The organism is Inquilinus sp. CA228 (assembly GCF_052078665.1).
In the GTDB taxonomy this organism is placed as follows: Bacteria; Pseudomonadota; Alphaproteobacteria; order DSM-16000; family Inquilinaceae; genus Inquilinus.
On the sequence record NZ_JBQJIK010000003.1, the window covers coordinates 111,203 to 156,711 of the forward strand.

The window sequence follows — 45,509 nt, forward strand, 5'->3', positions numbered from 1 at the left end:
CTCGGCGAAGGAGGCCTCGCCATTCTCGACATAGGCGAAGGTGCCGGCCGGGGCGCGGGCCAGCGCCAGGACGTAGAGCTCCGCCACGTCGTCGACATGCACGTTCGACCAGATGTTGAGGCCGCGCCCGATATGGCGGACCACGCCGGTCTTCCGCGCTGCGGCGACCAGCGTCGGGATCTGCACGCTGTCGGCGTGCAGCCCGGGCCCGGTGCCGTAGATCAGGCTGTTGCACAGCACCACGGAGCGCACGCCGCGCCCGGCGGCGTCGACGATCAGCCGGTCGATCGCGACCCGCGCCGCCTTACCCGGCACCGGCTCGACCGGCGTGTCCTCGTCGTAGACACGGTCCGAGGCCCAGTCGCCGCGGGCGTCGTCGGCCACCACGCTGCTGCCGCTGGTGTGCAGGAACGGCTTGCCGCTGCCGGCGAGCGCGTCGAGCAGGGCCTCCACCGCCGCCCGGTCGTCGGAGCTGGCGGCGTTGACCACCGCATCGGCCGCCTTCGCCTCCCGCGCCAGCAGCGCCGTGTCCGACAGATCACCCGGCACCGGCTCGATGCCCAGCGCCTGCAGCCGCGCGGCCTTGTCCGGCGACCGCACCAGGCCGCGGATCCGGTGCCCGTCCTGCATCAGCCGCAGGGCGATGGCACCGCCGATATAGCCGCTGGCGCCGGTCAGGAAGATGGTCATGCCGATGTTCTCCGCTGTGTCGGACAGGAGATGGGGGCGGAATTCACGGCTGAAAAGTCGCTCATTCGTGAACAGAATTCACAAGTTTTGATCTGTCGCGCCGGATTGCCGTCGACGTTCTCAGAACTCCTCATACCGTCATTGCGAGCGCAGCGAAGCAATCCAGGGCCGCTTGCCGTGGCCCCTGGATTGCTTCGTCGGCTTCGCCTCCTCGCAATGACGGCAAGGGGTGGCTCTGATCCGCTACGACGTAATCCCGTCCAGATCGTCGTACAGCGCCTGGCTGTGGCGGTAGAGCCGGTCGAACACCGGCTGCATCCGGGCATAGCGCTCGGCCCATTCCGGATCGGGGGCGATCTCGGCGCCATAGCGGACGAACGCCCCGGCCGCGTCCTGCACCGTGGCGAAGCGGCCGGTGGCGGCGGCGACCATGGCGGCGCAGCCGACCACGCCGCACTCCGCCTCCTCCGGCACCAGGATCGACAGGCCGGTGGCGCTGGCCTTGATCTTCAGCCACAGCTCGGTCTTGGCGCCGCCGCCCGACGCGATCAGCCGGTCCAGCGGCCGGCCCGACGCCGCCTCCATCACCCGGATGTGGCGGGTGACGGCGAAGGCCACGCCCTCCAGCACCGCGCGGTGCAGCTCGGCCAGGCCGTGGCCGGCGCCGAGGCCGAAGAACTGCGCCCGGGCGTTGCGGTGGGCGCCCAGCCGCTCGCCCACCAGATAGGGCAGGAACAGCAGGCCGCCAGCACCCGGCGCGGCCTCGGCCGCCTTGGCGACGATCTCGGGATAGCCCAGCGCGCCCTCATGGAAGGCGCGGCGGGCCCAGCGCATGGCGTCGCCGCCGCTCTCCAGCAGCACGAACGGCCCCCAGCCGCCCTCGATCGTGGCGACGTTGCAGATCTCGGGGTCCAGCAGCGGCGCTTCGGTGATCAGGGTGATGATCGATGAGGTGCCGGTGACGTCGGAGACCAGCCCCGGCCGGCAGGCGCCCGAGCCCAACAGGGCCATCGGATAGTCGGCGCCGCCGACCAGCACCGGCGTGCCTTCCAGCAGGCCGGTCTCGGTCGCGGCGGCGGCGGTGACGCTGCCCAGGATCTCCAGCGGCGAGCGCAGCCGCGGCAGCTTGGCCGCGTCCAGCCCCAGCAGCGCGATCATGGCGGGCGACCAGTCGCGCGTCGCCGGGTTCATCAGGAAGCTGCAGGAGCCTTCCGTCGCCTCCATGGCGATCTCGCCGGTCAGGCGGAAATTGACGTAGTCCTTCGGCATCATCACCGCCGCCGCCCGGCGATAGGCCTCAGGGTCGTGGTCGCGGATCCAGGCCAGCTTGAAGCCCGGCCAGGCCGGTGTCGGCGGGTTGCCGCTCTCGGCCAGGTAGCTTGGGGGCGCATGGTCGCGCTCGAACGCCGCGACGAGGTCGAGCGTGCGCTTGTCGTTCCACAAGGGGACGGTGTCGCGGGTCAGGGCGCCGGTGTCGTCGACCAGCACCGTGCCGTGCATCTGGCCGCAGGCGCAGACCGCGGCGATGCGGCCGCGGGCGCCCTCGACCTGGTCCAGCACCGTCCGCACCGACTGCACGACGCCGGCCCACCAGTCCGCCGGCCGCTGCTCCGACCAGCCGAATTGCGGCACGATCTGCTCGTGCTCCTTGGCGGCGATGGCCAGGATGCGGCCACCGCCATCGACCAGCGCCGCCCGCGCGCTGCCGGTGCCGACATCGATCGAAAGGGCGAGGTCGCGGGTCATTTCGGCTCCGTGCGGCAGGCCTAATTCCGGCGCAGCCAGCGCGTGCCGTGCTGCAGCAGCACCGCGACCACGATGATGGCGCCCATCAGGACCTGCTGATGATAACCCGGGACGTTGGCCAGGTTCATGATGTTGCCAATCACGCCCATCACCATGGCGCCGAGCAGCGTGTTGACCGCGCCGCCGCGCCCGCCCATCAGGCTGGCGCCGCCGATCACCACCGCGGCGATCACCGCCAGTTCGGCCCCGACCCCGACCTGGGCCGAGCCGACCCCGGCCCGGGCGGTGGAGATGATGCCGGCCAGGGCGGCCAGCGCGCCGGAGATGACATAGACCGCGCAGACATAGCGCGGCACGGCGATGCCGGACAGGCGCACCGCCTCCTCATTCGAGCCGATGGCCCGGACGATGCGGCCGAACTTGGTGAAGCCCAGCACCACCCCGCCGACGATGAACACGGCGAACATCAGGAGTACCGGCTGCGGCACGCCGAACAGGAAGCCGGCGCCGAAATCGGTGAAGGCCTGGCCGCTGTCGCCCAGCAGGATCGGCTGGCCGTTCGAGATGATCAGCGACAGGCCGCGCGCCGCGGTCATCATCGCCAGCGTCATGACGAAGGCCGGCAGGCGCAGATAGGCGACCAGGATGCCGGTGACCAGGCCGCAGCCGGCGCCGGCCAGCACCACCAGCGCGGTCGACGCCTCCGGCGACCAGCTGGCGACGAGATAGGCCGACAGCACGCTGCCCAGCGCCGAGACCGAGCCGACCGACAGGTCGATGCCGCGGGTCAGGATCACCAGCAGCATGCCGACCGCCATGATCCCGGTGCCGGAGATCTGGCGCAGCACGTTCATGATGTTCCGCTCGGTCAGGAAGGCCGGCGACAGTAGATGCGCGCCGACGATCAGCAGCACGAAGATGCAGAAGGTGCCGTAGCGGTGGAACAGCTCACCGATATCGGTGCGGCTGCGCGGCTTGTCCGTCGTCCCGGCGGTCGTGGTGGTCATGCGTCAGCCCGCCATCCTCAGCTCGCCGTCGCGGCGGATCATCGCCAGCGACAGCAGGTTTTCCTCGCTGTAGCGATCCGGCGGCAGCTCGCCGCGGATCTCGCCTTCGCCCATCACCAGCACCCGGTCACACAGGCCGAACAGCTCCTGGTGCTCCGACGAGATCACGATCACCGCCTTGCCCTCGGCGGCCATGCGCTCGATCAGGGCGTAGATCTCGGCCTTGGCGCCGACATCGACGCCGCGCGTCGGCTCGTCGAGGATGATGACCTCGCCGCCGACATGGAACCACTTGGCCAGCACCACCTTCTGCTGGTTGCCGCCGGACAGGCTGGACACCGGCGCCTCGATGCCGGTGGCCTTGACCCGCAGGCTGCCGGCGAGGTCGCCGACCAGGCGCTTCTCGGCGACGCGGCGGATGAAGCCCAGCGGATTCACCACCGGCTTCAGCCGCGCCATGGTGGCGTTGACCCGGATCGACAGGCCCAGGATCACGCCCTGGCCCTTGCGGTCCTCCGGCACCAGCCCGATCCCGGCGGCGACCGCATCGAGCGGGGAGCGGATCGAGACCTTGCGGCCGTTCCGAAAAATCTCGCCGCCGTCGCGCCGGTCGGCGCCGAAGATCAGCCGTGCCACCTCGGTGCGGCCGGACCCGACCAAGCCGCCTAGCCCCAGGATCTCGCCGGCCCGCACCGCGAAGCTGACGCCGCGCACCCGGGTGCCGGCGCGCAGGTTCTCGACCCGCAGCGCCTCCGCCCCCGCCTGGCGCCGGGACTTGTCGGCGAACATCGCCGCCAGCGGCCGGCCGACCATCATGCGGATGATTTCGTCGATCCCGGCCTGCTGCGGCGTCACGGTGCCGACCGTGCGGCCGTCCTTCATCACCGTCATCCGGTCGGCGATGCGGAACACCTCCTCCAGCCGGTGCGAGATGTAGACGATGCCGACTCCGGCGCCGCGCAAATCGGCGATGATGCGGTGCAGCCGCTCGGCATCACGCGCGGCCAGCACTGCCGTCGGCTCGTCGAAGACGATGACGCGGATTTCGCGCGACAGCGCCTTGGCGATCTCCACCACCTGCTGGTGGGCGACGGCCAGGTCGCCGACCAGGCGGCGCGGGTCGATCTCGAAGCCCAGCCGCTCGATCAGGGCGCGGGCCCGGCGGTTCAGGCTGCGCCAGCCGATCACCCGCGGCAGCTCGCGCATGAAGATGTTCTCGGCCACCGACAAATCGGGCGCCAGCGCCAGCTCCTGGTGGATCACGGCGATGCCGCGCTCCAGCGCCTCACGCGGGCCGCCGAACAGCACCGGCTGGCCCTCGATCCGGATCTCGCCGGCATCGGGCCGCATCTCGCCGCCCAGCACCCGCATCAGCGTCGACTTGCCGGCGCCGTTCTCGCCCAGCAGGGCATGCACCTCGCCGGGCCGCACCGTGAAGTCGACCCCGGCGAGGGCCCGGACGCCGCCGAACGACTTCGTGATGGCGCGCAGATCCACCAGATCGGTCATGCTGTCCCCTCCGGCAGGGCAGGGGCGGCGGGCTGGCCGCCGCCCCTGGTGATCAGAAAACAGCGTCGGGCCGGTAGTACTTGGCGACGTTGTCCTTGGTGATGGCGTCGGGGGTGGTCAGGTCGGTCTTCGGGAAGTCGGCGGGCAGCGACCCGTCCAGCGCCTTCATGCCGACATCGACCGCGGTGCGCGCGATCAGGGCCGGGTCGTTCAGCCCGGTGGCGCCGTATTGCCCCTCCTGGATCAGCTGCAGCGCCTCCTTCTGCCCATCGGCGGCGGCGACCAGCAGCACGTCGTTCAGCTTGCCCGCGGCCTCCAGCGCCTTGCGGGCGCCCAGCACCATCGAATCGTTCTCGCCCAGGACGACGTTGATGTCCGGATGGGCGACCAGCAGGTCCTCCATCGCCTTCAGCCCGCCCTCATGCGTCCAGCCGCCCCAGCCCTGGCCGACCACGGCGAAGCCGACCTTGCCGCCATTGACCAGCTGGCCCTCGACCAGGCCGCGGAACACGCCCAGCCGGCGCTCCTGCCCGACGACATTGCCCTTCTCGCCGGAGAGCAGGGCGATCTTGAGATCCTTGCCGGCGGTCGACTGCGCCAGCCACTGGCCGACCTGGAAGCCGTTCTGGTCGTTCGAGGACTGGATCAGGGTGATGTACTTGGCCTTGGGGTCGACCGTGCTGTCGATCGCCACCACCTTCACCCCGGCCGCGGCCGCGGCGTTGATGGCGGGGACCAGCCCCTGCGGGTCGGCCGCATTGATGATCAGCAGGTTGACGCCCTTGGACACCATGTCCTCGACGTCGCCGATCTGCTTGCCCATGTCGTTCTGGGCGTCGGCCGTGGCCACCTGGCAGCCGGCCTTGGCGGCCTGGTCCTTGGCCGCGGCCTCCTGCGCCGCGAAATAGGGCGCGTTCAGCGTCTTCATCGAGATGCCGATCATGCAGTCCGCCGCCTGGGCGCTGCCGATCAGGAGGGCGGTCGTGGCCAGGCAGCCCGTCAACACGGTCTTGAACATCCGGATCCTCCCCTTGGTGCCCGGGCGTGTGTCGACCCGGTTCTGTAGTTAAAGTACCGAATCGGCGGACGGTCAATTCGATTCTGGGAGAGAGCATGCCGATCGGCGCTTGAAACGGCTGAAGAACTGGCTCATTCATTCTGCATCCGTAGTTTTGCTACGAAATCGGAGCGAACCATGCAGCTGCGCGAGCCGGGGCGATGCGTCATCGGCGTGACCGACGGGGGCCTCTCGGGGGCGACCGGACGCTACGTCAAGCGGCTCTCCGACCTCTCCGGCCTCTATGGCGACGCGGCGGCCTTTGCGGCGGCGGTGGCGGAAGGCGGCGACCGGATCGTCTACGAGGTGCAGGACCACCGGCCCTCCGCCGCCGCCGGCGACCTGATCTTCGGCGTCACCCGCATGGTGCCGGGCCGGATCGGGCGGGAATACTTCCTGACCCGCGGCCACATCCACGCCAAGGCCGACCGGCCGGAGATCTACACCGGCGAGGCCGGGCGCGGCCTGATGCTGATGGAATCGCCTTCCGGCGAAATCCGCATCGTCGAGATCGAACCGCGCACGGTCTGCTACGTGCCGCCCTACTGGATCCACCGCTCTATCAATGTCGGGGTCGAGGAATTGGTGATGAGCTTCTGCTACCCGGCCGATGCCGGGCAGGATTACGGCATCATCGAGCAGGCCGGCGGCATGCGGCAGCGCATCCTCGACGACGGGTTCGGCGGCTGGGTCGCGGTCGATAACCCGGACTACCGGCCGCGGCCGCAGGCGCGGATCGACGCCCTGTTCGTGGCGGCGCAGGGAGCCTGAGCATGGCCGCCTACCAGCCCGCCACCCGGCCGACGCTGTACTTCATCGGCGTCACCACCGGCAAAAGCTCGATCATGAAGGTGTTCCCGGCCTGGGCCCGCGCGCTCGGCCTGGCGGAGGCCGAGATCCGCGGCATCGACTTCCCGCTGCACGCCGACCCGGCGGCCTATCGCGAGGCGGTGACCTTCCTGCGCGACGACCCGCTGTCGCTCGGCGCCCTGGTCACCACCCACAAGATCGACCTGTTCCACGCCTGCCGCGACCTGTTCGACGTGATCGACCCGCATGCCGCGCTGATGGGCGAGACCAGCTGCATCTCCAAGGCCGAGGACCGGCTGGTCTGCCACGCCAAGGACCCGATCTCCTCCGGCCTCGCCTTCGACGCCTTCGTGCCGGCGGGGCATTTCGCCCGCACCGGGGCGGAGCTGTTCTCGATCGGCGCCGGCGGCTCCACCATCGCCCTGACCTGGCATGCGATGCAGGGCGACCGGCCGTCGCGGATCATCGTCTCGAACCGCAGCAAGGCGCGGCTGGACGAGATCCGCCGCATCCATGGCGAGATGGGCGCCAATGTGCCGGTCGACTACGTGCTGGCGCCGAGGCCGGCCGACAACGATGCGGTGCTGGCCGGGCTTAAGCCGGGCTCGGTCGTGGTCAACGCCACCGGCCTGGGCAAGGACGCGCCGGGGTCGCCGCTGACCGATACGGGCCGGTTCCCGCAGGGCGGCCTGGCCTGGGACCTGAACTACCGCGGCGACCTGGTGTTCCTGGATCAGGCCCGGCGGCAGCAGGCGGCGCAGGGCCTGGCCATCGAGGATGGCTGGACCTATTTCATCCATGGCTGGACCCAGGTGATCGCCGAGGTCTTCCACATCCCGATCCCGACCGCGGGCCCGCGCTTCGACGACCTGTCCCGCATCGCCGCCGCGGCGGCGAAGGGGTAGGCTGCGGCGATGGACACGACCGACCGCCCCGCCACGGCCAACATCCTCGAGGTCGTGCGCACGCTGCGCTCCGAGCTGCGGAAGTCGGACCGCAAGGTCGCCGATGCGGTGCTGGCCGACCCGGCGCGGGTGCTCAAGGCGACGGTGGCGGAGATGGCGCTTCTGGCCGAGGTCAGCCAGCCGACCGTGATCCGCTTCTGCGTCGCCATCGGCTGCTCCGGCTACCAGGAGTTCCGGCTGCGCCTGGCGCACAGCCTGGCGCTGGGCCTGCCGGCGACCCATTCCGTGCTGCTCGGCACCGACACCCCGGCCACGGTGGTCGACAAGATCTTCGACTACACCCTGTCCAGCCTGGACTGGGCCCGGAACCATCTCGACAAGGCCGCGATCGAGGCGGCGGTCGCGATCCTGGAACAGGCCCGGTCGATCGCCTTCTTCGGCTTCGGCGCCTCCGGCATCGTCGCCCGCGACGCGCAGCAGAAATTCCCGCTGTTCGGCGTGCCCTGCTCGGCCGAGCTCGATTCCCACCAGCAGATCATGGCCGCATCGATGATGCAGCCGGGCGACGTCGCGGTGGTGATTTCCAACACCGGCCGCACCCGCTCGATCATCGAGGTGGCGCGGACCGCGCGCGAGAACGGCGCCAAGGTGATCTGCCTGACCGGGACGGATTCGCCGCTGGTGCCCTACAGCGACGTGGCGCTGGTGGCCGAGACGCTGGAGAACACCAGCGTCTACACCCCGACGATCTCGCGCATCGCCGCCCTGGTGGTGATCGACATCCTGTCGACGGCCGTGGCCCTGCGCCGCAACGACGCCCATTTCCAGCGCTTCCAAACGATGAAGCGCCGGCTGAACGAGCTGCGGTTCAACGAGCGGTTGTGAGGATCGAATGGCTTCGTAGGTTGGGTTCGCTCTTGCGAACCCAACCTGATTCCGCCGGCGCGATGTTGGGTTCGCTTTCGCGAACCCAACCTAATACGGATCTCACCCCAGCTTCTTGATCAGCGCCATCGCCGCGGCCGGGGCCTTCGGCTTGAAGCCGTTGATCATGTAGATGAAGACGTCGCGCGATTTCGGCGGCTTCGCCTCCGGCGATCCGACCGGCTTCAGATCGTCCGGCGCGCCGCCCTCGGCCCAGGCCTTGGCGCGCTTGGCCCATTGGTCCAGCGCCTTCGGGGCGTAGCCGGTCTCGATCTTTTCCGAGGCGCCCTGCAGCCGGGCATAGACGAAGGGGGCGGTGATGTCCGGGATCTCCGGAAAGCCGTCCTTGTCGGTCAGCACCACCGCCACGGTGTGGGCGCGCAGCAGGTCGATGAATTCGGGAGTGCGGAAGCTGTCGTGCCGGACCTCGACCACATGGCGCAAAGCGTGGCCGTCGACGCTGTGCGGCAGCAGCTTCAGGAAGGCCTCGAAATCCTTCGGGTCGAACTGCTTGGTCGGCAGGAACTGCCAGTTGATCGGCCCCAGCTTCTCTTTCAGCTCGGTGATGCCGCTGCCGACGAAGCGCTCGATCGACTCGCCGGCCTCGGCCAGCACCCGCCGGTTGGTGGTGAAGCGCGTGCCCTTGACCGAAAAGACGAAGCCCTCCGGCGATTCCTCACGCCATTTGGCGAAGGTCTCCGGCTTCTGCGAGCCGTAATAGGTGCCGTTGATCTCGATCGAGGTGACGTGGCGCGAGGCGTATTCCAGCTCGCGCTTCTGGGCCAGCCCGTCGGGGTAGAAGGTCCCGCGCCAGGGCTCGAAGGTCCAGCCGCCGATGCCGACGCGAATCCCCGATGCCTGCTTCGCCGCCATGGCGTCCTCCCCGTTGGCCTGGCCCCACTGGAACATAAGGCGAACGAGGAATCAAGCGCCGGCCGCGCCGGGCCGGCGCTGCTGCCGCCTACAGCTTGATCTGCAGCTTGACGTCGGCCGGCCGTCCCTCGGCCGCCCGCTCGAAGGCCGTGATGCTGTCCTCGAAGCCGTAGGTGTGGGAGATCAGCGGCTTCAGGTCGACCTTGCCGGAGGCGATCATGGCGATGGCCCGGTCGTAGACATTGGCGTAGCGGAACACGGTCTCGATCCGCACCTCCTTGGCCGCGGCGGCGACCAGGTCGACCGCCACCGGCTCGACCGGCATGCCGATCACCACCAGGCAGCCGCCGGGCCGCACCACGTCGAAGATGCCGGGATAGGCGCGGGGGCTGCCGCTGGCCTCGAACACCACATCGGCGCCCCAGCCATCGGTCGCCGCGGCCACGGCGTCGGCCAGCTTCGTCTCGCGGATGTTGACGCCGGTGATGCCGGGATAGCGCTCGGCGATCGCCAGCTTCTCCGGCAGCAGGTCGGAGATCAGCACCCGGCTGCAGCCGCCGGCCAGGGCGGCCAGCGCCGCCATGATGCCGATCGGCCCGGCGCCGATCACCACGGCCAGGTCGCCGGGCTGGATCCGCGCCTTCACCGCCGCCTGCAGGCCGACGGCGAAGGGCTCGACCATCGCGCCCTCGGCGAAGGAGACATTGTCCGGCAGCTTGAAGGTGAAGCCGGCGGGATGCACCACCTCGGGCGTCAGGCAGCCATGCACCGGCGGGGTGGCCCAGAACACGACGCTGGGGTCGACATTGTAGAGGCCGAGCTTGGAGGCCTTGGAGGTCAGATCGGGGATGCCCGGCTCCATGCACACCCGGTCGCCGGGCTTCAGGCTGGTGACGCCGGGGCCGACCTCGGTCACGGTGCCGGCGGCCTCATGGCCCAGCACCATCGGCTCCTTCACCACGAAGGGCCCGATCCGGCCATGGGTGTAGTAGTGCACATCGCTGCCGCAGACGCCGACGGTGTCGATCCTGATCCGGACGTCGCCCGGACCCAGCGTCCGGGGCAGGTCGATCTCGCGCAGCGACAGTTCCCTCTGGCGCTCCAGGACCAAGGCACGCATCTCGCATCCTCCCGAATTCGGGCCGGACGCGCGGCCGGCCCCTTGACCTCCCCTTGGTACGACATTTTACCGGGAACGGGAAAGGTGTCGCCGCACAAATGTTTTCGATCGGATACCAAAGTTCATGGCTTTCGCCATGCGGAGGCATGCCGCCAACCTCCTTCCATGCCGTCATGGCGAGGCGCGCCTCGCCATGACGGAACGGGAAGGGGCCTCAGGACACCAGCGCCAGATAGTCCCGCTTGCCGATCTCCACGCCCTTGTGGCGCAGGATGTCGTAGGTGGTGACGACGTGAAAATAGAAGTTCGGCAGCACCATGCTCAGCGCGTAGCTGCGGCCGGTGAAGTCCACCTTGCGGTCGCGCTGGGAGATGGTGATGGTCTCCTCCTCGCGGCCGTCGACCTGGTCCGGCCCGACGCTCTCGAGATAGGCGACGGTCTTGGCCAGGCGGTCCTGCAACTGGGCCAGGGTGGTCTCGTTGTCCTCGAAGGGCGGCGGCGTCAGGCCGGCCAGGCGGGCGGCGCCGAACTTGGCGGCATCGCTGACGCGCTGGACCTGGCCCGACAGCGGGTACATGTCGGGGGCCAGGCGGGCCTCGACCAGCGTGGCGGGGTCGATCCCCCCGGCCTCGGCATGGGCCGCGGCCTTGTCCAGCAGCTTCGCCAGCATGCGCAGCTTCGGCAGCATCACGCCGATCGAGATCTCGTGCAGGGTGAGAGGCAAGGGATGGCTCCGATGAAGGACGGGCGCCGCGATCACCCGGGCGTTCGGCGGCGGATGATTCCTCGGCCTCGACTCACTTGCGGTCAAGCGCCGCAGGGGCATCGGCTTGACCGGTCGCATCGCCTTCTGTACCAATCGGTAAAGTCAGTTCCGTTCGGTACAATCCTGGAGAGCCGTCATGGCCGCCGACCGTCCGCCGCTGCCGCCCTTCACCCGCGAGACCGCGATCCAGAAGGTCCGTGGGGCCGAGGATGGCTGGAACAGCTGCGACCCGCAGCGCGTCTCGCTGGCCTATACCGAGGACAGCCGCTGGCGGAACCGGGCGGAATTCCCGCAGGGCCGCGCCCGGATCGTCGAGTTCCTGACCCGGAAATGGGCGCGGGAGCTGGACTACCGGCTGATCAAGGAGCTCTGGGCCTGGGAGGGCAACCGCATCGCCGTCCGCTTCGCCTATGAGTGGCGCGACGATTCCGGCCAGTGGTACCGCTCCTACGGCAACGAGAACTGGGAGTTCGACGAGCACGGGCTGATGCGCATCCGCCACGCCTCGATCAACGACCGGCCGATCGCGGAGTCGGAGCGCAAGTTCCACTGGGACCGGTCCGGCCCGCGGCCGGCGGACCATCCGGGGCTCGGCGACCTCGGGCTCTAGCCTTGCCCAGGATCGTCGCCGAGCGTGCGGATGTGCTGCCGGCCCTGGCCGAGGTGTTCCGTGAGCATGGCTACGAGGGCGCCAGCCTGGCCCTGATCGGCGAGCGCACCGGCCTGGGCAAGGGCAGCCTCTACCACTTCTTCCCGGGCGGGAAGGAGGAGATGGCGGCGGCGGTGCTGGCCGAGATCGATGTCTGGTTCGAGCAGCACATCTTCCGCCCGCTGCGGCAGGAGGAGCCGCGCCGCGCGGTGCCGGAGATGATCCGCGCGGTCGACGGCTATTTCCGCTCCGGCCGCCGGGTCTGCCTGGTCGGCGCCTTCGCGCTCGGCGATGTCCGCGACCGCTTCGCCGCCGCCATCCACGGCTATTTCGCCGCCTGGACCGATGCGCTGGCGCAGGCGCTGGCACGGTCGGGCCGGCCGGAAGAGACGGCCCGCGACCGGGCGGAGGAGGCGGTGGCGGCGATCCAGGGCGCCCTGGTCCTGGCCCGGGCGCTCGACGAGACCGCCACCTTCCACCGCGCCATGGCCCGGATCGAGGCCCGGCTCATGGCCGCGTAACCGGCTCCTCGCGCAGGAACTCGATCAGCGCCGCGGCGGTTTCCTCCGGCCGCTCCTCCTGCAGGGCGTGGCCGCAGGGCAGGGTGTGGCCGCGGACGTCAGCCGCCTTGTCGCGCCAGGTTTCCAGCACGTCGTACAGCTCGCTGACCACGCCCCGGGCGCCCCACAGCGCCAGCAGCGGCGCCTCGACGTGGCGATCGGCATCGGCGGCGTCGTGCTCCAGGTCGATCGTGGCCGCCGCGCGGTAGTCCTCGCAGATGGCGTGGACCGCGCCGGGCTGGCGGTAGCAGCGCAGATACTCCTGCACCAGCTCCTCGCGCGGCACGCCCGGCGTCCGACTCTGCCCCGCCAGGTGGTGGCGCAGGTAGAATTCCGGGTCGGCCTCGATCAGCCGCTCCGGCAGCGGCGCCGGCTGGATCAGGAAGAACCACCAGAAGTACCGGGTGGCGAAGGTGCGGTCGGTGCGGGCGTACATCGTCGCCGTCGGCGCGATGTCCAGCACCGCGATCCGGCGCACCGCCTCGGGATGGTCCAGCGCCATGCGGTGGGCGACGCGACCGCCGCGGTCATGGCCGACCACGGCGAAGCGCTCATGCCCCAAGGCGCGCATCACCGCCACCTGGTCGGCCGCCATCGCCCGCTTCGAATAGGCGATGTGGTTGTCGCCGCCCTCCGGCCGCGCGCTGTCGCCATAGCCGCGCAGATCGGCGGCGACCACGCTGTGCCCGGCCGCGACCAGGCGCGGCGCCACCGCGTGCCAGGTGGCATGGGTCTGCGGGTGGCCGTGCAGCAGCAGCACCGGCGGGCCGTCGCCGGCTCGCGCGCCGTGGATGCGGATTCCGGGCGCGGTCTCGATGTCGAAGGGCGTGAAGCCGGGCATCAGGGTCATCGGGGCAGTCTGGCTCAACGACGGGGCTCCAGCCAGGGGCGGGCGGCGAAATGCCGGCCCTCGAAGGCGCGCAGGTCGTCGCTCCAGCCCAAGGTGGCGGCGATGGCGTCGCGGCCCTGCAGCAGGTCGTCCCGGCGCAGCGGGTCGATGGCGAAGCGGATCAGGCCGCCATCCGGCGCCGTGATGGTCTGCGCCACCAGGTCGATGGTCAGCCGGTTGCGCTCGGGGTCGGCGCACAGGGCCTGCAGCTGCGCGACCTGTTCCGGCTCCAGCCCGACCGGCAGCAGCCCGTTGCGGAAGCAATTGTCGTGGAAGATGCTGGCGAAGCTGGTGCCGATGATCGCCCGCACACCACGCTGCAGCAGCCCCCACACCGCATGTTCGCGGCTGGAGCCGCAGCCGAAATTCGGCCCGACCACCAGGAACCGCGCCTCGCGCCAGCCGGGCCGGTTCAGGATGAAGTCCGGCCGCTCCCGCCCTGGTGCTACGAAGCGCAGGTCGTGGAAGGCGCCCTCGGCCAGCCCCTCCCGGGTGATGCCCTTCAGGAACTGCTTGGGCATGATCACGTCGGTGTCGATGTTCGGCTCGGGGATCGGCGCCGCGGCGCCGGTGACGGTGGTGAACGGCTCCATCGGCTCAGCCCTGCTGTGGAAAGAGGCGGACATCGGCCAGGTGGCCGGCGATGGCGGCGGCGGCGACCATGGCCGGGCTCATCAGATGGGTCCGGCCGCCGCGGCCCTGCCGCCCCTCGAAGTTGCGGTTGGTGCTGGAGGCGCAGCGCTCGCCCGGGTCCAGCATGTCGTCGTTCATGGCCAGGCACATCGAGCAGCCGGACTGGCGCCATTCGAAGCCGGCCTCCACGAACACCCGGTCCAGCCCCTCGGCCTCGGCGTCGCGCCGCACCTGGCTCGACCCCGGCACGATCATCGCCCGGACATGCGGCGCCACCCGGCGGCCGCGCAGCACCGCCGCCGCGGCGCGCAGGTCCTCGATCCGGCTGTTGGTGCAGGACCCGATGAAGGCGCGGTCGATCGGGATGTGCTCCATCGCGGTGCCGGGCGCGAGGCCCATGTAGTCGAGCGCGCGCTGCATGCCGCGGCGCCGCACCGGGTCAGCCTCCTGCGCCGGGTCGGGCACGCGGCCGGCGATGCCGACGACATGCTCCGGGCTGGTGCCCCAGGTGACCAGGGGAGCGATCGCCGCCGCGTCCAGCGCGAGCTCGGCGTCGAACGTCGCGCCGGGGTCGCTGCGCAGCGACCGCCAGTCCGCGACCGCCCGGTCCCACAGCGTTCCCCGAGGAGCACGCGGCCGGTCCTGCAGGTAGTGCAGCACCGCCACGTCCGGTGCCACCAGGGCGCCGCGCGCTCCGGCCTCGACGATCATGTTGCAGATCGTCATCCGCCCGGCGACGTCCAGCGCCGCGATCGCCGCGCCGGCGAACTCGACGGCGTAGCCGGTGGCCCCGGCGGCGCCGATCCGGCCGATCACCGCCATGACGATGTCCTTGGCGGCGACGCCGGGCGGCAGCCGCCCCTCGACGGTCACCCGCAGCGTCTTCAGCCGCTCATAGACCAGGGTCTGGGTGGCCAGGACGTGCTCGACCTCGGAGGTGCCGACGCCGAAACCAAGGGCACCCAGCGCGCCATAGGTGGTGGTGTGGCTGTCGCCGCAGGCGACCACCATGCCCGGCAGGGCGATGCCCTGTTCCGGCACCACCACATGCTCGATGCCCTGGCGCGGGTCGAGGATGTCGAACAGCTCGATGCCGAAGTCGCGGCAGTTCTCGGCCAGATAGCTGACCTGCCGCGCGGCGCTGGGGTCGGGCACGTCCGCGGTGCGCCGCGGCGCGGTCGGGTTGACGTGGTCGACCACCGCCAGCGCCGCCTCCGGCCGCCAGGCGCGGCGCCCGGCCTGGCGCAGGCCGGAGAAGGCCTGCGGGCTGGTGTATTCGTTCAGAATGTGCCGGTCGACATAGAGCAGCACATGGAAGCGGTCGAGCACCCGCACGGTGTGGTCGTCGACGATCTTGTCGTAAAGCGTTCTTGGCCCCGGCATGCCACCGCCCTTGTCTTGGAGGATGCGTGCGGGGACGATATCCGGGCGGCGGACGGCCGGGCCAATGCCGGTTTCCGATCAATTCATGTGCGGACGGTATAGGCGCGATGGAGCTTTCCTGGCTCGAGGATTTCCTGGCCCTGGCGGAATGCGGCAGCTTCTCCCGCGCGGCCGAGCGCCGGAACATGACCCAGCCCGCCTTCAGCCGCCGCATCAAGGCGCTGGAGGACTGGATCGGCGCCGGGCTGGTCGACCGCGGCACCCACCGGATCGCGCTGACCGCGGCCGGCGAGCGGTTCCGGCCGGTGGCGGACGAGACCATCCGGCGCCTGCAGCTCGGTCGCGAGGCGGTGCGGGACGTCGCTTTGGCCTCGACCTCGACCCTGCGCTTCGCCGCCACCCATGCGCTGTCCCTGACCTACTTCCCGGCCTGGCTGCGCGGCCTGCAGGTCCACGGCGGCCTCGACATCGCCGTGCGGCTGACCGCCGACACCATGCAGGCCTGCGAGAAGCTGATGCTGCAGGGCCAGGCCCAGTTCCTGCTGTGTCACCATCATCCGGCCGCGGCGACGGCGCTGGACCCGGCGCAGTTCCTGTCGCTGCGGCTGGGCGTCGACGTGCTGCTGCCGGTCAGCGCCCCGGCGAATGAGGGGCAGGGGCCGCTGCACGCCCTGCCGGGCACGCCGGAGCGGCCGGTGCCGCATCTGGCCTATGGCGACGGCTCCGGCATGGGCCGCATCGTCGCCGCCACCCGGGCGCTGGACGGGCCGCCGGCGCATCTGGCGCCGGGCTTCGCCTCGCACGCCGCCATGGTGCTGGCGGCGATGGCGCGGGACCGGCGCGGCGTGGCCTGGCTGCCGCTCAGCCTGGTCGAGGCCGACCTCGCCGCCGGCACCCTGGTGCGGGCCGGGGACGAGGCCTGGGACATCCCGATCGAGATCCGGCTGCACCGCCCCCGCGCCCGCCAGGCGCCGGCCGCCGAAGCCTTCTGGTCCCTGGCGGTGGGCTGACCCTCAGCCCGTGAGGGGAAGCTGGTAGCGGAATTCGTCGCTGGGGCCGCCCTTGAAATGGTCGGCGCCGCGGATCAGGCCGGTCCGCTCGAAGCCGAGCGCCTCGACGAGCGCGATCGACGCCGCGTTGCGGGTGTCGATCGAGGCGCCGATCGCGGTGACCGCCGGCTCGGCCGCCAGCGCCTCGACCACGGCGCCGACCGCCCGGCGACCGATGCCGCGCCCCTGGCAGCGGCGGAACACGAAATAGGCGATGTCGGCGGCGCCGGTGCCGCCGACCGTGGCCTCGACCAGCCCGGCATAGCCGTCGTCGGGAAGGCGGACCGCCCAGTTCAGCCAGGCCTGGTCCCCGGCCGGCGACCGCCGCGCCGCCAGTCGCTCGAACCGGGCCCGCAGCGCCGCGGCGTCGGCCGGCGGCTCCTGCGGAATGAAGCGGTAGAGCGCAGGGTCGGCCAGGCCGTCGAACAGCCGCTCGGCATGGCCGGGCCGGAGCGGCTCCAGCCGCAGCTCCCGGGCGGCGAGCACCGTCTCCGCCAGGGCGGCGATGCTGCTCAATGCGGCCGGTTGGGGACCGGCTGCGACAGCCGGTCGACGACGGCGATGCCGATCGCCGACAGGATGAACACGCTGTGGATCACCGTCTGCAGGATGATGCCGGTCTCGGTGTAGCCGGTGTTCTCCGGCGACCCGACATTGCCGGCGCCGATGAAGGTGCGCAGCAGGTGGATCGACGAGATGCCGATGATCGCCATGGCCAGCTTGACCTTCAGGATGCTGGCATTGACGTGGTCGAGCCACTCAGGCTGGTCGGGATGGCCGGCCAGTCTGAGGCGGGAGACGAAGGTCTCGTAGCCGCCGATGATCACCATGATCAGCAGGTTCGAGATCATCACCACGTCGATCAGCCCCAGCACCACCAGCATGATCTGCTGCTCGGTGAAATCGATGGCGTGGATCACCAGGTGCCACAGCTCCTTCAGGAACAGGAAGGCGTAGACCGCCTGCGCCACGATCAGGCCGAGATACAGCGGCAGTTGCAGCCAGCGCGAGCCGAAGATCACGGCGGGCAGCGGGCGCAGCTTGGGCGGCGTCGGATCGGGGGAGGAGTCGCGGTCCTGCGGCATCATCGGCTCCGGAAGCGGTGGTCGAGCGCCCTTATACAGGCGCGGCGCGCCCGGTCGGAGAGGGATTTCCGGAAAGCCGGCCTTGCGCCTCGATTCGTCGGGGGTGCCATTCTTTCGACAAACATGATAGGTTTGAATGGCTTGTCGTCGATCCCTGCGATCACGATGTAAGATAGGGCGCTTGTGCCCGGGGGAGTCTGGAGGGGGCCGCCATGGCCGGTAGGGGACGCTGGCTGAAGACCGCCGGTATGCTCGGTCTGGTCGCCGGATTGATCGCCGGGTGCGGCGGCGACAAGCCTCGGCCGTCCGGCAGCAACATCGCCTATTGGGAACCGCAGATCCAGAAGGCGTCGAAGCGCTTCAACGTGCCGCCGGAATGGATCCGTGAGGTGATGCGGATCGAGAGCGGCGGCCGGTCGACCTGGAAGGGCGGCCAGCCGATCACCAGCTCCGCCGGCGCCCAGGGCCTGATGCAGGTGATGCCGGCGACCTATGAGGAGCTGCGCCAGAAGCACAGCCTCGGCCGCGACCCCTACGACCCCGAGAACAACATCATGGCGGGCACGGCCTATATCCGCGAGCTGTACGAGATGTACGGCTCGCCGGGCTTCCTCGGCGCCTACAACGCCGGCCCCGGCCGCTACCGGCAATATGTCGAGGCCGGGCGCAGCCTGCCGCCGGAGACCCGGCGCTACATGGACATCGTCGGCCCGCAGATCGCTGGCATCGAGCCTGGCTCCAGCCGGCCCGACCGGATGACGCAATATGCCGAGCAGCAGATCCAGAACCGGGTCGACGATGCGGTCGCGGCCCGCACCGGGCAGCCGGGCAGCCGGTCGCCGGTGGTGATGGCGATGGCGCCGATCCCCGACCGGCTGTCGCCGGAGGAGCAGGGCACGATGAGCCGGGTCGACGCGGCCATCGCCGACCGCACCGGCCAGCCGATCCCGGCCCAGCCCATCCCGGTCCAGGCGGCGCCGATCCGGCAGGCGCCGCTGCCGGCCCCGGCGTCCCGCCCGGTGGTGGTGGCGATGCAGCCGATTCCGGACCGGGTGGCGCCGATGCCGGCACCGGTCGCAGCGGTCCGCCAGGCCGCGGTGCGGCCCGCGCCCGTCCGCATGGCGCCGATTCCCGACCGGCCGCAGGTCGCGCCGGTCGACGACGTGCTGCTGGCGATGGCCGCCTCGCAGCCGGAGCGGCCGAGCCCGGCGCCGGTCGCGACCCGCGCGGTCGCCCAGCCGCAGGCCCGGCAGGCCAGGCCCGTGCCCATGCCCTCGCCCGTGCCCGCACCGACTCCGGTGACCGTGGCGCCGACCCGGGTGGCGGCGACCGCTCCCGCGGCACCGGTCCGGCGCCAGGCCAGCGGCCTGCCCAGCGGCTGGTACGTGCCCTCGGCGCCGGCGAAATAGGAAGGCCGCCGGCGGCATCGCGTCGCAGCAATTTTCACGCGCCCGGCCGCAATCGAGGCGGCGGCCCGTGACAATCCGTGCTTGTCGCCGACCGATCGTTCTTCCGGGCGGCGGGACTCGAGATTGCATAGGATAGTATGAGGAATTGCAGCAATATTTGCTCTAAATTTACCAAATTTCTTCTTAACTCCGCAGTGATCTGTCGTGAGTGGCCAAGGAAGATGGAATTGCACACAATGATCTGCCGCTCCGTTGAAGAAGACCTCCCCTGCTGATATCGGGCTTGCAGCGGGGCGGCATCAACCGAAGGAGCACGAGATGACCCCCAGCATTGCCATTTCCGAACCAGCGCCGCAGCGATCCCCGGTTTTCGGCCGTCGGCCGGCCGTGGAAGCCCGGGAGCCGGCCCATATCGAAGTCGCCCGCAGCACGTACCGCAACCTGGCTGTCGAGCTCGACCCGGCCGACCGCACCTACTGGTGCTACATGCAGCCGGAAGGCCGGCCGAGCTTCACGCCGGGCCTGCTGCAGGACATCACCGACATGCAGCAGTCGATCCGGCGCATGTTCATCGAACGGGCGGATGAAGAGCCGCCGGTCCGCTACTTCGTCTTCGCCTCGGGCTTGCCGGGGATCTACAGCATGGGCGGCGACCTGGGCCTGTTCGTCGACAAGATCCGGCTCGGGGACCGGGCGGCGCTGCGCCGCTATGCCCACGCCGCGATCGAGCCGATCCATCGCAACTACGTCGCCTTCGACACGCCGATCATCACCATGGCGCTGGTCCAGGGCGACGCGCTGGGCGGCGGCTTCGAATGCGCGTTGTCGCTCGACATGATCGTGGCCGAGCGGAGCGCCAAGATGGGGCTGCCCGAGATCCTGTTCAACCTGTTCCCGGGCATGGGGGCGTACAGCTTCCTGTCCCGTCGCATCGGCGCGGTGGCGACCGAGAGGATGATCACCAGCGGGCGGATCTACACCGCCGAGGAGCTGCACGAGATCGGCATCGTCGACGTGCTGGCCGAGGACGGCAAGGGCACCGAGGCGGTCCACGACTACATCGCCGAGAACGGGCGCAAGTACAATGCGCACCGCGCCCTGATCCAGGCCCGGCGCCGGGTCAACCCGATCACGCTCGGCGAGCTGCGCGACGTGGTCGACATCTGGGCCGACGCATGCCTCGGTCTCGGCGAGTCCGATCTCCGCAAGATGGCGCGGCTGACCGCGGCGCAGGACCGGCGGCGCGCCGCGATCGTGCCGATCGCGGCCGAGTGACGTTGAATCTCGTGATCCGAGGGGCAGCTGAGGCGGCTGGCGGGGGAGCCGGTCGCCTCATTTTCCCGGTCTGGATCAGCCGTTCCGGGCCGGCCGGGCGGCGGCCCCGCGCCGCCGCAGCAGGATCGGGCGGAGGCGCTCCATTTCGGCCGCCAGACGCCGCAGGTTGGCCTGGCCGTTGCGGGCGAGGTCCGGCCCGCTGATCCCCTGCCAGTCCTGGCAGAGGTCCGACAGGCCGCGCGCACCGATATTCGCGGTGGCGCTGCGCAGGGCATGGGCGTTCGCCCGGAACAGCAGGGCGTCTCCCTTCTGCGCCGAGATCCTCATATCCTCGGCGATCGTCTCGATATCCGCCAGGAAATCGTCGATCAGCTCGACCAGGAAGTCGTTGCCGCCGAGGGCTTCCAGGCGGTCGATGACGCGCATGTCGACCGCGGCCGGGCCGGCCTGCGGCAGCGTCGTGACATTGTCCGGCAGCGGTGGCGGCGGCGTTGCCGGGACATGTCCCTCCAGGATGTCGTCGATCGCGGCGAACAGCTGCTCGGGCTCGATCGGCTTGGTCAGGCAGGCGTCCATGCCGGCCTCGGTGCAGCGCGCCGCGACGCCGGGCGTGGCATCGGCGGTCAGGGCGACGATCGGGAGATGCGGCCGGTCCAGCGCGGTGAAGCGGTACAGCTTGGTGGCCTCGATGCCGTTCATCACCGGCATGTTGATGTCCATCAGGACAAGATCGAAGGTCGCGGCGTCGAGCGCGTCGAGGGCTTCCTCGCCATTGGCGACCAGCTGGACCTGATGGCCGGCCCGGGTCAGCATCTCCCGCAGGACCTTCTGGTTGATGCGGTTGTCGTCCGCGACCAGGACCGTCAGGCTGCGCTGCGCCGCGGCGGGGCGGCGGACGGCCGCGGCCTTCGGCTTGCCATGCGAGCGCCCGGCCTGGGCGATGCGCAGGGCGATGCCGATGGTCCGGGCATCCGCATCCGCGGGGATCGTGGTGACGAAGACCTCTGTCAGGTCCCGCGGTGCGCCTTCGCCGACCGCCGGGCCGGCCAGCAGGATCGGGCGGACGGCCGGCGCCGAACGCAGCGCGGCGAGGACCGACGCCCGCCGGTTCGGGTCGCCCGGCAGGGCGCCGCGGTCCATGACCAGGACCGCGGCCGTGTCGGCGGAGCGCAGGGGCTGCCAGGCCAGCATCGCGTCGATCGAGCCGAAGGTCTCGACCGTGCCGGCGGCCGGCGTCAGCAGCGGCATCAGCCGTCCGATCAGCGCCGCGTCCAGGGCGATCACGCCGAGAATGGGGATCGGCTCGACGGCGGGTTGCGCTTCGGCATCGGCCGGCTGGTCGAACTCCAGCGTGAACCAGAAGGTGCTGCCGACGCCCGGGGTGCTGTCGACCCCGATCTCGCCGCCGAGCAGGGTGACCAGCCGCTTGCAGATGGCGAGGCCCAGCCCGGTACCGCCGAACCGGTCCATGATCGAGGCGTCGGCCTGCCGGAAGCTCTCGAAGATGTGGCTGGAGGCCTCCGGCGCGATGCCGATGCCGGTGTCCGAGACCTCGAAGCGCAGCCGCGTCCACTCGCCGGGCTCCGCCTCGGGCCGGACCGAGATCACCACGCTGCCGGTCTCGGTGAACTTGACGGCGTTGCCGAGCAGGTTGAGCACGACCTCCCGGAGATGCCGCTCGCTGCCCCGCAGCCGCAGCGGCACGCGATGGTCGATGTGGATGCCGAGGTGCAGGCCCTTGGCCTTCGCCTCGGTCAGCACCATCGCCCGCATCTCCGCCAGCACCGACGGCAGGTCGAAATCGGCGGCCTGCACCGTCATCTGCCCGGCTTCGATGCGGGAGAAATCCAGGATGTCGTTGATCAGCGCCAGCAGCTGCTGGCCGGCCGAGACGACGGTCTGCGTCATCTCCTGCTGCGACGGGTTCAGCTTGGTGTCGTGCAGCAGCGATCCCATGCCGATGATGGCGGTCAGCGGCGTCCGCAGCTCATGGCTGACGCTGGCCAGGAACATGCTCTTCGCCTGGCTCGCCTCCTCGGCCTGCTGCTTGGCCCTGGACAGCTTGCGGATCAGGGTGGCGGCGTAGGCCGGCAGCAGCACCATGCCGCCGAGCAGCCCGGCCGACAGGGGGGTGTGGGCGCGCCAGAACTCGGTCGTCGCCACCACCGCGCCGAACGAGACCAGGCCGGCGCCGGTGGCCAGCGCGAGGAACCCGATGCCGAAGCGGAAGCCGTTGCCGAAGATGACCCAGAGATAGATCGGGAACAGGATCGTGGTGGCCTCGCCGCCGATCTGCATCTCCCAGAACATGGCGCCGAAATCGACCAGGATGGCGACGATCCGGCGCGGGCGGCAGATCGCCGGATGCACGGCGATATGGGTCAGGATGGCGACATTCGCCGTGATGTAGCCGGCCAGGACGGCGACCGCCTCCAGGTCGTAGTGCCCGGTCGCCAGCACGTAGATCAGGATGGCGACGGCGAAGACGATGCCGTTGAGCCGCATCTCGTGTTCGCTGTCCGGACGGTTCCGGAAGCGCTGCAGGACGCGCCTGATCGGGGATCTCGATCCCGCCTGCGGCCTGCTGCCGGTCATCGGTCGCCACCGCGTCCGGGCCGTCTGGGCTGGGCGTGGGCGCCGCCGGGGATGTCGTCGACCAGCTGCAGCAGTCGCTGCCCGGCCGACACCACCCGCCGCGCCATCTCCCGCTGCACCGGGCTGAGCCTGGTGTCCTGCAGCACCGATCCGGTGCCGATGATGGCGGTCAGCGGCGTGCGCAGCTCATGGCTCATGCCGGCCAGGAGCAGGGCCTTCTCCCGGTTCTCCGCCTCGGCCACCCGCTGGTCCCTGGACAGCCTGCGGATCAGGGGCATGGCGCCGAGCGGCACCAGCAGCATGCCGCCGAACAGGCCGGCGGCCAGGGCGCCATGCGCGCTCCAGAACGGCGTCGTCGCCACCACGGCGCCGAACGAGACCAGGCCGGCCGCCGTGGCCAGGGCCAGGAAGGCCGGCCCGAACCGGAACCCGTTGCCCAGGATCACCCAGACATACAGCGGGACCAGGACGGCCGTGGTCTCGCCACCGATCTGCATGACGCAGAACAGGGCGCCGAGATCGCTGACGATGGAGAAGATCCGGCGCGGGCGGCAGATGCCGGGATACAGCAGGATGTGGCCGAGCACGGCGAGGTTGATCGCGAGGTAGGCGGGCGGGACGGCGAGGATGCCGGGGCCGTCGCCGGCCGTCGCCAGCAGATAGACCAGGATGGCGGTGCCGAAGCCGAGGGCGTTGAACCGCATTTCATGTTCGCTGTCCGGGCGGGCCCGGAGGCGCTGCGCGATGCGCGCGACCAGGGATCTTGGCCCCACCTGCGGTTTGCTGTCGGTCATCTCCAAAACCACTCCAGCCCGGCGGCGCCGTCATGCCGCCCGGGACCATTACCGAACACCGGATGGGATGGCCAAAGCCGGCCTATCCCATGCGAGCTCTCACCGCTGGTTGTTCGGCATCAACCTGAGGAAATGAACCCTCTGAACCTCGTCGCAGACCAGCATGCGGTTCCTCTCGAGCCGCCTGGGAGTTTCCTCCCCTTCGGCGGTCGCGTCTAGGGGCCAAGATCAGCGGCGGCCCGGGCCATCGGCATCCGGCTCCGGGCCGGTCTCCAGGCGGTCACGAAACCCGGCCGTCCGCCGGCCAGCGCCGCACGAAGTCTCGCAGCTGGTCGTCCGGCATCGGTCTGGCGAAATGAAATCCCTGGACCTCGTCGCAGCCCAGCCTGCGGATGGTCTCGAGCTGCTCGGGCGTTTCCACCCCTTCGGCGGTCACCTCCAGGCCGAGATCATGGCCGAGATTGGTGATCGCCCGGACGATCGCCATGTCCCCGGGGCTGGTCTCCAGGTTGCGGATGAAGCTGCGGTCGATCTTCAGGCGGTTGACCCGGAAGATCTTGAGATAGTTGAGCGAGGAATAGCCGGTGCCGAAATCGTCGATGGCGAAGCGGATGCCGAGGTCGCGCAGCTCCGCGATCTTGCTCGCCGCCGATTCCGCGTTCTGCATCAGCACGCCTTCGGTCAGCTCCAGCTCCAGCGACGACGCCGCCAGGCCGGTGTCCTGCAGCGTCTGGCGGATCAGCTGGCTGATGTCCTGCTTGCGGAACTGCAGCGACGTCAGGTTGACGCCGACGCGCAGCGACAGCCCTTCCCGGGCCCAGGCGGCGCCCTGGGCGCAGGCCTCGCGCAGCGCCCAGGTGTTCATGGCGATGATCAGCCCGCTCTCCTCCGCCGCCGGCAGGAACTGCGCCGGCAGCAGCAGGCCGCGGGTCGGGTGCTGCCAGCGCATCAGCGCCTCGGCGCCGACGATCCGGCCGCTGTGCAGGTCGATCTGCGGCTGGTAGTGCAGCACGAACTGGTCGGCCTCGACCGCGGCCCGCAGCTCGGCTTCCAGCACCACCGCGTCCTGGATGCCGACATTCAGCTCGGTGGCGAAGAAGCGGTACTCGCCCGGCCCGTCGGCCTTGGCCCGATACATCGCCAGGTCGGCGTTGCGGAACAGCTGGTCCGGATCGTTCCCATCCTGCGGATGCAGGGTGATGCCGATGCTGGCGGTCAGCGACACGGTGCTGTCGCTGCGGATGTGCGGCCGGGCGATCTCCTGCAGGATCTGCGCCGCCGTCGCCGCCGCGTCCTCGCTCCGCGCCGGCCCCAGCTGCAGCACCGCGAACTCGTCGCCGCCGAGCCGGGCGACGATGTCTCCCGGCCGCGCGGTCACGCTCAGCCGCCGCGCCACCTCCTGCAGGATCTGGTCGCCGAAATGGTGGCCCAGCGCGTCGTTGATCGACTTGAACCGGTCGAGATCCAGGAAATGCAGGGCGAAGGCGGCGTCGGCGTCCCGGGCCAGGATCCGGCGGATCCGGTTCAGCAGATGCGCCCGGTTGGGCAGGTCGGTCAGCGCGTCGTGGTTGGCCAGGTGGTGCAGATGCTCCTCGGCCAGCTTGCGGTCGGTGATGTCGAGCGCCGTGGTCAGCACGCTCTCCACCTGGTTCGTCGCGTCCCGCAGCGGCGCCTTGCTGGTCAGGAAGACCTGCCGCACGCCGCTGCGCTCGACCACCTCCTCATAGCTCGGCAGCGGCTCGCCGGAGCCGAAGACCAGCTGGTCCAGCTGCCGGCTGCGCTCGCCGCGCTCCGGCCCGAACACGGCGGCGACGTCCTCGCCGACCAGGGCCGCGGGGGTCGAGCCGCTGGTCGCCGCCTGATAGGCGTTGACGAAGACGCAGCGGCCCTCGCGGTCGGCCGCGCTGATCATCGCCGGCAGCGTGTCGATCACCTGGGCCAGCGCCTCGCGGCTGTTGCGCAGCGCCTCCTCCTGGCTGCGCCGGGTGCGCTCCAGCTCGCGCTCCAGCGTCGCGGCACGGCGCTTGACCCGCTGCTGCTGCCGGCGCAGCCGCAGCAGGTTGCGGGCCCGGGTCATGAATTCGTGGTGGTCGACCGGGCTCTGCAGGAAGTCGGTGGCGCCGGCCTCCAGCGCCTGCAGCCGGAAGCTGCGGTCGTCATAGGCGGTGATGACGATCACCGGGACATCGGCGACATGCGGGTTGCCGCGCATCCGGCGGGTGAACTCGGCGCCGTCCAGATTCGGCATCTTGTAGTCGGCGATCACCAGGTCGGGGGTGTGCCCGGTCAGCCAGTCCAGCGCCTCCAGCGGGTCGCCGAACGACTGCACCGTCACCTGGCTCTCGAGCGAGGCTGCCAGCTTGGAGAAGATGTGCCGGTTGGTGGGCCGGTCATCCAAGATGACGACGAGCGACATTCCCGCTGCTGCACTCCCTGTCGTACCCGGCTGCTGTGCTGCCCGGTGGTATGGCCCGCGGTCACTATAGAAGGGCTTTTCGCCGCATTATGAGGGAATTCGTCTGATCACCGGACGATGGTCCGCCACCCTCTACTCCGACAGGGTGGCGACCACCGGCGTGTGGTCCGACGCCTTGTCGCGGCCCCGCGGCTCGCGGTCGATGATGCAGGCCTCGAGCCGGTCGGCGATCTCCGGGCTGGCCAGCAGATGGTCGATGCGGATGCCGTTGTCGGCCTGCCAGGCCTGGCCCTGATAGTCCCAGAAGCTGTAGCCGGTGGCGGTCGGGTTCAGCGCCCGCCACGAATCGGTCAGGCCCAGGTTGGCCAGCGCCCGGAAGCGGCGGCGCGTCTCCAGCCGGAACAGCGCGTCGTCGACCCAGGCGGCCGGGTCGGCGGCGTCGCGCGCCTCGGGGATGACGTTGAAGTCGCCGCCCATGACGAAGGGCTGGCCTGCCGCCAGCAGGGTCTCGGCGCGGCGGTGCAGCCGGTCCATCCAGGCCAGCTTGTAGCCGTATTTCTCGGTGCCGGCGGGGTTGCCGTTCGGCAGGTAAAGGCCGCAGATCCGGACGCCGCGGACCGTGCCCTCGACATAGCGGGCCTGGGCATCGCCGTCGTCGCCCTCCAGCCCGGCCATCGGCTCCTCGATCGGATGCTTCGACAGCAGGGCGACGCCGTTATAGCTCTTCTGGCCGTGCACCAGCAGCTTGTAGCCCAGCGCCTCGAACTCGAAGCGCGGGAACGCGTCGGTCTCGCATTTGATCTCCTGCAGCACCGCGACGTCGGGGTCGGCGCTGCGCAGCCAGTCCAGCACGTTCGACAGCCGGGCCTTGACCGAATTGACGTTCCAGGTGGCGATGCGCATGCCTCAGCGCTCCGCCCGCAGGCGCGAAGACGGGGCGGGCAGGGTGCGGCGCATGGCTGTCCTCCGGGGCTGGGCGACCCTCCGACTCCGGCGGGCGCGACCGCTCAGAGTGCGAAGGAAGTGCCGCAGCCGCAAGAGGAGCTGGCGTTCGGGTTCTTCACCTGGAAGGAGGCGCCGATCAACTCCTCGACATAATCGATCTCGGCGCCGGCCAGGAGGTCGAGCGAGGTGTCGTCGACCACCACGGTGACATTGTCGCGCCGGAAGGTCAGGTCGTCGCCATTGACCTTGTCGTCGAAGCTGAAGCCGTACTGGAAGCCGGAGCAGCCGCCGCCGGACACCGCGATGCGCAGCATCAGAGCGTCGTTGCTCTCGGCCTTGCGCAGCTCGGCGATGCGCCGGGCGGCGCTTTCGGTCAGGTTCAGGATGCGGCCATCGTCGGGCATGGCGTGTCCATCAATCAAACGGGCGGTCAAACGGGCGATCGAAACCGGTCCCCTCCAATGTAGGGACCCGCGAGGCATCTGCAAAGCACCCACCGCGATTGCCAGCCCCGCATGCCACGGTTAGCTTGCCCTTGATGACCGCTGCCTATGCCACCGCCCCGGACCGCAGCCGCGGCCGGCTGCATGCCGAGCCGGACAGCGGCATGCGCTCGCCCTTCCAGCGCGACCGCGACCGCATCGTCCATTCCTCGGCCTTCCGCAAGCTGCAGTACAAGACCCAGGTCTTCATCTATCACGAGGGCGACTACTACCGGACCCGGCTGACCCACACGCTGGAGGTGGCGCAGATCGCCCGCACCATCTGCCGGGCGCTGGGCCTGGACGAGGATCTGGGCGAGGCGGTGGCCCTGGCGCACGACCTCGGCCACACCCCGTTCGGCCATGCCGGCGAGGACGCGCTGCACGCGGCGATGGCCGGCCATGGCGGCTTCCACCACAACGACCAGACGCTGCGCATCCTGACGGCGCTGGAGCAGCGCTACGCCGGCTTCGACGGGCTCAACCTGACCTGGGAGACGCTGGAGGGCGTGGTCAAGCACAACGGTCCGCTGCTGCCGTTGCCGCCCGGCGGCGGGCTGCCGGCGACGATCGACGCCTTCCGCGCCACCTGGGACCTCGATCTCGCCTCCCAGCCGGGGCCGGAGGCGCAGGTGGCGGCGCTGGCCGACGACATCGCCTACACCAACCACGACATCGACGACGCGGTCCGGGCCGGGCTGCTCGACCTCGACGCGCTGCGCGGCCTGCCGCTGGTCGGGCCGGTGCTGGCCGAGGTCGAGGCCCTGCATCCCGGCCTGCCGCGGCGCCGGCTGATCCATGAGACGGTGCGGCGGGTGATCGACCAGATGGTCACCGACCTGCTGGCGGAATCGCGCCGCCGCCTGGCGGAGCTGGCGCCGGGGTCGGTCGAGGCGATCCGGGCGGCGCCGACGCCGGTGATCGCCTTCTCCGATGCGGTCGCGGCCGATCTCGGCGTGGTCCGCGGCTTCATGTTCCGCGAGGTCTACCGGCACTACCTGGTCAACCGCGAGACCAGCAAGGCGCGGCGGGTGGTGCGCAGCCTGTTCGACCTGTTCACGGCCGAGCCGAACACCCTGCCGACCGACTGGCGCCGCCAGGCCGACACGGCGGGCCCGGCCGGCCTGCCGCGGCTGGTGGCCGACTACATCGCCGGCATGACCGACCGCTACGCCCTGCTCGAGCACCAGCGCCTGTTCGCCCTGGACCGGCCGGTTTGAGGTCGAAGGAGGCCCTCTCCAGAATGATTCATCATTGAATCAATTTCTTATCGCCCGTTTCTCCGATTCGCGTTACGATTCCGAATCAGTCGGGGGATAGTATGGTCGACACCGCCACGCAACTGCGACTCGCGCCGGACGGACAATGGGTGGAGGCGCCGCACGCGCTGCCCATGACCGCACCTGCCGCGGTCCAGCTCAGGCCGGTGCCGGCCTCGCCGCCCTGGCGCATCATCGTCCCGGCCGGGGTGATCCTGGTCGTGATCCTGCTGTTCGCCGGCGTCCTGATCTCGACCTACACCACCGGCGGCGCAGTGACGATGGAAGGCGGGGTGCCGCTCATCCGCGCCGACCGCGCCGAATTCCGCACCCGGCCGGAGCAGCCGGGCGGCATCGACATCCCGAACCAGGACCGCCTCGTGCTGCAGGATCTCGGCCGCCGCCAGGCGCCGGTGAATGTGGCGACCGTGCTGCCGCCGCCGGAGCAGCCGATGCCGCGGCCGGTCCAGGCCGGCACCGACCAGCGCGGCTGGCGCCTGCCGCTGCCGGCCGCCGCGCCCGGCGCCGGGGTGGTGGAGATCCTGCTGGCGCGCCCCGGCCTGGCCGCGCCGCCGCCCGAACCGGCCGCGCCGGTCCAGCCGGCCCCTGAGCCGGTTGCCGCGACACCGGCCGCGAATCCCGCACCCGTTGCCGAACCGGCCCCGGTCCAGATCGCTGCGCTGGCGCCGGCGGCGCCGGTTCCCGCCGCGCCTGCGCTCCAGGCCGCTCAGCCTGACGACCCGATCGCGGCGCTGCTGAACAACCCGGCCGCCGCCGGTGGCTGGATCGATCCCGATGCCCATGCGCCGGCTCAGGTCGCGGCCGTGCCGGCCATGCCGGTGATCGTCGCCGTGCCGGCTGGGCGCTTCGCGGCCCAGATCGCGGCCGTGACCTCGCCGCAGGAGGCGCAGGCCGAATGGGCCCGCTTCCAGCGCCGCTACCCCGACCTGTTCGGCGCGCTGCAGCTCGCCGTGCCGCAGGTCTCGGCCTCGACCCGCCTCGGCTACCGCGTCCAGGCGGTGCCGCTCGACCAGGCAACGGCGACGCGGCTGTGCGAGGCCCTGGCCAGCGAGAAGACCGGCTGCCTCGTCGTTCCCCGCTGATCCCGAGCCCCCTTTCATGCCTCAGGCGATCCTGTTCGGCTGTGCCGGCCCCGTCCTGACGGCGGAAGACCGGCGGTTCTTCCGCGACGCCGATCCGCTCGGCTTCATCCTGTTCCGCCGCAACTGCGAGACGCCGGACCAGCTCAAGGCCCTGGTCGCCGATCTGCGCGGCGCGGTCGGCCGCCGGGCGCCGGTGATGATCGACCAGGAGGGCGGGCGCGTCGCCCGGCTGCGGCCGCCGCACTGGCCGGCCTTCCCGGCGGCCGGCCGCTTCGGCGCGCTGGCGGGCGCCGCCGGCATCGACACCGTGGCCGCGCCGGTGCTCGATCTCGACCTGCCCGGCGCCGACCGCACGGTGGTCGGCGACCGCGCCTTTTCCGGCGATCCGGCCGTCGTCGCCCGGCTCGGCCGCGCCGTGGCCGAAGGGCTGCTCGACGGCGGCGCCCTGCCGGTGATCAAGCATCTGCCCGGCCATGGCCGGTCGCGGGTCGACAGCCATGTCGCCCTGCCGGTGGTGGAGGCCGATCTGGAGACGCTGGAGCGCACCGATTTCGCGCCGTTCCGGGACCTCGCCGGCCTGCCCTGGGGCATGACCGGCCATCTCGTCTTCACCGCGCTCGATCCCGGCCATCCGGTCACCCAGTCGCCGACCGCGATCCGCGACGCGGTGCGCGGCCGCATCGGCTTCGACGGGGTGCTGTGCAGCGACGACCTGTCGATGGGTGCGCTGGCCGGCCCGCTGCCGCAGCGGGCCGAACGGGCCCTGGCCGCCGGTTGCGACCTGGCCTTGCACTGCAACGGCGACCTGGCGGAGATGCGGGCGATCGCGGCGGTGCTCCCGCCGATCGGCCCCGAGACCGCGGCCCGCCTGGCCCGCGGCGAAGCCCGGCGCCGCCCGGCGGCCGACCGCCCGGTCGAGAGCTATCTCGAGCGGGTGAAGGAGTTGTTGGGCCGCCTGCCCTCCGTGTGATCGAGGTTGCTTCGCCGCTCGCGGGCGGCGAAACTCCGGCCATGCTGGAAGACTGGTCGAAGGTCGATGCGCCGCCGGTGACGAACCGGGAGGACGCCGCCTTCATTCTCTCATTCGAATCCTATGAAGGGCCGATCGATCTGCTGCTCGAACAGGCGCGCGAGCAGAAGGTCGACCTGACCCAGATCTCCATCCTGGCGCTGGCCGACCAGTACCTCGCCTTCGTCGAGCAGGCGCGGCGGCTGTCGTTGGAGCTGGCGGCGCATTACCTGGTGATGGCGGCCTGGCTGGCCTATCTCAAGTCGCGCCTGCTGCTGCCCGCCCCGCCGGGCGACGACGAGCCGAGCGGCGCCGAGCTGGCCGAGGCCCTGGCCTTCCAGCTGCGCCGGCTGAACGCGATGCGCGAGGTCGGGCAGGCGCTGATGGCGCGGCCGCAGCTCGGCCACGACCTGTTCGCCCGCGGCGCCGTGGAGGAGGATGAGGCGACCCCGACCTCGGTCTGGGCCGTGTCGCTCTACGACCTGCTCAAGGCCTATGCCGAGCATTACCGGGCCAAGGCGGCGGCCGAGGGCAGCCTGCGCATCGAGGCCTCGGTGCTGTACTCGCCGGAGCAGGCGCTGGAGCGGCTCGAGGCGATGCTCGGCCGGTTCCCGAACTGGACCACGCTCGCCGCCTTCCTGCCGCCGCTGACCGGCAGCCCGCTGGTGCGGCGCTCGGCGCTCGCCTCCACCTTCGTCGCCACGCTCGAGCTGGCCAAGGCCGGCCGGCTCGTCCTCCGCCAGGACGGTCCGTTCGGCCCGATCTGGCTCAAGGCCCAGACTCCCCAGACCACCGAAGAATGACCGAACCCACCCAAGCCCTGCGTCTGGTCGAAGCCATGCTGTTCGCGTCGCCGGCGCCCTTGACCGAGGCGGCGATCGCCGAGCGCCTGCCCGACGGCGCCGACGTGCCCGAGCTGATCGACACGCTGGTCGAGCAGTATCGCGGTCGCGGCGTCGCCCTGATGCCGGTCGCCGGCGGCTGGGCCTTCCGCACCGCGCTCGACCTGGCGCCGCTGCTGCGCGACGCCGGCCATGTCGTGCGCCGGATGACCCGGGCGGCGCTGGAGACACTGGCGATCATCGCCTACCACCAGCCGGTGACGCGGCCCGAGATCGAGGCGGTGCGCGGCGTCGCCGTGGCCAAGGGCACGCTCGACACCCTGCTGGAGGCCGGCTGGATCGCGCCCGGCCGGCGCCGGCAGCAGCCCGGGCGGCCGCTGACCTGGATCACCACCCAGGGCTTCCTCGACCATTTCGGCCTCGCCGGGCTCGAGGACCTGCCGAGCGTCGACGAGCTCAAGGCCTCCGGCCTGCTCGACACCCGCCCGGCCATGGCCGTCCTGCCCGGCGGCACCCTGTCCGGCGAGGACGGGCCGGAGCCGCCCGAGGAGGACGAGAGGGAGTAGCGGAACGGGCCGCGCCGTGCCGTTTTCGCCGCCGCCGGAGGCCAGGATTTCCGCGCCATTTCGCCCCGCCCGCCGGCATTGCGGTGGCGGGGGGTTTCTGCGATGATCCGGCCGCCTTGGGGCTGGAGGAAAAGTTTATGGGTGGTTTGAGTATTTGGCATTGGTTGATCGTTCTGGTGGTCGTGCTCCTGATCTTCGGGAACCGGCTGCCGCGGGCGATGGGCGACCTGGCCAAAGGGATCAAGAACTTCAAGTCCGGGCTGTCGGACGACCCCAAGAACGAAGGGTCGGCCGATCAGCCGGCCGTGCCGCCGCCCGCGGGCACCGAAGCCGGCAGTCCGAACCGGACGACCGTCGACCGCCAATAGTCCCTTCGGGGAACCGGAACCGCGCCCCGTCCTCGGCGGCGGGGCGTGATGGACGAATGTGATGTTCGGTTTCGACTGGTCGGAGTTGATGATCATCGTGGTCGTGGCACTCATCGTGCTCGGCCCGAAGGATCTGCCGCGTGCCCTCTATCAGCTGGGCAAATGGACGCGCCATGCCCGCCGCATCACCGGCGAGTTCCAGCGCCATGTCGACGACATCGTGCGCCAGGCCGAGCTCGAGGAGGTGCGCAAGACCGTCCAGGACGCGGCCAAGTCGCTCGACGTCCGCGGCCAGGTGGCCGAGCACGTCAACACGGTCCTGGACCCGGTCAAGGACATCAAGCAGGCCTTCGACAAGGCGGCGCCCGGCGCCACGCCGCTGGCCGAGCCCGACAAGGCCGCGACCAACGGCCAGGCGGTACCCGGGCCGCAGCCGGTAGAAGGGCCGCAGCCCGGGCCGACGGCCCCGGCTCCTGAGACCCCGGCCGCCGCCGCCGAACCCGCGCCGGCCATTGTTCCCGCGTCGCCGGCAACATCACCCGCGGCCGCTCCGGCCACCACCCCGACCGACCGCGCGAGCTGATCCATGGCGCCCTCCGACAAGGAGATCGAAGACAAGCAGATGCCCCTGATGGAGCATCTGCTGGAGCTGCGCACGCGGCTGATCTATGCCGTGGTCGCGATCCTGGTCGGGTTCTTCATCTGCTACCACTTCGCCGAGACGATCTACCTGTTCCTGACCCAGCCGCTGGCCGATGCGCTGCCGCCGGGCCAGCCGAAGTCGATGATCTACACGGCGCTGACCGAGGTGTTCTTCACCTACATCAAGATCGGCTTCTGGGGCGGCTTCTGCCTGGCCTTCCCGGTGGTGGCGAGCCAGCTGTGGATGTTCGTGGCGCCCGGCCTGTACAAGAACGAGCGCAACGCCTTCCTGCCGTTCCTGGCCCTCAGCCCGGTGATGTTCATCGCCGGCGGGCTGTTCGTGTACTACTTCGTGTTCCCGCTGGCCTGGAGGTTCTTCCTGTCCTTCCAGGTCATGGGGCCCGATGTCGGCAGCGGCCTCGAGATCAGGCTCGACGCCAAGGTGTCGGACTATCTCGACCTGGTGATGCGTCTGCTGCTGGCCTTCGGCATCGCCTTCCAGCTGCCGGTGCTGCTGACGCTGCTGGTCCGCGTCGGCATCCTCAGCGTCGCCACGCTGAAGAGCAAGCGGCGCTACGCCATCGTCATCGTCTTCGTCGTCGCCGCGGTGCTGACCCCGCCGGACGCGATCAGCCAGGTGGCGCTCGCCGTGCCGATGCTGCTGCTCTACGAGATCGCGATCCTGATCGGCGGCATGATCGAGCGCGACCGCGCCAAGCGCGACGCGGAGGCCGAGGCGGAAGACACCGACAACGGCACCGCGGCCTAGCCCGGCTCAGCCCTTCGCCGCGGCCTCCAGCGTGGCGATGTCGAGCTTCACCATCTGCAGCATCGCCTCGGCGACGCGCTTCGCCTTGGCCTGGTCGGGATCGCCCATCAGTTCGCCCAGCCGCTTCGGCACGATCTGCCAGGACAGACCCCAGCGGTCCTTCAGCCAGCCGCACTGCTCGATCGCGCCGCCCTCCTTGAGCGCATCCCACAGCCGGTCGATCTCGGCCTGGGTGTCGCATTCGACGCTGATCGAGAAGGCGTGGTTGAACGGGTCCAGCGGCCCGGCCTCGATCGCCTGGTAGCGCTGGTCGCCGAGGGTGAAGGACGCGATCCGGACGCTGCCCGCCGGGCCGCTCGGGGTATCGACCGGCAGCGGCGTGACCCAATGCACTGCCGAGCCCGGGATCAGCCCGGTGTAGAAGCCGATCGCGGCCTCCATGTCCTTCTCGAACCAGAGATGCTGGGTGACCTTCATCGCGATGCTCCTTCCTCGGTCGCGCGGCCGCGCGCAGGGCCGCTCCTGTAGCTAAGGACGGTCGGGATCGGCCGTTCCCGACAGGACCGTGCGAAATTCGTAAGGCCAGGACGATCGGCCAATATCCTCCGGGCCGGCGGAGGCCTAGGGTGAGGCGGGCGGTTTCGGGAGGCGGCGATGGCCGGGCAGGGGCATGTCGGCAGGACGGATGTCGCCGCTCTGGAGCGGTTCCTCGCCGACTCGGCGACGGCCGCGCCCTCGCAATACGCCTTCGTCCGCCGCGGCAGGGTGATGTGCTTCTACGCCGATTCCGGCGTGGCGCTGGAGGTCGGGGCCCGCTGCTTCCCCGACCGCGAATTCTCCGTCATCGACATCCACGCCCGGAAGGTGGTGCTGCCGCACTGACCGGGCGTTCGTCCGGATGCGCCAAACGAGGGTTTGGCCAACTTCAGCTCACGTCTCAGCGAAGAAATCCTCGTTTGGATAGGCCATCATTTCCGCCTATCCAGGGTCGAACCGCGGCGCCGTTCCCCACCCGACTCATGGAGACAGGATTGACGATCTCGGTATCGCGCCTTCTGCTCGCGCTCGGCATGCTCGCCGCCCTGGTCCCCGACGCCCGCGTCCCCGGCGCCCAGGCTGCCGGCGAACCGCTCGCCCGCATCGTCGACGCGGCGGTCCGGCCGGTGATGGCGGAGAACGAGGTTCCGGGCATCGCCGTGGCGGTCACGGTCGGGGGCCGGCAGTCCTTCTTCAACTACGGCGTCGCCGCGAAGGACAGCGGTGGGAAGGTGACGGAGGATACGCTGTTCGAGATCGGCTCGGTCAGCAAGACCTTCACCGCGACCCTCGCCGCCACGGCGCAGCTGCAGGGGACCCTCTCCCTCTCCGACAGTGCGAGCAAATACCTGCCGGAGCTGGCCGGCAGCAGCTTCGACCGGATCAGCGTGCTCGAGCTCGGCACCTACACCGCGGGCGGCCTGCCGCTGCAGTTCCCGGACGACGTCACCGATCCGGACCGGATGATCGCCTACTACCGGAACTGGCGCCCGGCCTATGCCCCCGGCACCAAGCGGCTGTACTCGAACCCGAGCATCGGCCTGTTCGGCTATCTCGCCGCCCGCAGCATGCACAAGCCGTTCGACGAGCTGATGGAGCAGCAGATCTTCCCGACGCTCGGCCTGAACCGGACCTATATCCGGGTGCCGCAGGATCAGATGGGCGGCTACGCCTGGGGCATTTCCAAAGCGGGCAAGCCGGTCCGGGTGACGCCGGGCGTGCTGGATGCGGAGGCCTATGGCGTGAAGACCACCGCGGCCGACATGATCCGCTTCGTCGAGGCCAACATCGACGGCGCGAAGCTGGACGACACGCTGCGCCGCGCCATCGCCGCGACCCATGCCGGCTACTACCGGATCGGCGACATGACCCAGGGCCTGGGCTGGGAGATGGTCGACTGGCCGACCGATCTCGACCGGCTGCTGGCCGCGAACTCCGCCGAGATGAGCCAGAAGCCCAACCCAGCCACCCGGCTGGAGCCGCCGCTGCCGCCGCGGGACGAGGTGCTGATCAACAAGACCGGCTCCACCAACGGCTTCGGCGCCTATGTCGCCTTCGTTCCCGCCCGCGGCATCGGCGTGGTGATCCTGGCGAACCGCAACTACCCGATCGCGGCGCGGGTGCAGGCCGCCTACCGGATTCTGGCCGCGCTGGACGGCGAGGCCGGCTGACCGGCATCCGCCGCCGGGGCACGGCGTGTCCGGTTGAGGGCTTTCGGGGTGTGGAAGAAGAACGGAGTTCAATTTTTATTGTCATCCTCGGGCTTGACCCGAGGATCCAGGGGCCACCCAGAGCGGCATCGACATTCCCTGGATGCCCGGGTCAAGCCCCATAGGCGCTAAGATAGTGGATTCCCGAGAAGGAGAGATCGTGATTCAAGCTTGGGATGACGCACGATCTGACGAATGACGCGGACTGGCAGGATGTGGTTGAGCGCCTTGGCGGCGCCGAGGCGCTGAGGGTATCGGCGCGAGACCACAAGGCGTTCCAGCGGGCGCGCGGGGTGAAGGACGCGGCGAGTTTGCTGCGGCTGGCCTTGATGTATGGCCCCGGCGGCCTGTCGCTGCGGAGCACCGTGGCGATGGCGGCGATGGGCGGGATCGCCACCCTGTCCGATGTGGCGCTGCTGGGACGGCTGCGCGCGGCCGGCCCCTGGCTGGAGGCGCTGTGCAGCGAGCGACTCAGCCGGTGGGCTCAGGACTTGAGCGTCACGCCGGGGGACCGGCCGATCCGGATCGTCGACGGCATCCGTCTCACCGGGCCGGGCGGCCGGACGATGCGGCTGCATCTGGCCTATGATCTCCCCGAGGGGCGGATCAGTCACAGTGTCCTCACCGATCTGTCCGGTGCGGAGAAGCTGACCCGAACGCCGGTGCGGCCCGGCGAGATCCGTCTCGGCGACCGCGGCTATCCCCGTCCCGACGACCTCGCCACAATCCGGGCCGCCGGCGCCGATGTGGTCGTCCGCCTCACCTGGAACAGCCTCAGCCTGGCCCATCCGGATGGCCGGCCGTTCGCCTGGATGCCCCTGTTCGAGGCGTCGGCCGCGCATGGCCAAGCCGACGCCGCCGTTCTGGTCGAGAAGGCCCGCGACCCGGAATGGTCGCCCCTGCCCATGCGTCTGGTGGTGATCCGAAAGCCGCCAGAGGCCGCAGCCCAGAGCCGGGAGCGGGCCCGACGCGCCAGCGCCAAGAACCAGCACCGCACCGATCCCCGCACCCTGGCCGCCGCCGACCATGTCCTGCTCCTCACCTCCCTACCGCCCGACCTCTATCCGCCGGAGCGCATCGGTGCCCTCTATCGCCTGCGATGGCAGATCGAGCTCGCCTTCAAGCGGCTCAAATCTCTCCTCCACATCGATCAACTCCCGGCCAAGCATCCAGACCTCGTCCGCTCTTGGATCCTGGCCCATCTGCTCCTCGCCCTGCTGATCGACGATGCCGCGGCCCTGCCCGCGGCCTTTCCCCCCTGAGCTGCCAACTCCTCAGCCTCTCTCACTCTGGCGCTTCACCGCGCTTCTCCTCCGCTCCGCTCTCGCCGCCATCTGCCCGGTTCCCGCCTGGGCAGACCTCCACAACCTCGCCCACAAGGCTTGGCGATACCTCGCAGAGCCTCCCCGAAAACGCTCCCTTCTGGCCCGTCTCCGACTATCTTAGCGCCTATGGGGTCAAGCCCGGGCATGACAATTAAAAATTGAATAGTAGGGTCTTGGCATCTCTCGTTGCTTGCTATTCGGGTTCAACCAGACAGCCGTGCCTTCAGGGCCTCCGCTACAGCCGCAACCCGATCCGGCCTCCCATCGACTCCCGCCGTCACCAGATCTGAAGCGCGTCGGCCGTCCGGCTCCTGCGGTGGCGACGCGCGACAGGATCGGTGAACGGGGTGTGCGATGAATGTGAATGGCTGGGTCTCCGCATTCGAGCTGGCGGAGGTCAATATTCCGCAGGCGGCGGCGTATTTTCTGAACAGTGATGCGACGGACCAGGATCTGCGGAACCTGGTCCAGACATTGCGGATGCGCGGCTGGGAATTCGCGGACACGCTGGCGGCCGAGCTCGGGCTGCTCGCGCCGCCGCCGATGATGGCGCCGCACGGCTTCGTGGCCCCGGGCGGATTTCAGCAGGCCGTCCATCAGCCCGTCATTCCACCCGGCTTCGCCCCATATCCCCCGACATACGCGCCAGTCATCCCGACGCAGCCGGCCGGGGGCGGGTGGGGGCCGGCACAGCCGATGCCTCACGGGCAGGCCTATTACGCTCCCCCGCCGCAGCATCCCCAGATGCACGCCGTCCAGCCGGGATGGCAGCCCCAGGCCTATGTCAACCCAGGGCCCGTCCAGCCGCCGCCGCCTGTGCTGTCGCAGGCCGACAGGGTGCAATACGCCGATCTGGCGACCAACTCCGGCCTGTTCGGCACCAATCGGCTGACCCGGGTCAGCCGCAGCGGCCTGCCGCCCCATCTGCAGCTCGCAGATGTCGCCATGGACGGGATGGAGGCCATGGTCTGCACCAATGCCCAACAGGCACTCGGCACGGCCGGCCTGGGGCCGTGCATCGCGGTCTGCGCCCGGGGCGTCAACCCCCAGGGCCAGGAGGTGATCGGGCTCTGGCATGCCTCATACGACGAAGATCAGGTCAATCTCCGAAACAACCTCCGCGCGGGGCTTGGCCAGCTGATGGGGAAAATGACCAGGCGGCAGGCGGCGCAGGTGGAGTTTTCCCTGGCCGGCGGAATGAAGCAGCCCAATGCCCGCTGCATCGAATTCGGCGAGACGTTTCTGTCTCTCCGGGGCGAATACCCGATCGTCGCCGCGGAGATTCACCATTGCGAACGCGAGGACCAGGCGACGGATGTCGTCATGACCGCCGGCGGGACCTACCATGGTGTGAATCTCTACGATCCGCCGCCGTTCTGATCCAGGGCGCACCGTAGGTTGGGTTCGCGTCCCGCGAACCCAACAGCAACAGACGCGCCGGGTGATGGAATGTTGGGTTCGCTTGCAGCGAACCCAACCTACGTACTGGATCGCCCGCCAACAATTTCTATTGTGTTAGAGGATGAGGCGGTCCGAACTCGGTGGGGTCGCATTCAAATACTCCAGATGGGAGATTGAGAATTATTCTATCCTGAATCTGCTGCGGATCTTCTTCGAAGTCGGCATAATTCAGATATCCTTCCAAGGATGCTCCTGGTGGTACAATAGTTGAGGAATAACCTTCGAGACACATTTCGTTTTTATAAGGTACTGTCTTTCCTAAATAAGAAAAAGAGAGAGAAAATCGAGCAAGGCAGTTATCAATAATTCCATTCTTCGGCCACTCATCGGCGCGAATGCAAAGTGATTTGCTGGAAATATTTCGGAGATACATGTTGAATCTTTTGTATTTATCAGATTTCTCGGCACGCAACGAATAGTCGCCTTCCTGCGTTCGCATTGTTACGCGGACATGAGTGCTGTCTCTTGCTGAGCATGAAAGTAGGAATATTGTTACGGCTGCGATCTTCAGAACTATTCCATAGCGAACCATTTAGAACTCCGACCAATCATTGAATGCGACGCACGATTGGGAGTTGCAGTCTAACGACGATAGGCCAGTCACAAATTTCTGAAAAGGGGCGCCGTTCGACCTCTCCCACCCCTAATCCCGCCGTCCCGTCACCAGCAGCCAGGCAATGCCGGCCAGGGCGGCGAGGCAGCCGAGCAGGGCGAAGGCGGGGATGCCGAACAGCCGCGGCCCGCTTTCGGCCAGGATCGGCGCCAGCCCGACCACGAAGGCGGCGGTGACGATGGCGACGGCGATGCGCGCGGCGCCGCGCTCGATCGAGCGGCCGAACCGGTCCATCCGGCCGATCTCGATCTCCAGCTTCCCCTTCTCCAGCCGCAGCAGCACCCGGCGCAGGATGCCGGGCGCGTCGCCGGCCAGGGCTTGCAGCTCCAGCAGCACCGACCCGGCCCGGCCCAGCAGCGCCTCCGGGGCATAGCGCGCGGCCAAAGCCCGGCGCACCACCGGCTCGACCTCGCGCACCACGTCCAGCTCGGGGTCCAGGCGCCGGACCACGCCTTCCGAGGTCATCAGCGCCTTCAGCACCAGCGCCAGGTCGGGCGGCAGGGCCAGATCGTGATCGCGCATCAGGCCGACGAAATCGGCCAGCGCCTGGCCCAGCTTCAGCCGGCCCAGCGCGCCGCGGGTGTGGCGGGCCAGGAAGGCCTCGGCCGCCTCCTCCAGCGGGCGGGCGTCGATGTCCGGCTGGCCGGCCCAGTCCAGCAGCACCTCGCGCACCCCGGCGGCGCTGCCGCCGGTGATCGCCGCCATCAGCGTCACCAGCTGGTCGCGCCGCCGTGCCGACAGCCGGCCGATCGTGCCGAAATCGAGATAGGCGATGCGGTCGCCCGCCAGGCACAGCATGTTGCCGGGATGCGGGTCGGCGTGGAACACGCCGTCGATCAGCATCATCTGCAGGAAGGCGTTCGAGCTGCGGGCCGCCAGCACCCGCCGGTCCAGCCCGGCCGCCGCCAGCGCCGCCTCGTCGCCGGGCCGGATGCCGGCGACGAAGTCCTGCACCAGCACCTCCTCGCTGGTCCAGGCCCAGTGGATGCGCGGCACCACGATCTCCGGCCGGTCCTCGAACTGGGCGGCGATCAGTTCGGCGTTGCGGCCCTCATTGGCCAGGTCCAGCTCCTCGCCGATCGCGGCGGACAGGTTGCGGGTGATCGCCTCGGGGTGATAGCGCCGCAGCTCCGGCAGCTCGGTCTCGGCCAGCCTGGCGGCATGGGCCAGCAGGCGCAGATCGGCCTCGACCAGCGGCCGCAGCCCGGGCCGGCGGATCTTCACCACCACTTCGGTGCCGTCGGCCAGCGCCGCGCGATGCACCTGGGCGATCGAGGCCGAGGCCAGCGGCACGCGGTCGAACCGGGCGAAGATCGCATCGGGCGCGCCGCCCAGCGCCGCCTCCAGCACCGGCGCCAGCGCCTCATAGGGCAGGGGCGGGACACGGTCGTGCAGCTTCTCCAGCTCGGCCAGCCATTCCGCCGGCAGCAGGTCGCTGCGGGTGGCCAGGATCTGGCCCAGCTTGATGAAGGTCGGCCCCAGCGCCTCGATCGCCAGCCGCAGCCGGGCCGGCGTGTCCTGGCCGGGCGCCGCCGTCCCGGTGTCGCCGGGCGCCAGCCCGGCCTGCTTCAGCAGCCGGTGCAGCCCCAGCCGGCGCACCAGGTCGCCGAAGCCGAAGCGCAGCAGCACGGTGACGATCTGCTGCAGCCGCTTCAGGTCGCGGGCGACGACGAAGGCGGTGGGGAGGACCTGCATGCTCGTCCTTGCGAAGCGGGTGATGCGGGGCTGCAACGTCGGTGCCGCCGCCAGGTTCCGCCGCCGGACGAATGGCCGCGGGCGGGATCGCGATTCCAGTAGTATTATCGGCCACATTCGTTCATGATACGTTCTATGGACATGGCGCAATCCGATTCCGACGAGATCAAGCCGACCGATCCCGACATGAAATGGACGGGGTGGGCGCTGGACAAGCTGCGCGAGATCGTCGACCTGGACATCAGCACCAAGCGGGCGACCGTGCGGGAGCAATCGCAGATCCTGCGGGGGTCGGAGATGCCGGACTACCCGCTGATGCAGTCGCGGCTCTCCCGGTCGGTGCGGCTGTCGCTCGCCATGACCGAGCGGATCCGCGCCGACTACCTGATGCGCCGGGCCAAGCGGACCGAGTCGGGCGAGCAGGAGCGCCGCCGGCAGAAGCGGGAGCAGACTGCCGAGTCCGTCGCCAAGGCGGTGGCCCAGCCGGACGAGCCCGAGGACGTCGAACGCGTGCGGTCGATGGTGTGGGAGTCGCTGGTCGAGGACGAGATCCTGGACGTGCAGCTGGACACCCTGTCGCCCGAGGAGTTCCTGCGCGAGGTCTGCCGCAAGATCGGCCGCATGCCGCATTCGGCCCCTCCACCGCAGGGCTGGGACGAGGCCGACACCATCGACCTGCCCGGCCCGAGCATGGAATTCGTCGCCGCGGCCTCTCTGCCCGGGGACGACTGGGCCGAGCCGCCGGAGGACTCCGCGGACGGCCATCCGCCGCCCAGGCTGCCGAAGCCCGACAGCAGCTGAGGGCCGAAGCGGCCCGACATGCCCTCTGATCCTGACGAACCGAGTGTTTTGCCTCTCCCGTTTACGGGAGAGGTCGGAGGCGCTTGCGCCTCCGGGTGAGGGGGTTTCGTCGAGGCCTGGGCCCGCCCGGTCGTCCTACGGACGTTCGACCTCTCCCGCCAAGCGGGAGAGGCAACACAAAAGCAGCGCTCCGAAGCCCGCGGCCCGTTTGCGTCCGGCCGGCCCACCTCCTATAACCACCGCACGATTCCCCGATCCTGCAGTTATCGAGCGCGCGATGCACGACATCCGATTCATCCGAGAGCATCCCGAAGCCTTCGACAAGGGGATGGCTCGGCGGGGTCTGTCGCCCGTCGCCGCCGAGCTGCTGTCGCTGGACGAGCGCCGGCGCCAGATCACCACCGAGCTGCAGGGGCTGCAGACCCGCCGCAACGCCGCGTCCAAGGAGATCGGCGCCGTCAAGTCCAAGGGCGGCGACGCCCAGGCGCTGATGGACGAGGTCGCGTCGATCAAGGCGAAGATGGGCGAGCTGGAGCAGGCCGACCGCGACGCCGAGGCGGCGCTGGCGGCGCGGCTGGCCGAGCTGCCGAACATCCCCGATGACGACGTGCCCGACGGGGCGGATGAGAGCGCCAATGTCGAGATCCGGCGCACCGGCGAGCCGCGGCGGCTGAACTCGGCCCGCGACCATGTCGACCTCGGCGAAGGCCTCGGGCTGATGGACTTCGCCGCAGCCTCCAAGCTGTCCGGGGCGCGCTTCGTGGTGCTGCGCGGCGCCCTGGCCCGGCTGGAACGCGCCATCGGCCAGTTCATGCTGGACCTGCACGTCACCGAGCATGGCTACACCGAGATCGCCCCGCCCTTCATGGTGCGCGACGAGGCGGTGTTCGGCACCGGCCAGCTGCCGAAGGCGGCCGAGGACATGTTCCGCACCAACACCGGCCACTGGCTGATCCCGACCGCCGAGGTGCCGCTGACCAACCTGGTCGCCGGCGAGATCCTGGAGCAGGCGGGGCTGCCGCTGCGCTTCACCGCGCTGACGCCGAGCTTCCGCTCCGAGGCCGGCGCCGCCGGGCGCGACACCCGCGGCATGATCCGCCAGCACCAGTTCTGCAAGGTCGAGCTGGTCAGCATCACCACGCCGGAGCAGTCGGCCGCCGAGCACGAGCGGATGACGCAGTGCGCCGAGACCGTGCTGAAGCGCCTGGGCCTGGCCTTCCGCACCATCGTGCTGTGCACCGGCGACATGGGCTTCACCGCCCGCAAGACCTACGACATCGAGGTCTGGCTGCCGGGGCAGGGGCGCTATCGTGAGATCTCCTCCTGCTCCAACACCGGCGAGTTCCAGGCCCGGCGGATGCAGGCCCGGTTCCGGCCGGAGGGCGAGAAGGGCACCCGGTTCGTGCACACGCTGAACGGCTCCGGCGTCGCCGTCGGCCGCGCCCTGATCGCGGTCATGGAGACCTATCAGCGGCAGGACGGCTCGATCGAGGTGCCGGAGGTGCTGCGGCCCTATATGGGCGGGCTCGAGATCCTGGAAGCGAAGGGCTGACGATGCGCATCCTCCTGGCCAATGACGACGGCATCAACTCCACCGGCTTCTCGGTGCTCGAGCGCATCGCCCGCGAGCTCTCGGACGATGTCTGGGTCTGCGCGCCCGAGACCGAACAGTCGGCCGCCAGCCATTCCCTGACCATCCACCGGCCGCTGCGCCTCAGGAAGATCGAGGAGAAGCGCTTCGCCGTCGACGGCACGCCGACCGACTGCGTGCTGCTGGCCGTCAACCACATGATGAAGGACAAGCGGCCCGACCTGGTGATGTCCGGCGTCAACCACGGCCGCAACATCGCCGAGGACGTGACCTATTCCGGCACCATCGCCGCGGCGATGGAGGCGACGCTGCTGGGCATCCGCGCCATCGCCTTCAGCCAGCAATTCGCCGATGGCCGCCGGCCGGACTGGGAGACGGCGGGGCGCTGGGGCGCCGAGGTGGCGCGCAAGGCGATCGCCACGGACTGGCCCGACCAGGTGCTGGTCAACGTCAACTTCCCGGCGGTCGATCCGGACGCGGTCACCGGCATCGCCGTGGTGCCGCACGGCCTGCGCAAGATCGGCGACGTGCTGGAGGAGCGGGTGGACCCGCGCGGCCGCAGCTATTTCTGGATCGGCACCAGCCGGACCGAGGAGGCGCTGCAGGGCGACGAGACCGACGTGTCCGCCCTGCGCGACGGCCGGATCACGGTGACGCCGCTGCATCTAGACCTGAACCACGCCGCCGCGATCCAGTCCCTGCGCGGCGTCTTCGCCAAGTAGGAGCTGTCGTGAGCGGTGTCCGCCCATGATCGCCGAGCCGCGGCTGATCCGGCTCCTGATGCATCTCCGCCGGTCGGGGATCACGGATCATCGCGTCCTCGGCGCGATCGAGCGGGTGCCGCGCGAGGCCTTCGTGCCCGACGCCTTCCTCGACCAGGCCTATGAGGACATCGCCCTGCCGATCGGCCGCGGCCAGACCATCAGCCAGCCGATGGTGGTCGGGCTGATGACCCAGGCGCTGGAGGTCGGCGACCGCCACAAGGTGCTGGAGATCGGCACCGGCTCGGGCTACCAGGCCGCGGTGCTGGCGCGGATCTGCCGCCGGCTCTACACCATCGAGCGGCACAAGCCGCTGCTCGACCTGGCGCTGGAGCGGATCGCCGGCATGCGCATCAGCAACATCACCGCGCGCTGGGGCGACGGCATGAAGGGCTGGCCCGAGCAGGCGCCGTTCGACCGCGTCATCGTCACCGCCGCGCATCGCGGCGACCTGCCGCCCCCGGCGCTGACGGACCAGCTCGCGATCGGTGGTATAATCGTGATTCCCACGGGGGACGAGAAGCGGAACCAGCGCGTGGTCCGCTTCACGCGCACCGAGACCGGGTTGGAGCGGGAGGATCTGTGGCCAGTTCGCTTCGTGCCGTTGCTGCCGGACCTTCCCGACGGGGAGGATGGCGGTCCATCCTACTGACGACGCTCGCCGCCGCGAGCCTCGCAGCCTGCAACGTCCCGCCGGGTGCCGACGAGATGGCGCAGCGGCCGGCGACCGTCCAGGTCCAGCCGGGCGACGACGTGCTCGCCATCGTCCGCCGCTACGACGTGTCGATGCCGGCGCTGATCGCGCTGAACGGGCTGCAGCCGCCCTATGCGCTGCAGACCGGCCAGACCCTGCGCCTGCCGGGTTCGCCGGGCTCCGCGCCGGGGCC

The 45,509-nt window shown here is 70.1% G+C and carries 45 protein-coding genes (1 of these 45 cut by a window edge); 24 read left to right on the plus strand and 21 right to left on the minus strand.

What is annotated here, in order from left to right; translation table 11 throughout:
• The 5 genes from ACTOWL_RS02285 to ACTOWL_RS02305 all read right to left on the minus strand — a co-directional run.
• On the minus strand, positions 1–690 hold the 5' portion of the coding sequence (locus ACTOWL_RS02285; protein ID WP_441319567.1) for an NAD-dependent epimerase/dehydratase family protein. It extends 213 nt beyond the left edge of the window; only the first 690 of its 903 coding nucleotides appear in the window; it begins with the start codon at positions 688–690; its stop codon lies beyond the left edge, outside the window.
• Between the two features lie 243 nt (positions 691–933).
• Positions 934–2,436: a xylulokinase gene (locus ACTOWL_RS02290; RefSeq protein ID WP_441319568.1), complete on the minus strand. Its 1,503-nt coding sequence runs from the start codon at positions 2,434–2,436 to the stop codon at positions 934–936.
• Between the two features lie 20 nt (positions 2,437–2,456).
• Positions 2,457–3,443, minus strand: a complete 987-nt coding sequence (locus ACTOWL_RS02295) for an ABC transporter permease (RefSeq protein ID WP_441319569.1) — start codon at positions 3,441–3,443, stop codon at positions 2,457–2,459.
• A 3-nt stretch (positions 3,444–3,446) separates the two neighbouring features.
• Positions 3,447–4,952, minus strand: coding sequence for a sugar ABC transporter ATP-binding protein (locus ACTOWL_RS02300; protein ID WP_441319570.1), 1,506 nt, complete (start codon positions 4,950–4,952; stop codon positions 3,447–3,449).
• A 52-nt stretch (positions 4,953–5,004) separates the two neighbouring features.
• On the minus strand, positions 5,005–5,970 hold the full coding sequence (locus tag ACTOWL_RS02305; RefSeq protein ID WP_441319571.1) for a substrate-binding domain-containing protein: 966 nt from the start codon (positions 5,968–5,970) through the stop codon (positions 5,005–5,007).
• Between the two features lie 177 nt (positions 5,971–6,147).
• Here ACTOWL_RS02305 and ACTOWL_RS02310 point away from each other — a divergent pair, with 177 nt between their 5' ends.
• The 3 genes from ACTOWL_RS02310 to ACTOWL_RS02320 are packed head-to-tail and all read left to right on the plus strand — an operon-like array spanning position 6,148 to position 8,609.
• Positions 6,148–6,780: a glucose-6-phosphate isomerase gene (locus tag ACTOWL_RS02310; RefSeq protein WP_441319572.1), complete on the plus strand. Its 633-nt coding sequence runs from the start codon at positions 6,148–6,150 to the stop codon at positions 6,778–6,780.
• Between the two features lie 2 nt (positions 6,781–6,782).
• The gene (locus ACTOWL_RS02315) at positions 6,783–7,724 is read left to right on the plus strand and encodes a shikimate dehydrogenase family protein (protein WP_441319573.1); all 942 of its coding nucleotides are present in this window, start codon (positions 6,783–6,785) and stop codon (positions 7,722–7,724) included.
• Positions 7,725–7,733: 9 nt separating this feature from the next.
• Entirely contained in the window at positions 7,734–8,609 is an 876-nt protein-coding gene (locus ACTOWL_RS02320; RefSeq protein ID WP_441319574.1) for an SIS domain-containing protein, read from the plus strand.
• 102 nt (positions 8,610–8,711) lie between these two features.
• On the opposite strand, the gene ACTOWL_RS02325 is transcribed toward ACTOWL_RS02320, so the two are convergent.
• The 3 genes from ACTOWL_RS02325 to ACTOWL_RS02335 form a co-directional block, all read right to left on the minus strand.
• Complete coding sequence (locus ACTOWL_RS02325) at positions 8,712–9,521, minus strand: DUF72 domain-containing protein (RefSeq protein WP_441319575.1); 810 nt, start codon at positions 9,519–9,521, stop codon at positions 8,712–8,714.
• An 88-nt stretch (positions 9,522–9,609) separates the two neighbouring features.
• Positions 9,610–10,641, minus strand: coding sequence for an NAD(P)-dependent alcohol dehydrogenase (locus ACTOWL_RS02330; RefSeq protein ID WP_441319576.1), 1,032 nt, complete (start codon positions 10,639–10,641; stop codon positions 9,610–9,612).
• A gap of 214 nt (positions 10,642–10,855) precedes the next feature.
• A complete protein-coding gene (locus ACTOWL_RS02335) occupies positions 10,856–11,365 on the minus strand; it encodes a DUF1993 domain-containing protein (RefSeq protein ID WP_441319577.1) in 510 nt (169 codons plus the stop codon).
• Positions 11,366–11,543: 178 nt separating this feature from the next.
• Between ACTOWL_RS02335 and ACTOWL_RS02340 the strand changes: the two genes are divergently transcribed.
• The gene (locus ACTOWL_RS02340; protein WP_441319578.1) at positions 11,544–12,017 is read left to right on the plus strand and encodes a nuclear transport factor 2 family protein; all 474 of its coding nucleotides are present in this window, start codon (positions 11,544–11,546) and stop codon (positions 12,015–12,017) included.
• Positions 12,018–12,019: 2 nt separating this feature from the next.
• Complete coding sequence (locus ACTOWL_RS02345) at positions 12,020–12,577, plus strand: TetR/AcrR family transcriptional regulator (RefSeq protein WP_441319579.1); 558 nt, start codon at positions 12,020–12,022, stop codon at positions 12,575–12,577.
• Here ACTOWL_RS02345 and ACTOWL_RS02350 read toward each other — a convergent pair.
• The 3 genes from ACTOWL_RS02350 to leuC are packed head-to-tail and all read right to left on the minus strand — an operon-like array spanning position 12,564 to position 15,521.
• Complete coding sequence (locus ACTOWL_RS02350) at positions 12,564–13,484, minus strand: alpha/beta fold hydrolase (RefSeq protein WP_441319580.1); 921 nt, start codon at positions 13,482–13,484, stop codon at positions 12,564–12,566. The two genes, ACTOWL_RS02345 and ACTOWL_RS02350, sit on opposite strands and share 14 nt — an antisense overlap.
• The gene (gene leuD, locus ACTOWL_RS02355) at positions 13,481–14,098 is read right to left on the minus strand and encodes a 3-isopropylmalate dehydratase small subunit (RefSeq protein WP_441319581.1); all 618 of its coding nucleotides are present in this window, start codon (positions 14,096–14,098) and stop codon (positions 13,481–13,483) included. Before leuD ends, ACTOWL_RS02350 begins: the two co-directional genes overlap by 4 nt.
• 4 nt (positions 14,099–14,102) lie before the next feature.
• The gene (gene leuC, locus ACTOWL_RS02360) at positions 14,103–15,521 is read right to left on the minus strand and encodes a 3-isopropylmalate dehydratase large subunit (protein WP_441319582.1); all 1,419 of its coding nucleotides are present in this window, start codon (positions 15,519–15,521) and stop codon (positions 14,103–14,105) included.
• A 107-nt stretch (positions 15,522–15,628) separates the two neighbouring features.
• Between leuC and ACTOWL_RS02365 the strand changes: the two genes are divergently transcribed.
• Positions 15,629–16,531 carry a LysR family transcriptional regulator gene (locus ACTOWL_RS02365; protein WP_441319583.1) on the plus strand — a complete coding sequence of 301 codons (903 nt, stop codon included), beginning with the start codon at positions 15,629–15,631 and terminating at the stop codon, positions 16,529–16,531.
• Between the two features lie 3 nt (positions 16,532–16,534).
• Here the strand turns inward: ACTOWL_RS02365 and ACTOWL_RS02370 are convergent, their stop codons facing one another.
• Positions 16,535–17,086, minus strand: a complete 552-nt coding sequence (locus tag ACTOWL_RS02370) for a GNAT family N-acetyltransferase (protein ID WP_441319584.1) — start codon at positions 17,084–17,086, stop codon at positions 16,535–16,537.
• Positions 17,083–17,655, minus strand: a complete 573-nt coding sequence (locus ACTOWL_RS02375; protein ID WP_441319585.1) for a TIGR00645 family protein — start codon at positions 17,653–17,655, stop codon at positions 17,083–17,085. Before ACTOWL_RS02375 ends, ACTOWL_RS02370 begins: the two co-directional genes overlap by 4 nt.
• Before the next feature lie 212 nt (positions 17,656–17,867).
• On the opposite strand from ACTOWL_RS02375, the gene ACTOWL_RS02380 reads away from it, so the two are divergent.
• Positions 17,868–19,064, plus strand: coding sequence for a transglycosylase SLT domain-containing protein (locus ACTOWL_RS02380; RefSeq protein ID WP_441319586.1), 1,197 nt, complete (start codon positions 17,868–17,870; stop codon positions 19,062–19,064).
• A gap of 318 nt (positions 19,065–19,382) precedes the next feature.
• On the plus strand, positions 19,383–20,339 hold the full coding sequence (locus tag ACTOWL_RS02385) for a crotonase/enoyl-CoA hydratase family protein (protein ID WP_441319587.1): 957 nt from the start codon (positions 19,383–19,385) through the stop codon (positions 20,337–20,339).
• Between the two features lie 75 nt (positions 20,340–20,414).
• Here ACTOWL_RS02385 and ACTOWL_RS02390 read toward each other — a convergent pair whose 3' ends face one another.
• The 5 genes from ACTOWL_RS02390 to erpA all read right to left on the minus strand — a co-directional run bounded on the left by ACTOWL_RS02390 (position 20,415) and on the right by erpA (position 27,493).
• On the minus strand, positions 20,415–22,934 hold the full coding sequence (locus ACTOWL_RS02390) for an ATP-binding protein (protein WP_441319588.1): 2,520 nt from the start codon (positions 22,932–22,934) through the stop codon (positions 20,415–20,417).
• Positions 22,931–23,728, minus strand: coding sequence for a histidine kinase dimerization/phospho-acceptor domain-containing protein (locus tag ACTOWL_RS02395; RefSeq protein WP_441319589.1), 798 nt, complete (start codon positions 23,726–23,728; stop codon positions 22,931–22,933). The genes ACTOWL_RS02390 and ACTOWL_RS02395 overlap by 4 nt, the downstream gene beginning before the upstream one ends.
• Before the next feature lie 280 nt (positions 23,729–24,008).
• Positions 24,009–26,144, minus strand: coding sequence for a GGDEF/EAL domain-containing response regulator (locus ACTOWL_RS02400; RefSeq protein ID WP_441319590.1), 2,136 nt, complete (start codon positions 26,142–26,144; stop codon positions 24,009–24,011).
• Positions 26,145–26,276: 132 nt separating this feature from the next.
• Positions 26,277–27,047, minus strand: a complete 771-nt coding sequence (gene xth / locus ACTOWL_RS02405) for an exodeoxyribonuclease III (RefSeq protein WP_441319591.1) — start codon at positions 27,045–27,047, stop codon at positions 26,277–26,279.
• 104 nt (positions 27,048–27,151) lie between these two features.
• Positions 27,152–27,493 carry an iron-sulfur cluster insertion protein ErpA gene (erpA, locus tag ACTOWL_RS02410; protein ID WP_395678672.1) on the minus strand — a complete coding sequence of 114 codons (342 nt, stop codon included), beginning with the start codon at positions 27,491–27,493 and terminating at the stop codon, positions 27,152–27,154.
• A 134-nt stretch (positions 27,494–27,627) separates the two neighbouring features.
• On the opposite strand from erpA, the gene ACTOWL_RS02415 reads away from it, so the two are divergent.
• The 8 genes from ACTOWL_RS02415 (at position 27,628) to tatC (ending at position 34,129) form a co-directional block, all read left to right on the plus strand.
• Positions 27,628–28,791 (plus strand): deoxyguanosinetriphosphate triphosphohydrolase, encoded by a 1,164-nt coding sequence (locus ACTOWL_RS02415; protein ID WP_441319592.1) that lies wholly within the window; start codon positions 27,628–27,630, stop codon positions 28,789–28,791.
• A 173-nt stretch (positions 28,792–28,964) separates the two neighbouring features.
• Positions 28,965–29,933 (plus strand): SPOR domain-containing protein, encoded by a 969-nt coding sequence (locus tag ACTOWL_RS02420; RefSeq protein WP_441319593.1) that lies wholly within the window; start codon positions 28,965–28,967, stop codon positions 29,931–29,933.
• 16 nt (positions 29,934–29,949) lie between these two features.
• Positions 29,950–30,903, plus strand: a complete 954-nt coding sequence (locus tag ACTOWL_RS02425; RefSeq protein ID WP_441319594.1) for a glycoside hydrolase family 3 N-terminal domain-containing protein — start codon at positions 29,950–29,952, stop codon at positions 30,901–30,903.
• 41 nt (positions 30,904–30,944) lie between these two features.
• Complete coding sequence (locus tag ACTOWL_RS02430) at positions 30,945–31,745, plus strand: segregation and condensation protein A (RefSeq protein WP_441319595.1); 801 nt, start codon at positions 30,945–30,947, stop codon at positions 31,743–31,745.
• Positions 31,742–32,350: an SMC-Scp complex subunit ScpB gene (gene scpB, locus ACTOWL_RS02435; RefSeq protein WP_441319596.1), complete on the plus strand. Its 609-nt coding sequence runs from the start codon at positions 31,742–31,744 to the stop codon at positions 32,348–32,350. The genes ACTOWL_RS02430 and scpB overlap by 4 nt, the downstream gene beginning before the upstream one ends.
• Positions 32,351–32,466: 116 nt before the next feature.
• A complete protein-coding gene (tatA, locus tag ACTOWL_RS02440) occupies positions 32,467–32,718 on the plus strand; it encodes a twin-arginine translocase TatA/TatE family subunit (RefSeq protein WP_441319597.1) in 252 nt (83 codons plus the stop codon).
• A 61-nt stretch (positions 32,719–32,779) separates the two neighbouring features.
• Complete coding sequence (gene tatB / locus ACTOWL_RS02445; RefSeq protein WP_441319598.1) at positions 32,780–33,301, plus strand: Sec-independent protein translocase protein TatB; 522 nt, start codon at positions 32,780–32,782, stop codon at positions 33,299–33,301.
• A gap of 3 nt (positions 33,302–33,304) precedes the next feature.
• Positions 33,305–34,129 (plus strand): twin-arginine translocase subunit TatC, encoded by an 825-nt coding sequence (tatC, locus tag ACTOWL_RS02450; protein WP_441319599.1) that lies wholly within the window; start codon positions 33,305–33,307, stop codon positions 34,127–34,129.
• Between the two features lie 6 nt (positions 34,130–34,135).
• Here the strand turns inward: tatC and ACTOWL_RS02455 are convergent, their stop codons facing one another.
• Positions 34,136–34,606, minus strand: a complete 471-nt coding sequence (locus tag ACTOWL_RS02455) for a VOC family protein (RefSeq protein ID WP_441319600.1) — start codon at positions 34,604–34,606, stop codon at positions 34,136–34,138.
• A 177-nt stretch (positions 34,607–34,783) separates the two neighbouring features.
• Here ACTOWL_RS02455 and ACTOWL_RS02460 point away from each other — a divergent pair, with 177 nt between their 5' ends.
• The 4 genes from ACTOWL_RS02460 (at position 34,784) to ACTOWL_RS02475 (ending at position 39,080) form a co-directional block, all read left to right on the plus strand.
• Positions 34,784–35,011 carry a hypothetical protein gene (locus ACTOWL_RS02460; RefSeq protein WP_441319601.1) on the plus strand — a complete coding sequence of 76 codons (228 nt, stop codon included), beginning with the start codon at positions 34,784–34,786 and terminating at the stop codon, positions 35,009–35,011.
• 188 nt (positions 35,012–35,199) lie between these two features.
• Positions 35,200–36,336 (plus strand): class C beta-lactamase, encoded by a 1,137-nt coding sequence (gene ampC / locus ACTOWL_RS02465; protein WP_441319610.1) that lies wholly within the window; start codon positions 35,200–35,202, stop codon positions 36,334–36,336.
• Positions 36,337–36,551: 215 nt separating this feature from the next.
• On the plus strand, positions 36,552–37,637 hold the full coding sequence (locus ACTOWL_RS02470; RefSeq protein WP_441319602.1) for an IS4 family transposase: 1,086 nt from the start codon (positions 36,552–36,554) through the stop codon (positions 37,635–37,637).
• Positions 37,638–38,054: 417 nt separating this feature from the next.
• Positions 38,055–39,080 (plus strand): hypothetical protein, encoded by a 1,026-nt coding sequence (locus ACTOWL_RS02475; RefSeq protein ID WP_441319603.1) that lies wholly within the window; start codon positions 38,055–38,057, stop codon positions 39,078–39,080.
• Between the two features lie 127 nt (positions 39,081–39,207).
• Here ACTOWL_RS02475 and ACTOWL_RS02480 read toward each other — a convergent pair whose 3' ends face one another.
• Positions 39,208–39,693, minus strand: a complete 486-nt coding sequence (locus ACTOWL_RS02480; RefSeq protein WP_441319604.1) for a hypothetical protein — start codon at positions 39,691–39,693, stop codon at positions 39,208–39,210.
• 111 nt (positions 39,694–39,804) lie between these two features.
• Complete coding sequence (locus ACTOWL_RS02485; protein WP_441319605.1) at positions 39,805–41,469, minus strand: ABC1 kinase family protein; 1,665 nt, start codon at positions 41,467–41,469, stop codon at positions 39,805–39,807.
• A 123-nt stretch (positions 41,470–41,592) separates the two neighbouring features.
• Here ACTOWL_RS02485 and ACTOWL_RS02490 point away from each other — a divergent pair, with 123 nt between their 5' ends.
• From ACTOWL_RS02490 to ACTOWL_RS02505, 4 genes are all read left to right on the plus strand, one after another.
• Entirely contained in the window at positions 41,593–42,270 is a 678-nt protein-coding gene (locus ACTOWL_RS02490) for a hypothetical protein (RefSeq protein ID WP_441319606.1), read from the plus strand.
• 277 nt (positions 42,271–42,547) lie between these two features.
• On the plus strand, positions 42,548–43,822 hold the full coding sequence (gene serS, locus ACTOWL_RS02495; protein ID WP_441319607.1) for a serine--tRNA ligase: 1,275 nt from the start codon (positions 42,548–42,550) through the stop codon (positions 43,820–43,822).
• A 2-nt stretch (positions 43,823–43,824) separates the two neighbouring features.
• Complete coding sequence (gene surE, locus ACTOWL_RS02500; protein ID WP_441319608.1) at positions 43,825–44,583, plus strand: 5'/3'-nucleotidase SurE; 759 nt, start codon at positions 43,825–43,827, stop codon at positions 44,581–44,583.
• A 25-nt stretch (positions 44,584–44,608) separates the two neighbouring features.
• Positions 44,609–45,274 (plus strand): protein-L-isoaspartate(D-aspartate) O-methyltransferase, encoded by a 666-nt coding sequence (locus tag ACTOWL_RS02505; RefSeq protein WP_441319609.1) that lies wholly within the window; start codon positions 44,609–44,611, stop codon positions 45,272–45,274.
• Positions 45,275–45,509 lie beyond the last annotated feature (235 nt).

Bases quoted from the DNA above. Each gene is read 5' to 3' on its own strand.
- ACTOWL_RS02290 (WP_441319568.1), bottom strand. From the start codon at position 2,436: ATGACCCGCGACCTCGCCCTTTCGATCGATGTCGGCACCGGCAGCGCG.
- ACTOWL_RS02295 (WP_441319569.1), bottom strand. From the start codon at position 3,443: ATGACCACCACGACCGCCGGGACGACGGACAAGCCGCGCAGCCGCACC.
- ACTOWL_RS02300 (WP_441319570.1), bottom strand. From the start codon at position 4,952: ATGACCGATCTGGTGGATCTGCGCGCCATCACGAAGTCGTTCGGCGGC.
- ACTOWL_RS02305 (WP_441319571.1), bottom strand. From the start codon at position 5,970: ATGTTCAAGACCGTGTTGACGGGCTGCCTGGCCACGACCGCCCTCCTG.
- ACTOWL_RS02310 (WP_441319572.1), top strand. From the start codon at position 6,148: ATGCAGCTGCGCGAGCCGGGGCGATGCGTCATCGGCGTGACCGACGGG.
- ACTOWL_RS02315 (WP_441319573.1), top strand. From the start codon at position 6,783: ATGGCCGCCTACCAGCCCGCCACCCGGCCGACGCTGTACTTCATCGGC.
- ACTOWL_RS02320 (WP_441319574.1), top strand. From the start codon at position 7,734: ATGGACACGACCGACCGCCCCGCCACGGCCAACATCCTCGAGGTCGTG.
- ACTOWL_RS02325 (WP_441319575.1), bottom strand. From the start codon at position 9,521: ATGGCGGCGAAGCAGGCATCGGGGATTCGCGTCGGCATCGGCGGCTGG.
- ACTOWL_RS02330 (WP_441319576.1), bottom strand. From the start codon at position 10,641: ATGCGTGCCTTGGTCCTGGAGCGCCAGAGGGAACTGTCGCTGCGCGAG.
- ACTOWL_RS02340 (WP_441319578.1), top strand. From the start codon at position 11,544: ATGGCCGCCGACCGTCCGCCGCTGCCGCCCTTCACCCGCGAGACCGCG.
- leuD (WP_441319581.1), bottom strand. From the start codon at position 14,098: ATGGAGCCGTTCACCACCGTCACCGGCGCCGCGGCGCCGATCCCCGAG.
- leuC (WP_441319582.1), bottom strand. From the start codon at position 15,521: ATGCCGGGGCCAAGAACGCTTTACGACAAGATCGTCGACGACCACACC.
- ACTOWL_RS02365 (WP_441319583.1), top strand. From the start codon at position 15,629: ATGGAGCTTTCCTGGCTCGAGGATTTCCTGGCCCTGGCGGAATGCGGC.
- ACTOWL_RS02375 (WP_441319585.1), bottom strand. From the start codon at position 17,655: ATGCCGCAGGACCGCGACTCCTCCCCCGATCCGACGCCGCCCAAGCTG.
- ACTOWL_RS02380 (WP_441319586.1), top strand. From the start codon at position 17,868: ATGGCCGGTAGGGGACGCTGGCTGAAGACCGCCGGTATGCTCGGTCTG.
- ACTOWL_RS02385 (WP_441319587.1), top strand. From the start codon at position 19,383: ATGACCCCCAGCATTGCCATTTCCGAACCAGCGCCGCAGCGATCCCCG.
- ACTOWL_RS02390 (WP_441319588.1), bottom strand. From the start codon at position 22,934: ATGACCGGCAGCAGGCCGCAGGCGGGATCGAGATCCCCGATCAGGCGC.
- ACTOWL_RS02395 (WP_441319589.1), bottom strand. From the start codon at position 23,728: ATGACCGACAGCAAACCGCAGGTGGGGCCAAGATCCCTGGTCGCGCGC.
- ACTOWL_RS02400 (WP_441319590.1), bottom strand. From the start codon at position 26,144: ATGTCGCTCGTCGTCATCTTGGATGACCGGCCCACCAACCGGCACATC.
- xth (WP_441319591.1), bottom strand. From the start codon at position 27,047: ATGCGCATCGCCACCTGGAACGTCAATTCGGTCAAGGCCCGGCTGTCG.
- erpA (WP_395678672.1), bottom strand. From the start codon at position 27,493: ATGCCCGACGATGGCCGCATCCTGAACCTGACCGAAAGCGCCGCCCGG.
- ACTOWL_RS02415 (WP_441319592.1), top strand. From the start codon at position 27,628: ATGACCGCTGCCTATGCCACCGCCCCGGACCGCAGCCGCGGCCGGCTG.
- ACTOWL_RS02420 (WP_441319593.1), top strand. From the start codon at position 28,965: ATGACCGCACCTGCCGCGGTCCAGCTCAGGCCGGTGCCGGCCTCGCCG.
- ACTOWL_RS02425 (WP_441319594.1), top strand. From the start codon at position 29,950: ATGCCTCAGGCGATCCTGTTCGGCTGTGCCGGCCCCGTCCTGACGGCG.
- ACTOWL_RS02430 (WP_441319595.1), top strand. From the start codon at position 30,945: ATGCTGGAAGACTGGTCGAAGGTCGATGCGCCGCCGGTGACGAACCGG.
- scpB (WP_441319596.1), top strand. From the start codon at position 31,742: ATGACCGAACCCACCCAAGCCCTGCGTCTGGTCGAAGCCATGCTGTTC.
- tatB (WP_441319598.1), top strand. From the start codon at position 32,780: ATGTTCGGTTTCGACTGGTCGGAGTTGATGATCATCGTGGTCGTGGCA.
- tatC (WP_441319599.1), top strand. From the start codon at position 33,305: ATGGCGCCCTCCGACAAGGAGATCGAAGACAAGCAGATGCCCCTGATG.
- ACTOWL_RS02455 (WP_441319600.1), bottom strand. From the start codon at position 34,606: ATGAAGGTCACCCAGCATCTCTGGTTCGAGAAGGACATGGAGGCCGCG.
- ACTOWL_RS02460 (WP_441319601.1), top strand. From the start codon at position 34,784: ATGGCCGGGCAGGGGCATGTCGGCAGGACGGATGTCGCCGCTCTGGAG.
- ampC (WP_441319610.1), top strand. From the start codon at position 35,200: ATGCTCGCCGCCCTGGTCCCCGACGCCCGCGTCCCCGGCGCCCAGGCT.
- ACTOWL_RS02470 (WP_441319602.1), top strand. From the start codon at position 36,552: ATGACGCACGATCTGACGAATGACGCGGACTGGCAGGATGTGGTTGAG.
- ACTOWL_RS02475 (WP_441319603.1), top strand. From the start codon at position 38,055: ATGAATGTGAATGGCTGGGTCTCCGCATTCGAGCTGGCGGAGGTCAAT.
- ACTOWL_RS02480 (WP_441319604.1), bottom strand. From the start codon at position 39,693: ATGGTTCGCTATGGAATAGTTCTGAAGATCGCAGCCGTAACAATATTC.
- ACTOWL_RS02485 (WP_441319605.1), bottom strand. From the start codon at position 41,469: ATGCAGGTCCTCCCCACCGCCTTCGTCGTCGCCCGCGACCTGAAGCGG.
- ACTOWL_RS02490 (WP_441319606.1), top strand. From the start codon at position 41,593: ATGATACGTTCTATGGACATGGCGCAATCCGATTCCGACGAGATCAAG.
- serS (WP_441319607.1), top strand. From the start codon at position 42,548: ATGCACGACATCCGATTCATCCGAGAGCATCCCGAAGCCTTCGACAAG.
- surE (WP_441319608.1), top strand. From the start codon at position 43,825: ATGCGCATCCTCCTGGCCAATGACGACGGCATCAACTCCACCGGCTTC.
- ACTOWL_RS02505 (WP_441319609.1), top strand. From the start codon at position 44,609: ATGATCGCCGAGCCGCGGCTGATCCGGCTCCTGATGCATCTCCGCCGG.